Annotated in this window: 47 protein-coding genes; 29 read left to right on the top strand and 18 right to left on the bottom strand. The window is 61.6% G+C overall.

The genetic code is table 11. The annotated features are described in order from the left end of the window. Nucleotides 1-258: 258 nt before the first annotated feature. Nucleotides 259-1,344, top strand: coding sequence for a cell division protein ZapE (zapE, locus tag J1C49_RS10475; protein ID WP_227445773.1), 1,086 nt, complete (start codon nt 259-261; stop codon nt 1,342-1,344). 139 nt (nt 1,345-1,483) lie between these two features. On the opposite strand, the gene J1C49_RS10470 is transcribed toward zapE, so the two are convergent. The 4 genes from J1C49_RS10470 to J1C49_RS10455 all read right to left on the bottom strand — a co-directional run bounded on the left by J1C49_RS10470 (nt 1,484) and on the right by J1C49_RS10455 (nt 5,889). Then, complete coding sequence (locus tag J1C49_RS10470) at nt 1,484-2,269, bottom strand: LysM peptidoglycan-binding domain-containing protein (protein ID WP_227445772.1); 786 nt, start codon at nt 2,267-2,269, stop codon at nt 1,484-1,486. 184 nt (nt 2,270-2,453) lie between these two features. Then, entirely contained in the window at nt 2,454-3,728 is a 1,275-nt protein-coding gene (locus J1C49_RS10465) for a folylpolyglutamate synthase/dihydrofolate synthase family protein (protein ID WP_227445771.1), read from the bottom strand. Next, nucleotides 3,725-4,663 (bottom strand): acetyl-CoA carboxylase, carboxyltransferase subunit beta, encoded by a 939-nt coding sequence (accD, locus tag J1C49_RS10460; protein ID WP_227445770.1) that lies wholly within the window; start codon nt 4,661-4,663, stop codon nt 3,725-3,727. Before accD ends, J1C49_RS10465 begins: the two co-directional genes overlap by 4 nt. A gap of 332 nt (nt 4,664-4,995) precedes the next feature. Next, the gene (locus J1C49_RS10455; RefSeq protein ID WP_227445769.1) at nt 4,996-5,889 is read right to left on the bottom strand and encodes a CPBP family intramembrane glutamic endopeptidase; all 894 of its coding nucleotides are present in this window, start codon (nt 5,887-5,889) and stop codon (nt 4,996-4,998) included. Between the two features lie 838 nt (nt 5,890-6,727). On the opposite strand from J1C49_RS10455, the gene ilvD reads away from it, so the two are divergent. The 5 genes from ilvD (at nt 6,728) to J1C49_RS10430 (ending at nt 11,769) form a co-directional block, all read left to right on the top strand. Continuing rightward, entirely contained in the window at nt 6,728-8,491 is a 1,764-nt protein-coding gene (gene ilvD / locus J1C49_RS10450; RefSeq protein ID WP_227445768.1) for a dihydroxy-acid dehydratase, read from the top strand. Further along, nucleotides 8,492-9,274, top strand: coding sequence for a hypothetical protein (locus tag J1C49_RS10445; RefSeq protein ID WP_227445767.1), 783 nt, complete (start codon nt 8,492-8,494; stop codon nt 9,272-9,274). Nucleotides 9,275-9,333: 59 nt separating this feature from the next. Continuing rightward, nucleotides 9,334-10,107, top strand: a complete 774-nt coding sequence (locus J1C49_RS10440; protein WP_227445766.1) for a DUF6478 family protein — start codon at nt 9,334-9,336, stop codon at nt 10,105-10,107. Between the two features lie 82 nt (nt 10,108-10,189). Further along, entirely contained in the window at nt 10,190-10,600 is a 411-nt protein-coding gene (locus tag J1C49_RS10435; protein WP_227445765.1) for a hypothetical protein, read from the top strand. Nucleotides 10,601-10,854: 254 nt separating this feature from the next. After that, on the top strand, nt 10,855-11,769 hold the full coding sequence (locus J1C49_RS10430) for a DMT family transporter (RefSeq protein WP_227445764.1): 915 nt from the start codon (nt 10,855-10,857) through the stop codon (nt 11,767-11,769). A gap of 17 nt (nt 11,770-11,786) precedes the next feature. On the opposite strand, the gene J1C49_RS10425 is transcribed toward J1C49_RS10430, so the two are convergent. From J1C49_RS10425 to J1C49_RS10405, 5 genes are all read right to left on the bottom strand, one after another. Beyond that, the gene (locus tag J1C49_RS10425; protein WP_227445763.1) at nt 11,787-13,103 is read right to left on the bottom strand and encodes an FAD-binding oxidoreductase; all 1,317 of its coding nucleotides are present in this window, start codon (nt 13,101-13,103) and stop codon (nt 11,787-11,789) included. Beyond that, nucleotides 13,100-13,921, bottom strand: a complete 822-nt coding sequence (locus J1C49_RS10420) for an ABC transporter permease (RefSeq protein WP_227445762.1) — start codon at nt 13,919-13,921, stop codon at nt 13,100-13,102. Before J1C49_RS10420 ends, J1C49_RS10425 begins: the two co-directional genes overlap by 4 nt. Before the next feature lie 121 nt (nt 13,922-14,042). Then, nucleotides 14,043-14,933, bottom strand: a complete 891-nt coding sequence (locus tag J1C49_RS10415) for an ABC transporter permease subunit (protein ID WP_227445761.1) — start codon at nt 14,931-14,933, stop codon at nt 14,043-14,045. 39 nt (nt 14,934-14,972) lie between these two features. Beyond that, entirely contained in the window at nt 14,973-16,436 is a 1,464-nt protein-coding gene (locus tag J1C49_RS10410; RefSeq protein ID WP_227445760.1) for an ABC transporter ATP-binding protein, read from the bottom strand. Nucleotides 16,437-16,500: 64 nt separating this feature from the next. Further along, nucleotides 16,501-17,583 carry a polyamine ABC transporter substrate-binding protein gene (locus tag J1C49_RS10405; protein WP_227445759.1) on the bottom strand — a complete coding sequence of 361 codons (1,083 nt, stop codon included), beginning with the start codon at nt 17,581-17,583 and terminating at the stop codon, nt 16,501-16,503. 161 nt (nt 17,584-17,744) lie between these two features. Here J1C49_RS10405 and J1C49_RS10400 point away from each other — a divergent pair, with 161 nt between their 5' ends. The 9 genes from J1C49_RS10400 (at nt 17,745) to J1C49_RS10360 (ending at nt 31,448) form a co-directional block, all read left to right on the top strand. After that, nucleotides 17,745-18,428 carry a GntR family transcriptional regulator gene (locus J1C49_RS10400; protein ID WP_227445758.1) on the top strand — a complete coding sequence of 228 codons (684 nt, stop codon included), beginning with the start codon at nt 17,745-17,747 and terminating at the stop codon, nt 18,426-18,428. An 86-nt stretch (nt 18,429-18,514) separates the two neighbouring features. After that, nucleotides 18,515-19,918 (top strand): aspartate aminotransferase family protein, encoded by a 1,404-nt coding sequence (locus J1C49_RS10395; protein ID WP_227445757.1) that lies wholly within the window; start codon nt 18,515-18,517, stop codon nt 19,916-19,918. A gap of 368 nt (nt 19,919-20,286) precedes the next feature. Then, complete coding sequence (mutL, locus tag J1C49_RS10390) at nt 20,287-22,149, top strand: DNA mismatch repair endonuclease MutL (RefSeq protein WP_227445756.1); 1,863 nt, start codon at nt 20,287-20,289, stop codon at nt 22,147-22,149. After that, nucleotides 22,146-23,327: a DNA recombination protein RmuC gene (locus J1C49_RS10385; protein WP_227445755.1), complete on the top strand. Its 1,182-nt coding sequence runs from the start codon at nt 22,146-22,148 to the stop codon at nt 23,325-23,327. The genes mutL and J1C49_RS10385 overlap by 4 nt, the downstream gene beginning before the upstream one ends. Before the next feature lie 3 nt (nt 23,328-23,330). Further along, the gene (locus tag J1C49_RS10380) at nt 23,331-24,260 is read left to right on the top strand and encodes an ornithine cyclodeaminase family protein (protein WP_227445754.1); all 930 of its coding nucleotides are present in this window, start codon (nt 23,331-23,333) and stop codon (nt 24,258-24,260) included. Nucleotides 24,261-24,570: 310 nt separating this feature from the next. Beyond that, a complete protein-coding gene (gene aceE / locus J1C49_RS10375) occupies nt 24,571-27,228 on the top strand; it encodes a pyruvate dehydrogenase (acetyl-transferring), homodimeric type (RefSeq protein ID WP_227445753.1) in 2,658 nt (885 codons plus the stop codon). A 24-nt stretch (nt 27,229-27,252) separates the two neighbouring features. After that, nucleotides 27,253-28,527, top strand: coding sequence for a dihydrolipoyllysine-residue acetyltransferase (gene aceF, locus J1C49_RS10370; protein WP_227445752.1), 1,275 nt, complete (start codon nt 27,253-27,255; stop codon nt 28,525-28,527). Nucleotides 28,528-28,542: 15 nt separating this feature from the next. Further along, on the top strand, nt 28,543-30,282 hold the full coding sequence (gene lpdA / locus J1C49_RS10365) for a dihydrolipoyl dehydrogenase (RefSeq protein WP_227445751.1): 1,740 nt from the start codon (nt 28,543-28,545) through the stop codon (nt 30,280-30,282). Nucleotides 30,283-30,449: 167 nt separating this feature from the next. Further along, entirely contained in the window at nt 30,450-31,448 is a 999-nt protein-coding gene (locus J1C49_RS10360; protein ID WP_227445750.1) for a GNAT family N-acetyltransferase, read from the top strand. A 123-nt stretch (nt 31,449-31,571) separates the two neighbouring features. Here J1C49_RS10360 and J1C49_RS10355 read toward each other — a convergent pair whose 3' ends face one another. Both J1C49_RS10355 and J1C49_RS10350 read right to left on the bottom strand, forming a co-directional pair. Beyond that, a complete protein-coding gene (locus J1C49_RS10355) occupies nt 31,572-32,237 on the bottom strand; it encodes a ChrR family anti-sigma-E factor (protein ID WP_227445749.1) in 666 nt (221 codons plus the stop codon). Nucleotides 32,238-32,306: 69 nt separating this feature from the next. After that, nucleotides 32,307-32,831: a sigma-70 family RNA polymerase sigma factor gene (locus J1C49_RS10350; protein ID WP_227445813.1), complete on the bottom strand. Its 525-nt coding sequence runs from the start codon at nt 32,829-32,831 to the stop codon at nt 32,307-32,309. 287 nt (nt 32,832-33,118) lie between these two features. Here J1C49_RS10350 and J1C49_RS10345 point away from each other — a divergent pair, with 287 nt between their 5' ends. The 6 genes from J1C49_RS10345 to J1C49_RS10320 all read left to right on the top strand — a co-directional run bounded on the left by J1C49_RS10345 (nt 33,119) and on the right by J1C49_RS10320 (nt 38,331). After that, nucleotides 33,119-34,414, top strand: a complete 1,296-nt coding sequence (locus tag J1C49_RS10345) for an NAD(P)/FAD-dependent oxidoreductase (protein ID WP_227445748.1) — start codon at nt 33,119-33,121, stop codon at nt 34,412-34,414. 4 nt (nt 34,415-34,418) lie between these two features. Further along, nucleotides 34,419-35,177, top strand: a complete 759-nt coding sequence (locus tag J1C49_RS10340; protein ID WP_227445747.1) for a DUF1365 domain-containing protein — start codon at nt 34,419-34,421, stop codon at nt 35,175-35,177. Nucleotides 35,178-35,199: 22 nt separating this feature from the next. After that, nucleotides 35,200-36,426 carry an MFS transporter gene (locus J1C49_RS10335; RefSeq protein ID WP_227445746.1) on the top strand — a complete coding sequence of 409 codons (1,227 nt, stop codon included), beginning with the start codon at nt 35,200-35,202 and terminating at the stop codon, nt 36,424-36,426. After that, complete coding sequence (locus tag J1C49_RS10330) at nt 36,426-36,992, top strand: DUF3833 family protein (protein ID WP_227445745.1); 567 nt, start codon at nt 36,426-36,428, stop codon at nt 36,990-36,992. The genes J1C49_RS10335 and J1C49_RS10330 overlap by 1 nt, the downstream gene beginning before the upstream one ends. Nucleotides 36,993-37,124: 132 nt before the next feature. Then, on the top strand, nt 37,125-37,856 hold the full coding sequence (locus J1C49_RS10325; RefSeq protein WP_227445744.1) for an SDR family NAD(P)-dependent oxidoreductase: 732 nt from the start codon (nt 37,125-37,127) through the stop codon (nt 37,854-37,856). 157 nt (nt 37,857-38,013) lie between these two features. Beyond that, nucleotides 38,014-38,331: a DUF3775 domain-containing protein gene (locus tag J1C49_RS10320; RefSeq protein WP_227445743.1), complete on the top strand. Its 318-nt coding sequence runs from the start codon at nt 38,014-38,016 to the stop codon at nt 38,329-38,331. A gap of 131 nt (nt 38,332-38,462) precedes the next feature. Here J1C49_RS10320 and J1C49_RS10315 read toward each other — a convergent pair whose 3' ends face one another. Further along, nucleotides 38,463-39,716, bottom strand: a complete 1,254-nt coding sequence (locus J1C49_RS10315; protein ID WP_227445742.1) for a DNA polymerase IV — start codon at nt 39,714-39,716, stop codon at nt 38,463-38,465. Nucleotides 39,717-39,742: 26 nt separating this feature from the next. Between J1C49_RS10315 and J1C49_RS10310 the strand changes: the two genes are divergently transcribed. Then, nucleotides 39,743-40,204, top strand: a complete 462-nt coding sequence (locus J1C49_RS10310; RefSeq protein WP_227445741.1) for an NUDIX domain-containing protein — start codon at nt 39,743-39,745, stop codon at nt 40,202-40,204. 145 nt (nt 40,205-40,349) lie between these two features. Here the strand turns inward: J1C49_RS10310 and J1C49_RS10305 are convergent, their stop codons facing one another. Both J1C49_RS10305 and pyrF read right to left on the bottom strand, forming a co-directional pair. Further along, entirely contained in the window at nt 40,350-40,619 is a 270-nt protein-coding gene (locus J1C49_RS10305; protein ID WP_227445740.1) for a hypothetical protein, read from the bottom strand. A 235-nt stretch (nt 40,620-40,854) separates the two neighbouring features. Continuing rightward, a complete protein-coding gene (pyrF, locus tag J1C49_RS10300) occupies nt 40,855-41,574 on the bottom strand; it encodes an orotidine-5'-phosphate decarboxylase (RefSeq protein WP_227445739.1) in 720 nt (239 codons plus the stop codon). 203 nt (nt 41,575-41,777) lie between these two features. Here pyrF and J1C49_RS10295 point away from each other — a divergent pair, with 203 nt between their 5' ends. Both J1C49_RS10295 and clpB read left to right on the top strand, forming a co-directional pair. Then, nucleotides 41,778-42,266 (top strand): hypothetical protein, encoded by a 489-nt coding sequence (locus J1C49_RS10295; RefSeq protein ID WP_227445738.1) that lies wholly within the window; start codon nt 41,778-41,780, stop codon nt 42,264-42,266. Between the two features lie 283 nt (nt 42,267-42,549). Next, nucleotides 42,550-45,165 carry an ATP-dependent chaperone ClpB gene (clpB, locus tag J1C49_RS10290; protein ID WP_227445737.1) on the top strand — a complete coding sequence of 872 codons (2,616 nt, stop codon included), beginning with the start codon at nt 42,550-42,552 and terminating at the stop codon, nt 45,163-45,165. Between the two features lie 174 nt (nt 45,166-45,339). Here clpB and J1C49_RS10285 read toward each other — a convergent pair whose 3' ends face one another. The 3 genes from J1C49_RS10285 to J1C49_RS10275 all read right to left on the bottom strand — a co-directional run bounded on the left by J1C49_RS10285 (nt 45,340) and on the right by J1C49_RS10275 (nt 47,632). After that, nucleotides 45,340-46,131 (bottom strand): calcium-binding protein, encoded by a 792-nt coding sequence (locus tag J1C49_RS10285; protein WP_227445736.1) that lies wholly within the window; start codon nt 46,129-46,131, stop codon nt 45,340-45,342. A 231-nt stretch (nt 46,132-46,362) separates the two neighbouring features. Next, nucleotides 46,363-46,845, bottom strand: a complete 483-nt coding sequence (locus tag J1C49_RS10280; RefSeq protein WP_227445735.1) for a fasciclin domain-containing protein — start codon at nt 46,843-46,845, stop codon at nt 46,363-46,365. Nucleotides 46,846-47,185: 340 nt separating this feature from the next. Then, nucleotides 47,186-47,632 carry a DUF302 domain-containing protein gene (locus J1C49_RS10275; RefSeq protein WP_227445734.1) on the bottom strand — a complete coding sequence of 149 codons (447 nt, stop codon included), beginning with the start codon at nt 47,630-47,632 and terminating at the stop codon, nt 47,186-47,188. A 127-nt stretch (nt 47,633-47,759) separates the two neighbouring features. On the opposite strand from J1C49_RS10275, the gene J1C49_RS10270 reads away from it, so the two are divergent. Further along, on the top strand, nt 47,760-49,277 hold the full coding sequence (locus tag J1C49_RS10270; RefSeq protein ID WP_370639398.1) for an FMN-binding glutamate synthase family protein: 1,518 nt from the start codon (nt 47,760-47,762) through the stop codon (nt 49,275-49,277). 147 nt (nt 49,278-49,424) lie between these two features. Then, nucleotides 49,425-50,330, top strand: coding sequence for a protein-methionine-sulfoxide reductase catalytic subunit MsrP (msrP, locus tag J1C49_RS10265; RefSeq protein ID WP_227445732.1), 906 nt, complete (start codon nt 49,425-49,427; stop codon nt 50,328-50,330). Between the two features lie 402 nt (nt 50,331-50,732). Here msrP and J1C49_RS10260 read toward each other — a convergent pair whose 3' ends face one another. Further along, entirely contained in the window at nt 50,733-52,424 is a 1,692-nt protein-coding gene (locus J1C49_RS10260) for a calcium-binding protein (protein ID WP_227445731.1), read from the bottom strand. Nucleotides 52,425-52,628: 204 nt separating this feature from the next. On the opposite strand from J1C49_RS10260, the gene msrQ reads away from it, so the two are divergent. From msrQ to J1C49_RS10245, 3 genes are all read left to right on the top strand, one after another. After that, nucleotides 52,629-53,240: a protein-methionine-sulfoxide reductase heme-binding subunit MsrQ gene (gene msrQ, locus J1C49_RS10255; RefSeq protein ID WP_227445812.1), complete on the top strand. Its 612-nt coding sequence runs from the start codon at nt 52,629-52,631 to the stop codon at nt 53,238-53,240. 263 nt (nt 53,241-53,503) lie between these two features. After that, entirely contained in the window at nt 53,504-54,934 is a 1,431-nt protein-coding gene (locus J1C49_RS10250) for a calcium-binding protein (protein ID WP_227445730.1), read from the top strand. A gap of 420 nt (nt 54,935-55,354) precedes the next feature. Beyond that, the gene (locus J1C49_RS10245; protein WP_227445729.1) at nt 55,355-57,052 is read left to right on the top strand and encodes a calcium-binding protein; all 1,698 of its coding nucleotides are present in this window, start codon (nt 55,355-55,357) and stop codon (nt 57,050-57,052) included. Nucleotides 57,053-57,671 lie beyond the last annotated feature (619 nt).

Genomic DNA, 57,671 nt, shown 5'->3' with positions numbered 1-57,671 from the left:
CTTTCGAGCGAGACGAGGGCCTCGCGGGCGAAAGACCGGCGCCCCGTTGTGACTTGTTCGGAGCAATGCGGCGACCGGTCCCGGTTGGGTTTTTGCATCGCCCCGGCAGTTCTGTGTTGATGAGTCCTGACCCGGGACACGGTCCAAGGACCAATGAGACGGCAAATATGAAGCCCCGGTCGGGCACGCCCGCACGTGATACACATGGGCCGGCATTCGGCCTCTGTTCAAGTCGGGATAAGCGCGGTATGCGAAGGCATGCCAAATTTGTCCGAACGTTACGACGCGCTTGTTGCAGAAGGTCGCCTTGTCCGGGATCCGGCGCAAGAGGCGGCGATCCCCGAGCTTGAACGCATTCGTGCGGCGCTGGCCGCGCCGCCACCGCGGCGGGGCTTGTTTCGCAAGGCCCCGGAGCCACCCAAGGGGCTTTATCTCTGGGGCGGCGTCGGGCGCGGAAAATCCATGCTTATGGATTTGTTTGTCGAGACTTTGACCGTGCCGGCTCGTCGAGTGCATTTTCACGCCTTCATGCAGGAGATCCAGAGCGAGATTCACCGCCTGCGCAGCAAGGGTATCGAAGACCCCATCCAGCCGGTTGCCAAGGCCGTGAGCGATGCCCTGCGCGTGCTTGCCTTTGACGAGATGCAGATCACCGATATCACAGACGCCATGATCGTCGGGCGCCTGTTCGAGCAGTTGTTCAAGGCCGGTTGCGTGGTCGTGACAACATCCAACCGCGTGCCCGATGATCTCTACAAGGATGGGCTGAACCGGCAGCTTTTCCTGCCGTTCATCGCGTTGCTAAAGGAACGGATGGTGGTGCATGAACTCGCATCCCCGCGCGACCACAGACAGGACAGATTGGCTGGGGCAGAGGTTTATTTCACGCCTGCCAATACCGCGGCACGTCAGGCGATGGACGCCCTTTGGACGGAGCTGACCCATGGCCAACAGGAAACGCTGACCCTGCACGTGAAGGGGCGCGAGGTTGTGCTGCCGCGCTATCACAACGGCGTGGCGCGCGCGAAATTCTATGACCTGTGCGGCAAGGCGCTTGGCCCGGCGGATTATCTGGCTCTGGCCGAAGCGGTCCGGATGCTGTTTATCGACGACATTCCCGAACTCTCTCGCCGGAATTTCAACGAGGCCAAGCGCTTTGTCACGCTGATCGACGCGCTTTACGAGGCGCGGGTCAAACTCGTGGCGTCGGCAGCGGCGCAGCCGGAAATGCTCTATGTGGAAGGTGCGGGGAGTTTCGAGTTCGAAAGAACCGCCAGCCGCCTGCGCGAGATGCAAAGCGTCGATTGGATCGAAGCACCCAAAGACGATGCATCGGCGGGGTGAGACTGGCGTCCGTCATGCGGACTGGCTCGCACCACAGGCAGCCTCCGTCGGCATCACCCGGCCGTTGGCTGGGACCGAAAAAAATGGGGCCCCTAAGGGCCCCAAGGCTGCTCGTTATGGTCGTCTTCTGCCTGTCGTTCTAATCGGGAATCGTCAGCACCATGCCGGCGCGGAGATCGGAGGGATGGGTGATCACATCCGCATTGGCCTCCAGAATGTCGAGATACCGGACCATGCTGCCGTATGTCTTGAAGGCGATGCCATGCAGGCTGTCCCCGTCCTGCACAACGTAGAGGTTATCGGGCGCTTCCGGCGCCGCGATCGTCTCCGGGATGGGTTGGGCCGGGGGCGCGGCTGCAAGCCGGTTGGGTTCCGGCGGGGGAGGTGCCTGCGTGCCCGATGCGTCACTCCCGACGATGCCAAAGCTCATCTGGCGCATAAGGTCGAACCCGGAGCGGCTGTCCGCTGCGCTGTCCTCAGCGATGGCTGCTGGCGCGGGTGCGATGGGGGCGGTGCGCGCCCCCGATACGGGCGCGGGTGTGAGATCTGTTTCTGGCACAGACGCCGATCCCGGAGCAAACAAGGCCTCCGGGCGCGCAAGAGGGCGCAGAGATACAGAAACGGCCTGGCTGGGCGCGGCTGGGCGGCGTTCCGGGGCTGCGGGAGCAACGGGCACGGCACGGGCCAATTCGGGGAGCGCCGCGGGCTCTGGCGTGGCCACGGTCAACGGCATCTGAACACCGCGTGCCACGAGGTCTGCGGCCATGTCGCCCTCGTCGAGCGTGCTGCCATGTTCAAGGCTCCAATACACCGCGCCAAATCCGGTAAGCAGACCGATCAGACTTAGAAAAAGCGCGGGCGAGCGTTTGCGACGCGTCGGGGGCGTTTCAAAAGGCAGGCGCGTGTCGCTGTGGCGCGCAGTCATGGCTTCTCCCCCTTGCATGCGGTCTGGTGGCAGGCCGACCCCACGCACCCGAATCATAGGCGAATCGCTGCAAGGGCGTCAATATCTAGTATTGGAGGCAACATTTAGCGGCGAATCATACCGGTTCGCACGACAACGCAAGATATGTCGAACGAATCGACGCGCGCAGACCGGGATTGCTCTGTCAGCCGTTCTCGCGCAGCACCGCACCCGCCAGATAAAGAGAGCCGCAAATCAGGATCCGCGCATCGGGGGCTTCAGCCACGATCCTTCTCAGCGCGTCACGCACGGATGACGCGGTTGTCGTGTCGTGCCCGGATTCGACAGCCATTTCGGCCAGTGCCTCTGCCGACAGGCTGTTTGCTTCGCCCGGGATTGCCACCGCCGTCAGGCTGTCGGCGACCCGGGACAGTGGTTTCAGAAAGCCGGACGCATCCTTGGTGTTCAGCATCCCGCAAATCGCGTGGGTGGGGCGCGCGGGAAGCGTGGCAAGATGTTCGGCAATTGCCTGTCCTGCCGCTGGATTATGCCCGCCATCCAGCCAGAGTTCGGCATTGCCGGCCAATTCTGCAAGCGCCCCTTCGCGGAGCCGCATCATGCGTGCGGGCCAAACCGCATCGCGCATCGCGCCTTCATACGCCGCATCGCCGGCATCCAGAACGCGCAGGGCGGCGATGGCGGTGCCGGCATTCTGGATCTGATGGGCGCCGGGCAACACGGGCAGGGGCAAGTCGCGCAGCCCGTATTCATCCTGGAAGACAAGTCGCCCATGTTCCTTCCAGACGTGCCAATGCTGGCCATTGGCGATCAGCGGGGCCCCGAGCCTGTCGGCCTTGGCTTCGATGACTTCCATCGCCATGTCGGCCTGTTGCGACACCACGCATGGCACGCCGCGCTTGATAATGCCGGCCTTCTCTGCGGCGATTTTTGCGACCGTATCACCAAGATAGGCTTCGTGGTCCATGGACACGGGGGTGATTACAGTCACGGCAGGCCGGGCGATGACATTGGTGGCGTCGAGCCGGCCACCCAGCCCCACCTCAAGCAGGATGTAATCCGCTGGTTCGCGAGACATGGCCAAAAGCGCTGCGCAGGTCGTGATCTCGAAATAGGTGATTGGCGTGCCGCCGTTGATCCGCCGGCATTCGTCAAGAACCTTCGCCAGCGCGTCTTCGCTGATCAGCGCGCCCGCAAGCCGGATGCGCTCGTGAAACCGGGCGAGATGGGGCGAGGTGTATGCGTGGCAGATATGGCCTGCGGCTTCCAGCCCGGCCCGGATCATCGCAAGGGTCGAGCCCTTGCCATTGGTTCCGGCAATATGGATGACGGGCGGCAGTTTGTCCTGCGGGTTGCCAAGCTTGTCGAGCAGACGCCACATGCGATCCAGCGTCAGATCCATGAATTTCGGATGCAGCGCCATCATCTCTTCGAGGATGGCGTCGGATTTTCGCATGGTCATCCGGAACGATCGGTTTGGGTGGCCGGTTCCGGAGAGCCGCTGACCGTTTCCGGACCGGGCGGGGGCAGGTCACCCCATGTGGGTGGCGGCATCTGCATCAGCATGCGGGTAATGACGATCAGCTCTTTGCGCATCTCGCGGCGGTCGGTGACGCGATCGAGCATGCCGTGTTCGAGCAGGTATTCCGCGCGCTGGAACCCTTCGGGCAGCTTCTCGCGGATCGTCTGTTCGATGACGCGCGGTCCGGCGAAACAGATCAAGGCTTCGGGTTCTGCAATCTGGATGTCGCCCAGCATGGCGTAAGAGGCGGTTACGCCGCCGGTCGTCGGGTGGGTCAGCACGACGATATAGGGAAGCCCCGCTTCCTTGAGCATCTGGACCGCGACGGTTGTGCGCGGCATTTGCATCAGGCTCAGGATGCCTTCCTGCATGCGCGCGCCGCCTGCGGCCGAAAACAGGATCAGCGGCCGACCAAGGCGCACGGCCTCTTCGGCGGCGGCAATGATCGCGTTGCCGACATACATCCCCATGGACCCCGCCATGAAGCTGAAATCCTGTGCGGCCGCGACAATGGGCGTGCGACCGATCTCTCCGGTCGCAACCAGCATCGCCTCTTTCTCGCCCGTGTCTCTCTGGGCGGCTTTGAGCCGGTCTGGATAGCGTTTCTGATCGCGGAATTGAAGCGGATCGGAGAGCGGTTCCGGCACGGCGACCTCGCTGAAGATCCCTCCGTCAAACAGCGCGGCAAAGCGGTCGCGCGGTGTGATGTGCATGTGATGGTTGCAGTTCGTGCAAACATTGAGGTTATCGGAGATCTCGCGGTGGAAGAGCATCGTGCCGCAACCATCGCATTTCGACCACAGGTTCTCCGGCGTTTCACGACGCGAAAAGATCGAGTTGATCCGGGGGCGGACGTAATTTGTGATCCAGTTCATGGGGAACGGCCCGAGGCTGTTGATGCTGCGGGAGACTTAAGCGCGGCCAAGCGGAATTGCAATCAGGCAGGCGGGACCGTGTCGGGATCGGATTGTGACGGCGTACACGGGTGTAATGCGGTGCCAGGCGCGGGTGTGGACCGGTGCGCGGTGTCTCGGTTGCCGGTGTTGTGGTGGTGGGCGGTGATATTTTGAGTATTTCAGGACAGAAGAAACCTGGGTTGCGCGTTACAGGCGGGAGGCGGGACGCCTGGCTTGGTTTCGGGTCTCTATGGTGGCTGTGGCGCGCTGTGCGGGATCCGCGGGCGTGCAGTGGCCGATGTGCTATGGGGTCATCGCGCGAGCGCGATGCGGGCGGTGAGCCAGCTCAGGCCGATCATGGCGAGGTCTGCGGGCAGGATTGCGGCGATGGCCGCGCTGTCATCGGCGCCGAAGGGCAGGCGATAAAGGGCGAGCCCGGACATTTCGCCACTTAGCGAGACAAGGGCGATTGCGGCGATGTTGTTGACGAGATGCAGGGCGATCGCCGGGCCGAGGCTGCCGGCACGTGCGGTAAGATCGGCGGCCGCGAGCCCGAAGGCCCCGGCCCAGAGCATCACGGCCAGCGCGTTTTCGCCGTATACCTCAGGTGCGTAATGCCCAAGCGCGAACAGGGCGGAGGGCACGCTCAACCAAACCACGGGATGCGCAAAGCGCGCGCCGAGCTGACTTTGCAAGTAGCCGCGAAAGAGCAGTTCCTCGCTCCCTGTCTGGATCAGCAGGGCGACCAGCGTCAGCGGCAGCAGGCTCACCCATAGTGTCGGCGGCAGGCCCGGTTGCAGTGTTTGCGCATGCGGCCAGGGCGGTAATATCGCGACACCGATATGGAGCATGGAGACGGCCAAGGCGACGACAAGGAATTGCCGGCGGAACAGGCGCAATGGTCCGAACAGTGTTGAGACCGGTCGCCTGTGCACATGCTCGCATGCGACGAGGGCGCCGACGCCCATGGCGCCCATGATCGTCAGGAGTCCCAACAGCCCCAGAGGGGTGTCGGCGCGCTCCAGAGCGGCCACGAGCGCCCAGTAGCTGTCATCCTCGAGGCTTGCGCGGGCGAGCGCGAGGACGGCGCGACTCAGGCCAAACATGACGACCAGAGCCACCAACAGACCAAGCGTCAGGCGCCACAGAGCCGCGCTGGGTCGCGCAGGGTCTGTCAACAGCCGGAAGGGGCGATAGGCGGTCATATCCCAAGCGCCCTGCGCTGGCGCAAGGGGGTGGACCTCATGACTGCCAAGGCGATGGAGGCTTCCAACGGTGCGGAGCAGAGCTGGGCACGGGGCCGCTTCCGGCTCTGTGCTGAGCCCTGTCTTTCGGGGGTCTTTCGCCGGGGGTTTTTCCTTCGCGATGGCATCAGCGGGACGGCCAGGCCGCGCCTGGCGTCGCTGGTCCGGATGGTTGCTTGCGTGATCGGGCACCGGTTGCAGCCACCCCCATGGTCGCGCGGGCAAGTGACGGGTTCGACGCGGATCGTCCGGCGGCCATGCTTCGCGCCGAACCGAGCCTCGGCGCGGCGTGCCGGAAACGCTCTAGCAAGCGCCGCGACTTGCACCGGTATTGCGCGGGTGAGTTGGCGCAGACGGATCGCGAAAAAGGCCACAAGAGCGGTTATCGGGCTCGGTTGCGTCATGACGGCGTTGCCCTTTGAGACCGGTGGCTCTGTGCAACGGATCGCTGGCCCTGCGCTGCTGCGACCGGAGCGACTGCCCGTCGCGCGGATGCCCCAAGACGCTCTGCGGGCCTTGACCGGTATCCTATTTGTTCGAGGTCCATGGCGGATCAGGGGTCCGGTTGGTGTAAATCGGTGGCACCTCGGTCGCGAAACTGGGGTTCGTCGGGATCATCGGGCGCAGCTGGCGCTCTGTCAAACCTTGCGGGCCTTTTGCGGCGATCCGGTCCGGCGAGGGCGGCGCACGGACGAAGTGCATTGACGGGCGGAGTATGCGCAATGCTTGTCTGCGACAAAACGCGTTGCTACAGAAGCGGGAGCGAATTCAACTCAGATCCCCTTAAGAGGCTTCCGCCATGCTCAAGCGCCCCTTCGACAAATCCAAGCTGCCCAGCCGTCACGTGACCGAAGGGCCGGAACGGGCGCCCCACCGGTCCTATTACTATGCCATGGGCATGACCGAGGAGGAAATCCATCAACCGCTTGTCGGCGTGGCCACTTGCTGGAACGAGGCGGCGCCCTGCAACATCGCGCTGAACCGACAAGCGCAGGCGGTCAAGATGGGGGTCAAGCAGGCCTTTGGCACCCCGCGTGAATTTACGACGATCACCGTGACGGACGGCATCGCGATGGGCCATGAAGGCATGCGTTCGTCGCTGGCGTCGCGCGAGGCGATCGCGGACACGGTCGAGCTGACAATGCGTGGCCATTCCTACGACGCCATCGTGGGGCTGGCCGGGTGCGACAAGTCCTTGCCGGGCATGATGATGGCGATGGTCCGGCTCAATGTGCCTTCGGTGTTTATCTATGGCGGTTCCATCCTTCCGGGCCGCGCACCGCAGGTGGATGAAATCCCCGATGATTTCCGCTCGCGGGACCTTACGGTTCAGGACATGTTCGAAGCGGTTGGGCGTCACCAGAACGATCAGATGTCCGACGCGGCGCTCGACATGCTGGAGCGGGTCGCCTGTCCGTCGGCTGGCGCCTGTGGCGGACAGTTTACCGCGAACACCATGGCCTGCGTCTCCGAAGCGATCGGGCTTGCCCTTTTCAACTCGTCGGGCATGCCGGCCCCGTATGAAAGCCGCGATCAATATGGCGAGGCTTCGGGCCGGGCGGTCATGGACCTTGTCGAGAACGGGATTCGCGCGCGCCACATCGTCACGCGAGAAGCGCTCGAGAACGCGGCACGCGTCGTTGCCTGCACCGGCGGGTCGACCAATGCCGGGTTGCACATGCCGGCCATCGCGCATGAAGCGGGCATCGAGTTCTTCCTTGATGATGTCTGTGAGATCTTCCGCGACACGCCCTATTTTGTCGATCTCAAGCCCGGTGGTCAGTATGTGGCCAAGGACCTTTACGAGGCGGGCGGTGTGCCTGTCGTGATGAACGAACTGCGCAAGGCGGGTCTTATTCACGAGGATTGCATGACCGCCTCGGGCTATTCCGTCGGGGAAGAGCTCGACAAGGTCACGCGGAAAGCGGACGGCAAGGTGATCTATTCCATTGAAACGCCCATCACCAAGACGGGCGGTGTCGTGGGGCTCAAGGGCAACCTTGCCCCGCAGGGTGCTATCGTGAAGGTCGCTGGCATCTCTGCGGAGGATCAAGTCTTTACCGGTCCGGCGCGCGTGTTTGAATGCGAGGAAGACGCTTTTGCGGCGGTCAAGGCGCGTGAATACGAAGAAGGAGAGGTGATCGTCATCCGCAACGAAGGCCCCGCAGGCGGTCCGGGCATGCGCGAGATGCTGGCGACGACCGCCGCGCTCAGCGGGCAGGGCATGGGCAAGAAGGTGGCGCTTATCACCGACGGTCGCTTCTCCGGTGCGACGCGCGGTTTCTGTGTCGGACATGTCGGACCCGAGGCGGCGCATGGCGGACCGATCGCGCTGCTGAAGAACGGCGACATGATCACCATCGACGCTGTATCGGGTGTGCTGTCCGTCGATCTCTCAGACGAAGAGCTGGATACGCGCAAAAAGGCGTGGAGCGGTCCGCGTGAGACGATCTATGCGTCGGGCGCATTGTGGAAATACGCGCAGCTCGTGGGTGAGACTTACAAGGGCGCCGTGACACATCCCGGCGCGGAGAAGGAAAAGCACGTCTATGCGGATATCTGAGTGATGCGGCTTCTGCGGCGTGCCGCTCTTTGCGCGAGCCTTGGCCTGACGGCGGCCTGCTCCGAAGAGATCGCGACCGGGGCGGAGGGCGCACGCGCCGGGTTGCCGAACATCCTTGCGTTGGCGACACAGCCGCAGAGGGATGACGAGCCCGGCGTTCTCGGGGGCCTGTCTTCGCCGCGTGAAGGTGCAACACTCAGAAGTGCCATGCTGGTGCGCGGGGCTGTCGGCATCGATGCCCCGCGCGGCTATTGCATCGACCGCACCACGCTCAAGACGGGAGCGGAGGCCGGTTTCGCGGTGCTCGGCAGCTGCCACATCCTGAGCGGTGAAACGGGACAAGGACGGGTGCGGCCAGCGCTGATCACCGTTGCCGTTGGTGACCGTGCCACGATGGACGACTTGCCCACACCGGAACAGCTGGCCAGCGCCAGCGGCGCAAGCCTCGTGTCGGGTGCGCGCCAATCGGGTATGGTCATGGCAAACCTGTCCGATGACACGATCAGAGTGTTGGCGCGACCCGACCCGCGGTATTGGCGTGCAACGCTGCTTGTCAATGACAGGTTGGTTGCCTTGGCGCTTTACGTTCCCGAAGGCAGTCCGCTTGCCGGGCGCGGTGGCGCGCAGCTCCTCGGGCAGGTCCGGGATGGCATTCTTGCCGGGTCGCCGAAACAACAGGTGTCTGGTTTGGGGATCTTCCGCGCCGGCCCTGCAAAACCCGCTGTCGGCGATGCCGCGGGGGAAAAGCAACGCGGATTCCTGGGCCGTTTACTCAATCCTTAGCCTTTCTCAGCCAAGATCGCGCCGGGTTTGAAAAATCCGTTGCTGCAAATGGTTGGCTGATGTTGCACGACTCACTGAACTGGTTTGATGACGGCTTGCATGCCGGGCTTACGCGCCGTTTGCGCCGCGCCACGAAGAAGGCGGCTGCGGGCGATCTTCTGGCTTTGCGCCGCAATCAGGGGACGGCGCGTCGGCTCATGCCACGGATTGACCGATTCCTCCAATCCGCGGAAAGTCGGCCGGTCGGGGAAGGGCACGATCCGGCAACGCCGCTTGTGCCCCTTGGTTCGGATTGGGTGTGGCGCCCGCCGGCATGGCGCGAACCGCTGGACAAAGTCGGACAGGCCGGGGTTGGGCGGCGCGCGGCGCTTGGCCGGGGGACATATCTGTTTCACGATTGCGACCGGACGGAAATCGCGATGCGGCAATGTCCGTCAAACCGGTCGGCGGACCCGGCACCCTATGCCTTGTGCCTTGAGGTGTTCGGTTTTTCGGGCACTTATCTGTCGATGGCCGTCGATTTGCCGCTCGATGCGGTGCGCGGCCTGACAAAGGCGCATCTGATCGCCGTGGATGGCGTCTTTGAGGTGGAGCGCCCGATGGAGGTCTATATCCGGCTCAACATTCGAACGGGGCCGAATATCGAGCGCCTTGTGCGTGAAGTTCCCATGCACCTTGAAGAGCGGAGCGTTGCGTTTGATCTCGCTTATACAGGGTTCAACGCTGCGCGCGTGGACAAGCTTTGGCTTGACCTGATCTGTGTGCAACCGGCGATGAATGCGGTGTCGGTCCGTGACCTCGTGGTGTCACGCCGGTGGAGGGCCGCGCTTTGAGAGCAGCCGCTTTGGGCGCTTTTGCTTGGCCCTTACACCGTCCCGACACTGCTGCACCCGCGATGCCAAAGGAGTGCGCCTGATGTCCGAGAGCTGGGGGCAGCCGAGTTACAACTCACTCTATTCGTTGGTCAAAACACGGTTTGCCGATGGGCTGTGGGAAGGGGTCCTTGATCCAGGCAGCGGAGCCTTTGGCCATCCTGATATCGCGGTCACCCTGGATGGCCGGCGCTGTCCGGGTGTGACGCTTTCCCCGATCCCGGAGACGTCTCAGTGGTTCATTGAAATCCCTGTGCCACGCGAAGCGCTGGGCGACGGTATCCGCACGTTGGTGATCCGCGATGCCTTGAACAACACCGTGCTCGAGAGTGTCCCGGTCATTGCGGGAGAAGGCGCAGACGCGGATCTCCGGGCTGAAGTGGCGCTGTTGCGGGCGGAGATGGAGCTTCTCAAACAGGTGGTCAGACGGCAGGCCGTCGCACACCAACCGTAGACTTCTACACCTGCTCGGCCCTTCGGGTCGCGACCCGCGCCTTCGGTTTGTGATCCGCGCCTTTGGGCCGCGACCTCCGCCTTCGGGCCACGACCGGGTATCGAAAATCGGAACAAAGGCGGGTAATTCGCCAGGCTTGCCTGCGGGTGCCGATGGGGCGCGCCCTATCGCTCAAGCCATTGACGCGCTTTGGCGAACAGGACAGGGTTGCCTGCAAGCGTGTCCGGCTGGGCCGGGCACGAAAAGGAGCGTTCATGTCCCCCTGGCGTGGTATTGGCCTGAAACTGGCCTCGGTCTTCCTGTTCACGATTATGGCGTCGCTTATCAAGGCAAGCATGGCAACCGTGCCGGCGGGGCAGGCGGTGTTTTTCCGGTCCTTCTTTGCAATCCCCGTCATTCTGGTCTGGCTCGGCTATCGGGGGGATCTTTCCACCGGGCTGCGTGTCAAACGGGCCATGGGACATGTCTGGAGGGGTTTGATCGGCGTCGGCGCAATGGGTTTCGGCTTTTCCGCGCTCGGCTTGCTGCCCTTGCCGGAAGTCACGGCGCTGGGCTACGCCTCACCGCTGCTCACCGTGATCCTGGCGGCGTTGCTTCTGGGTGAGCGGATTCGCCTTGTTCGGATCAGCGCCGTGTTCCTTGGGCTTTTGGGGGTCGGTGTGGTCATGTGGCCGAGGCTTACGCTGGATGATGTCAGTGGTGCGGCACAGCTCGGTGTCGTTTTCGTGCTGACCTCTGCGGCGCTTCGTGCCTTGTCCCAGATCCATATCCGCAGGCTTGTTGCGACCGAAGAAACCTCGGCGATCGTCTTTTATTTTTCCCTGACGTCCTCGGCTTTTGCCTTGCTGACCATCCCCTTCGGCTGGGTGTGGCCCGACACCGCAACGCTGGTCATGCTGGTCTCCGCGGGACTTATCGGAGGCGTTGCACAGATCCTGATCACATCGGCCTATCGGTTCGGAGAGGCGGCCCTGCTGGCGCCATTCGATTATGCCTCGATCCTGTTTGCGATCCTGTTCGGGTATGTCTTCTTTTCGGAGGTGCCGACGGTCACCGTGCTGGTGGGTTCGGCAATTGTCATCGCGGCTGGCGGTCTGATCATCTGGCGCGAACGCCAGCTTGGGTTGCAGCGGGGCAAGGCGCGGCAGTCCGGCGTTACGCATAACTGACAAAGTGGCGCGCGTCGTCAGAGGTCGAACAGCTCGGCGCCCCAATAGGCGGGCGCCAGAAGCGCGCGCCGAAACCGCCCAAACGGAAAGCGACCGGGCGGCCTGCGCATCGCTTCGGGGATGTCGGGCGTCCGGCCAAGTATCTCATCGGCGATCAGTTTCCCGGCGTGGCTGGCCATGGCGACACCGTTCCCATGGTAGCCCAGCGCCGCGTAAAGACCGCTGGTGTTTGGCACGGCCCCGGCGAAGGGCGTCAGACCGGCCATGAGACAGACCAGCCCGGACCAGTGATGCGTGATCTCCACGTCGCGCCACGCCGGGAAGAGCTTGGCAAAATCGGCATGGATCCTTGCGCGGGTGCGGGCGCTCGCGCGCGGGGTGGCCCGCAATCCGCCGCGCATCCCGAACAGAAACCGACCGTTGGGCATCAGGCGAAAATAGTGAAGCAGTTGGCGGGTATCATAGGCCATTTGACCGCTGCGCCAGCCTTGTGCATCGCGCTCAGCCGCCGTGAGCGGACGTGTGACGATCACGCTCGACTGCACGGGCAAGGTCCGTGCCCGGAGCCAATCCGGCACATCCTCCGAGGAATAGCCATTTGTGGCGATGAGAACGGATTCGGCCGTCAGTTGCTCCCGCGGCGTTGAGAGCCGCCACAGCCCTTTTTGCCGCGCGATCTGCGTGATCGGACTGTGCCCAAACAGCCGCGCCCCGGCAGCGCGCGCCGCACGCGCCAGCCCGGCGTGATATTTCCGAGGATCCAGCGCAAAACCGATGGGGATCGTCAGCGCGCCATACCATGGGCCACCCATGCCGGCCTGAAGCAGCTCCGTGCGTGAGGTCAGGATCGGTTCCACGTCATAGTCCGCGCGAACTTCGTTCACCGAGGCTTGCATCGTCGCCCAGGCACGGGGCGTGTGCGCAAGCTGGGTTTCACCTTCCGAATGCCGGTCTACGGCCATATCATGCGTGCGGATCAGCCTGTCGACGGTTGAAACGGCGGCTTTCTCCGTCTCTCGCCACGCGCGCAGACCGTCATCGCCGTAGCGTCGTCGGAGCAGTGATCCGGATGCCTTGCTCCCGCCGAGACAGGCAAAGCCCCCATTGCGACCGGATGCGCCGTAGCCTGCGTTTTCTGCTTCGAACAGGCAAACGGATTTGCCCGCCTCTGCAAGGCGCAGGGCCGCCGACACCCCTGTGAAGCCGCCGCCGATCACTGCCACGTCGCAATGCTGGATGCCCTCGGCCTTGGGCCATGGTTCGGGGGGGACCGTGTCAGACCAGTAGCAGGCGCCTTGTGGTCCGTAAGCGGGTGCTTCGTAAAGCCGTTTCACGCGACGCCGCGTTCGCCCATTTTTTCTTCGCGGGCTTGGCGGATCGCCTGGCGCTTCGTGGCCAGCGATGCGGTGACCACACCGACCGTCACGATCGCGATGAGAATGGTGGACAGGGCGTTGATCTCGGGACTGACGCCGAGGCGGACCGCGGAAAAGACCTTGATCGGCAGCGTTGTGGCACCGGGACCGGTTGTGAATGAGGCGATCACCAGATCGTCGAGCGACAACGTGAAGGCCAGCAACCAGCCAGAAATGACGGCTGGAGCAATGATCGGCAGGGTCACGAGGCGGAACGCCTCGAACGGCGAGGCACCCAGATCGAGGGCTGCCTCTTCCAGCGAGCGATCGAAAGTCGACAAGCGCGAGGACACCACGACCGACACATAAGCCATCGAGAAGGTCGTATGGGCAAGCGTGACCGTCAGCATCCCGGTCGCCATGCCCAGCCCGATAAACAGCAACAGCAATGACAGGCCGGTGATCACTTCCGGCATCACCAGCGGCGCGTAGACCATGCCGGAAAACAGGGTCCGCCCGCGAAAACGCCCGCCGCGCACAAGCGCATAGGCGGCCATGGTTCCCAGAACGGTTGCGATGGTCGACGAATAAAACGCGACCTGAAGCGTGATCCATGCGGCGTCAAGGAACTCTTCGTTGCGAAAGAGCTCGCCATACCACCGGGTCGAGAAGCCCGCCCAAACCGTGACCAGTTTGCTTTCGTTGAAGCTGTAAATCACGAGGATCAGCATCGGGAGATACAGGAAGGCGAAACCCAGTGTCAGGGACGTGACGTTGAACCATGAGAACCTGTTCATCGGCGCAATCCCGTGATGGTGACGGGGGAGGGGGCGCTGCCCCCGTCGCCCGAAGGGCGACTCCCCCGGAGTATTTCCGGACAGAAGAAACACGCACCGCCGCTTGTGTTCGAGGATCCGCTCATTGGTCGAGCTCCCGCGCCCGTTGTTCGTTCCGCTGGAACAGAATGATGGGGATGATCAGGATCAGCAGCAGGATCACGGCGACAGCGGAGGCCACGGGCCAGTCGCGGTTGTTGAGGAACTCCTCGAAAAGCACCTTGCCGATCATCAGGGTTTGAGAGCCCCCGAGAAGGGACGGAATGACGAATTCCCCGAGGGTTGGGATGAAGACAAGGAAGCAGCCCGCAACAATGCCGGTTTTTGACAACGGCAGCGTCACCAGCCAGAAAGCGGAGAGACGCGAGCATCCGAGGTCTTCCGCGGCTTCGAGCAGCGAGCCGTCCATACGCTCCAGCGTGGCGTAGATCGGCAGGATCATGAAAGGCAGGTAGGTGTAGACCACACCGATATAGACCGCGATGTTGGTATTGAGAATTTCCAGCGGTTCCGAGATCACCCCGAGCCACAGCAGGAACTGGTTCAGCAGGCCCGTGTTCGACAGGATACCCATCCACGCATAGACCCGGATCAGGAAAGACGTCCAGAATGGCAGGATGATCAGCATCAACAGCGTCGGGCGCCATTCCGGCGCGGCGCGCGCCATGGCATAGGCAATCGGGTAGCCGATCAACAGCGTCAGGAAGGTCGAGATGACCGCAATGGTGAGGGAACTGGCATAGGCCTTGATGTAGAGATCGTCCGACGTGAGAAAGACGAAATTCTCCAGGTCAAGCTGCGAAAAGAACTCACCGATCGCGGCAAGCCCCCCGGTCAGGTCAAGCTGAGGCGTATAGGGCGGAATCGACAGCGCGACATCCGACAGCGAGATCTTGAGCACCATGAGAAACGGCACAAGAAACAGCGCGAGCAGCCAGAGATAGGGCACCGCGATGACAAGTGCCTTACGCATCGGAACGGCTCCAGCCATGCCGGTATGTGCGATCGAGCATCATGCGTCGAGCACCACGCCTGCGGTGGCCGAGAACCCGATCCACACCGCGTCGTCCCATGTGATGTCCCGCTTGGCGATGCGACGGGTGTTGGTCATCTGTGCCTTGACCATCACGCCACCGGCGATCTCGACGTGATAGGTGGAGATATTGCCGAGATAGGCAATATCGATCACCGTCCCTTCAATGGCGTTGTCTGTGGCGGGCTTGTCGCGCGAGATGGTCACCTTTTCGGGGCGGATCGCAAGCGTCACGGTGCGGCCTGCAAGCGCGGGGTCGCCATTCACGGCGACGAGCGGGTCCAGCCCGTCGGCCCAGTGGATCGCGAGGCCGCCACCGGGAAGCTCGGGGGGGCTCTCGGGCGTACCTGATTCGGGCGGCGCCGGTGCCGGTTCCGGGACCGCTGGAGCCTTATCCGGAGCCGAAAGCGCCTTGGGTGTTGGGGGGCGCCGGCCAAGGATTGGAAACAGAACCTTGTCGTGCAACCATTCCCCCATGACGTTTGGTGCGGGCGCGCGCCCGTCAGGGAGTGGGGCGGCGCTTGCCACCGGCACTTCCGGCATAGCGGCAGGCGCGGCCTTGGCGGCGGGGTCTTCTGTCGGAGACACAGGGGGCGCGGGCACAGGGGTTTCGGGGCGCGCGCTGGCCTTGCCTTGAATGAGGGATACGTCACCGATGAAATCAGCGACATAGATGGAATTTGGTGCTTCGTAGATCACCGGGGGCGTCGCCACTTGCACCAGTCGACCTTCATCCATCACCGCAACACGCGAAGCGACGGTCATCGCTTCCTCCTGATCATGGGTCACAATCACGAAGGTGGTGCCGGTCTTCTCCTGGATGTCCATCAACTCGAACTGCGTTTCCTCGCGCAGTTTCTTGTCAAGCGCGCCGAGCGGTTCGTCGAGGAGCAGAAGCTTCGGGGCCTTGGCCAGCGAACGCGCCAGCGCGACGCGCTGCCTCTGACCGCCGGAAATCTGATGGGGCTTGCGCCGAGCAAATTTTTCGAGCCGGGTCAGCCGGAGCATTTCCTCGACCCGTTCCGTGATCCGCGCGGCGTCCTTGGTTTCGCGGCGGAGACCGAAAGCGATGTTTTCCCAAACGGAAAGATGCGGAAAAAGCGCATAGCTCTGAAACATCATGTTGACCGAGCGCTTGTTGGGCGGCACGTCGCCAATATCGCGCCCGGCAAGCAGGATACGGCCTTGGGTGATCGACTCAAAACCGGCGAGCATCCGCATCATCGTGGTCTTGCCACAGCCGGACGGGCCGAGAAGGGCAAAGAATTCCTTCTCGTAGATGTTCAGGGTCAGATCGTCGATTGCCGTGAAATCACCGTAGCGCTTGGTGACATTCCGAAACTCGATCAGAGGTTTGGCGTTCGGGTCGTTCCAGGGCTCGAACACGCCCTCATGGGGCATTGGCTTTGCTTTTGGTTTGGGCTTGGCAGCGGTTTCAGCCATATGCGTTCCGACCTTGAAAAAAGCCCGCGCCCCGGATGACGAGGCGCGGACCTGATGGAGGGGATCAGGTGCCGGACTTGATCTTGGTCCAGAGCCGGGTCACCGTGCGTTGCACGCGCGGCGGATAAGGCGTTGTGGTGAAGAGGTTTTCCAGCGTCGCATCGTCGGGATAGATGGCGGTGTCGCCGATCACATCCTCGACAAGGAACTCCTTCGAGGCCTCATTGCCATTGGCGTAGTAGACGTAGTTCGACGCCGCAGCCATGTTTTGCGCGTCCATGATGAAGTTCAGAAACTTGTGCGCGCCTTCCGCGTTCGGCGCATCGACCGGAATGGCCATTTGGTCGAACCACATCTGCGCGCCTTCATCAGGAGCATGATAGGCGACTTCGACGCCGTTATCGGCTTCGGCTGCGCGGTCGCGAGCCTGAAGAATGTCACCGGACCAGCCGACGGCAACGCAGATATCGCCGTTTGCCAGCGCGTTGATGTATTCCGAGCTGTGGAACTTGGTGATGTAGGGACGGACGGCCATGAAGACGTCTTCTGCCTTTGCGATGACCTCGGGGTCGTGGCTGTCGGGGTCCTCTCCGATGTAGTTCAGCGCGGCAGGGATCATCTCGGCAGGGGCATCGAGGAAATAGACGCCGCATTCTGCGAGTTTCTCCATGTTCTCCGGCTTGAACACCAGATCCCAGCTGGTGATGGGGGCGTCCTCGCCAAGGAGCTCCTTCACCTTGGGGACGTTCACACCGATACCGGTGGTGCCCCACATGTAGTTGATGGAATACTCGTTGCCGGGGTCATATTGCGCGGTGCGGTCGCTGACCACACTCCACATGTTCTCCAGATTGGGCAACTGCCCCTTGTCCAGCTTTTGGAACGCACCTGCCTGAATCTGTCTCTGGAGGAACGTACCGGAGGGCACGACCACATCGTAGCCGGAGCTTCCGGCAAGCATCTTGGTTTCGAGAACCTCGTTGCTGTCGAACACATCATAGACAAGCTCGAGGCCCGTCTCCTGCTCGAACTTTTCCAACAGGCTCTCGTCGATATAATCCGACCAATTGTAGACGCGAACCTCGTCGGCCGATGCGGCGGAGGCGACAAGCGCGATGGTCGCGGTAAAACTCATGAGGGTCTTCATTCGGGTCTCCCTGGGTCATTGAGGTCTTTCGCCTCTTGCCCCGTGATTTGATCAAATGTTGCGTCGACGTGCAACATGAATGATGCTTTCATGCGTTTGCGGCGGGTGCAAGCCACGTGCGATCAATCGAGATGACAAGGCTGGGTGATAAGGGATGGGCGATGAACAATGCGTCATCTGAAACCGGGCGGGCGGGCTTGCCTGCACATGAAAGGGTCTATCGCGAGATCCGCGACCAGGTGCTTTTTGGCGCGCTTGCCCCCGGGGAGCCGGTGACGATTCAGGGTCTGGTGGAAAGGCTTGGTGCGGGTATGACGCCGGTGCGGGAAGCGCTGCGCCGGCTGACGGCGGAGGGCGCATTGCACGCGCTAGGCAATCGGCGGATCGTGGTGCCCGAGCTTACCGCGCAGCATATCGAAGAGCTGACCGAGGCGCGATTGGCTCTTGAGCCGCGGCTCGCATATCGCGCGGCGCAACGGGTTGATGCCAAGACGATCGCGATGCTCCGGTCCATTGATCGGGCGCTGGATGACGCCATCGCGCGCGGCGATGTATCGGGCTACCTGAGCGCGAATCACCAGTTTCATACCTCGCTTAACGCAGTGGCAGAGGCGCCGATTATCACGGCGCTTGTCGAAGGTCTCTGGCTTCGGTTCGGGCCGTCCATGCGTGTGATCTGTGGGCAGGTGGGGACACGGAACCTGCCAGACCGGCACAAGGACCTTCTGGATGCATTTGAGACCAGAGATTTGGAGGCGGCACAGGAAGCCATGCGCGCGGATGTGGAGCAGGGTATGGCTCTGATCGCACGCAGCGCCGCGCCAGTGACCGGCAGCACGGTCTGATCCGCTGAGCGCGTCTTGCGTCTGCCGATTCGATTGACAGCGGAAAATTTGATCATATTCTGCGACCAACTCAATCGGAGGCCGCCATGACCGTGATTTCCACCAATACACCGACGCCCGAACTGCAGGCGCTGGACGCTGCGCATCACATGCATCCCTTCACCCATGGGGATGGTCTGCGCGACAAGGGCGCGCGGGTGATCCTGCGTGCGGACGGCTGTTGGCTCACCGATAGCGACGGCAACCGTATCCTTGATGCCATGGCCGGCCTGTGGTGCGTCAATATCGGTTACGGGCGGACCGAGCTTGCGGATGCGGCGCATCGCCAGATGCAGGAACTGCCGTATTATAACACCTTCTTTCAGACCACCCACGTGCCGGCGATCCAGCTTGCAGCCCGGTTGGCAGAGCTCGCCCCGGGAGACCTGAACCACGTGTTCTTTGCGTCTTCGGGGTCTGAGGCCAATGACACAAACCTGCGGCTGGTGCGGACCTATTGGGCCGAAAAAGGCCAACCGGAGCGCCAGACGATCATCGCGCGCTGGAACGGGTATCATGGGTCGTCTGTCGGGTCGGGATCGCTGGGCGGCATGAAAGGCATGCATGCCCAGGGCGGCATGCCAATTCCCGGTATTGCGCATATCGATCAGCCGAACTGGTGGACTGACGGCGGGGACATGACGCCGGAGGAGTTCGGCCTCGCGAGAGCGCGGGCGCTTGAGGAGAAGATCCTCGAACTGGGGCCGGACACGGTTGCGGCCTTCATCGCGGAACCTGTGCAGGGGGCTGGCGGCGTGATTGTCGCGCCCAACAGCTACTGGCCCGAAATCCAGCGGATCGTTGACAAATATGGTATTCTGCTGATCGCGGATGAGGTGATCTGCGGCTTCGGACGGACGGGCAACTGGTTCGGGTCCGAAACGCTGGGGATTCGTCCCGACATCATGACGATCGCCAAGGGGTTGAGCTCAGGTTACCAGCCAATCGGTGGGTCGATCGTGACAGACGCTGTGGCGGAGGTCATCAACCAGACCGAATTCAACCACGGTTACACCTATTCCGGCCACCCGGTGGCTTGCGCCGTGGCGCTCGAAAACCTGCGCATTCTGCGCGACGAACAAATCGTCGAGCGCGTTCGGACGGAAACCGGCCCCTACCTGGCGGAGAAATTCCAGGCAATGACAGAGCATCCGCTTGTCGGAGAGGCCAAGATTGTCGGGATGATGGGGTCTTTGGCCCTGACACCGGACAAGGCCACCCGCGCGGCCTTTGCGTCCGAGCCGGGGACGGTCGGTTTGGTGTGCAGGGATCGGTGTTTTGCCAATAATTTAATCATGCGCCACGTCGGAGATCGCATGATTATCTCTCCGCCCTTGACCATATCCCGCGCAGAGATTGACACTCTGATGGAGCGCGCTTGGAAAAGCCTTGACGAAGCGATGGCGCAGTTGGAAGCCGATGGGCTGATGGTTGCGGCACCGAAAGTGTAAGGTCTCGCGCGCATAGATAGTGGCCGCACCGCGATCGCGGGCCGGGGAGCATACCGTGACGTGGTGCGCGGGGACTACGGGGGGTTACTCGGCCCGGCGCACAGGCGAGTAGGGCTTAAACCATGTGCGGGCGAATTGCTCGCCATAGACTGCAGCGATTGTCTCGAACGTCAAAAGGGGCACGAGCATGCGGGTCTCCTCTGTTGCCTATACTTATCCACAGAATGTTAATGTAGTTTTCTGTCGCATGATATTCGACTTTTGATCAATTCTTGCTTCTGAATGTTGGATTGCGTGATCGCAACACGCACAGACCGCCCAGCATAAACTGATTTCAGAATCGCCGATGTGGTGCTAGGTCTTGTGGCATGAACGCTCCTGACCTCAACATGCGGCCTCAGATCCGACAGCTTGACGATGCCGCCATCAATCGGATCGCGGCTGGGGAAGTCGTTGAGCGCCCTGCTTCCGCTGTCAAGGAACTGGTCGAGAACGCTGTTGATGCTGGTGCGCGGCGCATTGCGGTCGAGATCGCCGACGGGGGCAAGACGCTGATCCGCGTGACGGATGACGGGTGCGGGATGACGGAGGCGGACCTCCCGTTGGCCCTGTCGCGGCACGCGACTTCCAAGATCGATGGTTCCGATCTGCTCAATATCCATTCCTTCGGATTTCGGGGCGAGGCGCTGCCCTCGCTCGGTGCGGTCGGACGCCTGACGATCCAGAGCCGCGCGCGCGGGCATGAGGGCGTGAGCCTGTCCGTGTCCGGCGGAGAGCATTCCGCGCCGCGGCCCTGCGCGCTCAATGGCGGAACGGTGGTCACGCTTCGGGACCTGTTCTTTGCAACACCTGCGCGGCTGAAATTCCTGCGCAGCAACCGGGCAGAGACACAGGCGATCACCGAAACCGTAAAGCGGCTGGCAATGGCGGAGCCATCCATCGGGTTCACGCTCCGGGATGTTTCCGGCGGCGAGGACAAGTTGCGCTTTCGCACAGAACCCGAGAGCGGCGACCTGTTCGATGCGTTGCGCGCGCGTCTTGGGCATGTCATGGGCGCGAGCTTTGTCGAGAACGCCGTGCCGATTGATGCGGAGCGCGACGGTTTTCGGCTCACGGGTTATGCGGGTTTGCCGACCTATTCGAGGGGGGCTGCCGTGGCGCAGTTCCTTTTCGTGAATGGCCGCCCTGTGCAGGACCGCTTGCTGTTGGGCGCTTTGCGGGGCGCTTATGCGGATTTCCTGAGCCGCGACCGGCATCCGGCAGTGGCGCTTTTCGTCGATTGTGACCCGCACCTCGTCGATGTGAATGTCCATCCGGCCAAGTCCCAGGTGCGGTTTCGTGATCCTGGTATCGTCCGGGGCCTGATCGTCACCGGGTTGAGGCATGCTTTGGCGCAGGCCGGACATCGCGCCTCCTCCACGGTGGCGCAGGCAACCCTTGGCGCCATGCGGCCCGAACCGACGGCGCCGCGGGTTTACCAAATGGACCGCCCGTCACGGGATGCGCGCCGCGCAGCTTATGCCGCGCAGGCCCCGGATCCGGGTTTTGCAGAGCTCGCCGAGTCGTTTTCTGGTCGCCTGCTCGATCCCGAACCGGACCTGAGACCCGGAGCAGAAGAGCAGGGGGCGCCCGCCGCTTTGGGGCAAGAAGCGCTGCCCCTTGGAGCGGCGCGGGGGCAAGTGCACGAGAATTACATCATTGCGCAGACTGCTGATGGCGTGGTGATCGTGGACCAGCACGCGGCGCATGAGCGGCTGGTGTATGAAAAACTCAAACGCCAGATGGCCCAAAACGGTGTCGCGGCGCAGGCGCTGCTGATTCCGGAGATCGTCGAGTTGTCACCCGATGATCGGGACCGGTTGCTCGGGATCGCGGATTCGCTTGCGCAGATGGGCCTTGTGATCGAGGCATTTGGGGGCGGGGCCATAGCCGTGCGCGAAACCCCCGCGATCCTTGGAGAGATCAACGCGACCGCGCTTTTGCGCGATGTGCTCGATGAATTGGGCGATTTCGGCTCAAGCCAGCTTGTTCAGGAGAAGATCGAAGCGATTCTCAGCCGTGTTGCCTGTCACGGGTCCATCCGGTCCGGACGACGGATGCGGGGCGACGAGATGAATGCGCTCCTGCGTGAGATGGAGGCAACCCCGCATTCGGGACAGTGCAACCATGGGCGTCCGACCTATGTCGAACTCAAACTGAGCGATATCGAGCGGCTCTTCGGACGCACATGATTCAGATCGGTGATCTGGTTCTGGAGCTCGACGATCCGCTGACGCTTCTGGCAATCGGCGGGGCAGGAGTCGTTCTCTTGATCCTTGTGTTGCTCGTTGTCGCGGTGCGCGCCGCGGGGCGCTCAGCCCGTATCACGGAACCGCTCGCTTGGCAGATGGGCAAGCTCGGTCAGCGCGTCGAGGCGCTCGGCGCCGGCCAGGAGAGGCTTGCCGGGGGGCTGCACCACGTTTCCGAAGCGCAGGCGAAATCGCAAACCGCCATGTTGCAATTGATGGAAGCGCGGCTTGCCGAAGTTCAGGAACGGATGGGCGAAAGCCTTCAGGGATCGGCGCGGCGCACCGCCAAGAGCCTCGGCGAATTACAGGAACGGTTGCAGGTCATCGATCACGCGCAGCAGAACATCACGCGGCTCTCCGGCGACGTTCTGAGCCTTCAGGATATCCTGTCGAACAAGCAGACACGCGGAGCATTTGGAGAGATCCAGCTCAATGACATCGTCACAAAAGCGCTGCCGGCGGACAGCTACAGCTTGCAGGTGACCCTGTCGAACGGGCGGCGCGTCGATTGCCTCGTTCATTTGCCCAACCCGCCCGGCTCGATTGCCATTGATGCCAAGTTCCCGCTGGAAGCTTATGAAGCGCTGCGCCGTGCGGAGGACAGTGAAAGCGCGAAGCGCGCCGCGCAGATGCTCCGCCTGAGCCTGCGCAAACATATCCGCGATATATCAGAGCGCTATATCGTCGAGGGCGAGACCGCCGACAGTGCGCTCCTCTTTTTGCCATCCGAGGCGGTCTACGCCGAGTTGCATGCGAATTTCAGCGATGTTGTCCGCGAGGGCTTCAATGCGCGTGTCTGGATCGTGTCTCCCACCACCTGCATGGCGACCCTCAACACGATGCGCGCAATCCTCAAGGATGCACGGATGCGCGAGCAGGCGGGTGCAATTCGCACCGAATTGCAGATGCTCTATTCCGATGTCGAGCGGCTGGCGGGGCGCGTTGCAAATCTTGATCGCCACTTCAATCAGGCGGCCCGCGACATCGAGGAAATCAAGATCAGCAGTGACAAGGTAGGCAAACGGGCGCTGCGTCTGGATAATTTTGACTTTGCGGAACTTCCGGGTGATCCTGCCCCGAGTCCCGCGTCGACGAGGCGGGTGACCGAACCCGGAGAATAGCCCATGCCCTTTGCCCCGCGCGTCCTGTCTGATGACCAGATGACCGCATTGGGATTGACCCCTGCCGACATCATCGCGGCGATCCGCGATGCCTTGGTGGCCAAGGGCGAGGGTCGGCTTGTCACGACGCCGAAATCCGTGATCCAACCCGGTGACGGGCGCTACATGATGACAACGCTCTCGGCGTCGGACGGGCTGTCGGTTGTCAAGGCGGTGACGGTTTGCCCGGACAACCCTGAACGCGGCTTGCCGACGATCACCGGGGCGATCATGGTCATGGATGTGACGACCGGACTGTGCCGCGCGGTGCTCGATGCCGAATGGATCACGGCGATGCGCACGCCGGCCCTCAGCGCGGTTGCGGCGCAGGCACTGGCAGAGCCGGACGCGTCCGTTATCACACTTGTCGGCTGTGGCGTGCAGGCGCGCAGCCATCTGGAATTCTTTGCGACACTCTTTCCGCTGAAGACGGTGCGCGCGCTGGGGAGGGGGCAGGCGAATATCGACACGCTCGGTGCGCTTGCGGCGCAGATGGGCCTTGGATTTGAGGTGTCGCCAGACCCGCGATCCGCGCTCGACGGCGCCGATATCGTGGTGTCCACCATCACGATCACATATGACGGCGCGCCATTTCTCGATGCGCGCTGGCTCAAACCGGGGGCTCTCGCCGTGGTCACCGATGCGGGAAAGCCTTGGATCCGCGAGAGTTTCGACGCTTTCGGCACCATTGCCGTTGATGACCGGGAGCAGGAATTGTCGATGCCGGATCCGCTGGTCACCGAAGACCGGATTGCTGCAGACCTGACAGACATTGCCGCCTCGGGGGTTTCGCCATCCCCCGCGCCACGCGGCTTTTTCTTCCGTGGAATTGCCGTTGGTGATTTCGCCTTGTCAGCGCAGGTCTGGCGCAAGTTGGAACACGGCAACGGTTGAGGCGTTGTCGGGAAGGCACGGCAGACGCCGATGCAAGATAGGGGGGGGGAAGTAACAATGTTTAAATGTGAACAATCTGCCATGCACTCTACGCATGGAGGATATGCGCGGAGTCGTCTGCCGCGGCGTCATATGCCGTGCTAAACGCCGCGCTAACGCTGACCTGACAGCGAACCGATGCGCGTGGGCGGGTAAGACCATCTGACGCATTGGACTCGCTGAAGGGTCGTTTAGAGCTAAACAAATTTTCTGCGCCGCACGGCGTCCAGAGACAAGGCACCCGACGCGGTGCACCAAGGGAAGAGGGCCTATGAAAGACAACTCGCCGGATATTGATCCAACCGAATCCCAAGAATGGCAGGATGCGATCGAGGACGTGATCGAGCGTGACGGTGCCGACCGCGCGCATTTCCTCCTCGACAAGGCCGTTCAGCGGGCGCGTGCCGCCGGGGCCAAGCTGCCGTTCTCGGCAACCACGCCGTATCAGAACACGATATCGCCGGATGACGAGGTCGAGATCCCCGGCGACAAGGACATGGAATGGCGGATCCGGACAATCAATCGCTGGAACGCGATGGCCACGGTGGTCAAGCGCAACAAGGAATCAAGCGAATACGGCGGGCATATCGCCAGCTTTGCTTCCTCTGCCGCGCTTTATGATGTCGGGCTGAACCATTTCTGGCGGTCCAAGTCGGCGATCCACGGTGGCGATCTCGTGTTCTTTCAGGGCCATGTGGTTCCGGGGATCTATGCGCGCTCCTTCATGGAGGGCCGGATTTCGGAAGAAGAACTCAAGAATTTCCGCTCCGAGGTCGCGGGCGGCGGTCTGTCAAGCTATCCGCATCCTTGGCTGATGCCCGATTACTGGCAGTTTCCCACCGTCTCGATGGGGCTTGGCCCGCTCATGGCGATCTATCAGGCGCGGTTCATGAAATACATGCACAACCGCGGCCTGATCGATGCGGGCGACCGCAAGGTGTGGGCCTTCCTCGGCGATGGCGAGATGGACGAGCCGGAATCGCTCGGTGCCATCGCGCTTGCCGCACGCGAGGGGCTCGACAACCTGATCTTTGTGGTCAACTGCAACCTTCAGCGTCTCGACGGGCCGGTGCGCGGCAATTCCAAGATCGTTCAGGAGCTTGAGGGCGATTTCCGCGGTGCGGGTTGGGACGTGATCAAACTGATGTGGGGCCGTGGCTGGGATGACCTGCTTGAGCAGGACACCTCCGGCAAGCTGCGCCAGTTGATGGACGAGACCATCGATGGCGACTACCAGACCTTCAAGTCGAAGGACGGCGCCTATATCCGCGAGCATTTCTTTGGCAAATACCCCGAGACCGCCGAACTCGTGAAGGACTGGACGGACGATCAGATCTGGGCGCTGCGCCGTGGCGGCCATGATCCCAAGAAGGTCTACAACGCGTTCCTGCGGGCGACCAAGGCTGAGAACCAGCCCACGGTTCTGCTGGTCAAGACGGTCAAGGGCTACGGCATGGGCACGGCTGGCGAAGGCCAGAACACGACCCACCAGCAAAAGAAGATGCAGTTCGATCAGCTCAAGGCAATGCGGGACCGGTTCCAGATCCCCGTTACCGACGAAGAGCTTGAGAAGGATGTGCCTTTCGTCTCGCTCAACAACGCGCAGAAGGCGTATCTTGCGGAGCGGCGCAAGGAGCTTGGTGGTGCCTTCCCGAAGCGGTTCACGGATTCACCGTCGCTGGAAGTCCCGCCGCTCGAGGCGTTCAAGGGACAGCTCGAAAGCACCGGCGACCGCGAGATTTCCACCACGATGGCTTTCGTGCGGATCCTCACAACGCTGCTGCGGGACAAGAAGATCGGCAAGCAAGTGGTGCCCATCGTGCCCGACGAAAGCCGGACCTTCGGGATGGAGGGGCTGTTCCGCTCGGTCGGGATCTACAACCCTCTGGGTCAGACCTACACGCCGCAAGACCGCGACCAGATGATGTATTACAAGGAGAGCAAGGACGGCCAGGTTCTCCAGGAAGGCATCAACGAAGCGGGCGCTATGGCGGACTGGATTGCGGCGGCAACCTCCTATTCGAACCACGGCGTGCCGATGGTGCCGTTCTACATCTACTACTCGATGTTCGGCTTCCAGCGCATCGGCGACCTGGCCTGGGCGGCCGGCGACAGCCGTGCGCGCGGGTTCATGCTGGGCGGGACGGCCGGGCGCACGACGCTGAACGGCGAGGGGCTCCAGCACGAGGATGGCCACAGCCACATTCTTGCCGGGACGATCCCGAACTGCATCAGCTATGACCCAACTTTCTCCTACGAGGTGGCGGTGATCGTCCAGCACGGTCTGAAGCGGATGTTCGCGGATCAGGAGGACGTTTATTTCTACCTGACCCTGATGAACGAGAACTATGCCCATCCGGCCATGCCGATGGGCGCCGAAGAGGGTATCGTCAAGGGTCTTTACCGGATGCAAAAGACGAACCGTCCGGGCAAGAAGCACGTCAACCTGATGGGCTCCGGCACGATACTCGTTCAGGCGATGATGGCCGCGGAGATGCTGAAGGAGGACTTTGGTGTCACCTCGGATATCTGGTCTGCGACGTCGTTCAACGAACTGGCGCGCGACGGCCAGGACGCGGCGCGTCACAACCGGCTCAACCCGTTTGCCGAAGAGCGCATTCCCTATGTCACGGAAACGCTCAGGAGCGCGAAAGGGCCGATCATCGCGGCGACGGACTACATGAAGAACTACGCCGAGCAGATCCGCGCCTTTGTGCCCGGTCGCTACACGGTGCTCGGGACGGACGGCTTCGGCCGCTCGGACAGCCGGGTGAACCTGCGGCGCTTCTTCGAGGTGGATGCCAATCACATCGCAGCGGCCGCCATGGTCGATCTCTGGCGCGAGGGTGCGGTCAGCGACAAGGACCTTGAGGCAGCCATGAAGAAATACGACATCGACGGCGGCAAGCCGAATCCGCGCATCGTATAAGCGGAACGAGAGGACAAAAACGTTATGACGACTGAAGTTAAAGTTCCCGATATCGGCGATTTCTCCGACGTGCCGGTGGTCTCGATCCTGGTTGCCGTAGGCGATACGATTGCCGAAGAGGATCCGATCGTCGAACTCGAGAGCGACAAGGCAACCATGGAGGTGCCGTCGTCCCATGCCGGCACTGTCAAGGAAATCAAGGTTTCCGAAGGGGACAGCGTGTCCGAAGGCTCGGTGTTGTTGATCATCGAAGCGTCGGGCGGTGCTGCCGCCGACGCGCCAAAAGAAGAAGCGCCAGCGCCAAAGGCAGAAAGCGCACCGGCTGCCGCGACTGCTGCGGCTCCGGCTCCCGCTCCCGCGCCGGCATCCAAGACGGATACCGGTTTCTCGAAAGCGCACGCTTCGCCTTCCGTCCGGGCTTTTGCGCGCCGGGTCGAGATCGACCTGAACACGGTCAACGGCACGGGGCGCAAGGGGCGGATCCTGCGCGAAGATGTCGAGAAAGCGCTCAAGACCCAGTCTGTCCCCGTTGCTGCCGCCGGTGGTGCTGTTTCGGGTGGCATGGGGATCCCGCCGATCCCCGCCGTGGACTTCTCCAAGTTCGGACCGATCGAAGAGATCGAGATGCCCCGCATCAAGAAGATCTCCGGTCCCGCGCTGCACCGCTCCTGGCTCAACATTCCGCATGTCACGCATAATGACGAGGCGGACATCACCGAGCTCGACAAGTATCGCAAGGAGATGGACACGCAGGCCAAGGAAGAGGGGTACCGCGTCACGCTGCTCTCCTTTGTCATCAAGGCCAGCGTCTCTGCTCTGAAGCAGCATTGGGAATTCAACAGCTCGATCCACCCCGATGGCGACAAGCTGATCAAGAAGGATTTCTACAACATCGGCTTTGCCGCCGATACGCCGAACGGCCTGATGGTTCCGGTGATCAAGGACGCGGATCGCAAGGGCCTCGTCGAGATTTCCAAGGAGCTGATGACGCTGTCCAAGGCGGCGCGCGAGGGCAACCTCAAGTCCAAGGATATGCAGGGCGCGACCTTCACCATTTCCTCGCTGGGCGGGATCGGCGGAACAAGCTTCACGCCCATCGTGAACGCGCCGGAAGTGGCGATCCTCGGTCTGACTCGCTCGAAGATGGCCCCGGTCTGGAATGGCGAGGAATTCGTGCCGCGTCTGATGCAGCCGCTGTCCTTGTCTTACGATCACCGTGCCGTTGATGGTGCCTTGGCCGCGCGCTTCTGCGTGACGCTCAAGACGCTGCTCGGCGATATGCGCAAGTTGATGTGGTAAAGGGAGCTTAGACACATGGATATCAAGGTTCCCGATATCGGTGATTTCACCGATGTGCCCGTTGTCTCAATCCTCGTTTCCGTTGGCGACACCGTTGCCGAGGAAGACCCGCTGATCGAGCTGGAATCCGACAAGGCGACGATGGAAGTGCCGTCGCCCGCCGCCGGGAAGATCACAAGGATCACCGTCTCTGAGGGAGACAAGGTCTCTGAAGGCACGGTGATCGCTGAAATCGAAGCGGCGGACGCGCCTGCCGAGGCGGCCGCGCAAGGGGCCGAAGAGGCACCCGCCGCGCCGCAGACTGTTGCGGCCACGGGCACTGCGTCCGGACCCGGTGACGTGCATGCGGAAGTTGTTGTTCTGGGTTCCGGTCCTGGAGGCTACACCGCGGCGTTCCGGGCCGCCGATCTTGGCAAGAAGACCGTGTTGATCGAGAAATACGGCACGCTTGGCGGTGTCTGTCTCAACGTGGGCTGCATCCCGTCAAAGGCACTTCTTCACGTAGCCAAGGTCATCACCGAAGCCGAGGAAATGGCCGGTCACGGCATCAGCTTTGGCAAACCGGAAATCGATCTCGACGAGCTGCGCAGCTTCAAGGATGGTGTCGTCAGCCAGCTGACGGGTGGCCTTTCCGGCCTCTCGAAGGGCCGCAAGGTCGAAGTCGTTCGGGGTTTCGGGAAGTTCACCGGACCGAACATGATCGAAGTGGACGGGCCCGACGGCAAAAAGACCGTGAGCTTCGATCAATGCATCATCGCCGCGGGATCCGAGCCTGTTGCGTTGCCGTTCATTCCGCATGACGACCCCCGCGTGATCGACAGCACCGGCGCGCTTGAGCTCAAGGACATCCCCGAGCGGATGCTGGTCCTTGGTGGCGGAATCATCGGGCTCGAGATGGCCTGCGTCTATGATGCGCTCGGCTCCAAGATCACTGTCGTCGAACTGATGGATCAGATCATTCCGGGCGCCGACAAGGATCTCGTGAAGCCGTTGATGAACCGCATCAAGGGCCGGTATGAGAACATCTTCCTCAAGACCAAGGTCACGGCGGTCGAGGCCAATGACGATGGGCTCAAAGTGACGTTCGAGGACGACAAGGGAGAAAGTTTCTCCGATATGTTCGACAAGGTGCTTGTTGCCGTGGGCCGCAAACCCAACGGCAAGCTGATCGACGCCGACAAGGCCGGTGTGGCTGTGGATGACCGCGGCTTTATCGCCGTGGACAACCAGCAGCGGACCGGTGTGCCGCATATCTTTGCCATTGGCGACGTGGTCGGCCAACCGATGCTGGCGCACAAGGCGGTGCATGAAGGGAAGGTGGCCGCCGAGGTCTGCGCCGGACACAAGCGCTATTTCGATGCAAAGCTGATCCCGTCCGTAGCCTATACGGATCCGGAAGTGGCGTGGTGCGGTCTTACGGAGACGGAGGCCAAGGCGAAGGGTATCAAGTACGAAAAAGGTGTGTTCCCTTGGGCGGCCTCCGGGCGGAGCCTGTCCAACGGTCGCAGCGAGGGCATGACCAAGCTGCTCTTTGATCCGGCGGATGACCGGGTGATCGGGGCCTGTATCGTTGGCACAAACGCGGGGGATTTGATCTCCGAAGCCGCGCTGGCGATCGAGATGGGCGCTGATGCTGTGGATCTCGGTCACACCATTCACCCCCACCCGACACTGTCAGAGACGGTGAACTTTGCTGCTGAAATGTTCGAAGGCACAATCACCGACCTGATGCCGCCAAAAAAGAAAAAAGCCTAAGCGGTTTGCCAATCGCGTTTTGGTGAGGCAGCAGCATCACCCGAACGCCTCGCATCACTTAAAAAGGTCGCCCGAGCGGGCGGCCTTTTTTTGCGGGTCGTGGAATAGGGCGCGCATCGTTGCGGAAAGAGCAGTAGCCTGTGCCGACTTTTTGGGGAGCTTTTCCTATGGCGATGACCATTCGACCCGCGACGCGGGATGATATTCCGGTGTTGGTGCCGCTGTTGACAGAGGATGTGCGGCAGCGGGAGGCGCTCGATGGAGCGCTTTGGTCCGCCGCCGCCGATGCCGGCGTCCGGATCGAAGCAAATTTGCGGACGGCGCTTCACCCGGACGGTTCGCCCGTCCGCCATTTTTGGCTGGTGGCAGAGCGGCAGGGCGCCGAGGGCAAGATCCTCGGTGTGGCCCACGCGATCCTGTTGCCTGTTCCGCCGATCTATGCGGGCGAACAGGGCATGCCGGGTTTGATCATGGAAGATTGCGCAATTGCTCAAGGCGTTGGCGGCGATGTGCGCATGGCTTTGCTCGACGCAGTCGAGGTGGCTTTGGCGGATGCCGGGGCGCGGATTATTCTTGGTTCCTCTGTTCCGGCTGGCGCATGGGCTGTGGACATGGGCCGTCGCGGCTACGCGGCTCTCACGCATTACTACCCGAAAGAGATGTCGGACCTGTCGGCTCCGGGCATTGACGTGCGACATGCGCGCGAAAGCGATGTGCCGGGTCTCGTGCGTGCCAGCGCAGAGAACCGCGAGACACTTTTTGCGATCGACGCGTTCTGGAAGCCGCATCCCGACGCCGATGCACGCTTTGGCGCGTGGATGACCAAGAGCCTCACCTTGCCGGATCGCGATATGTTCGTCGCCGATAAGGGCGATGGGTACAGCATCGCGCAACCGGCAACAGCTTTGCATCTGCCTGCCGGTCACGAGATCAGCGCAACAGGGATCATCGACGATTGGTACCACGCCGAAATGCATGATGCGCAGGCGCTGGCAAATCAAGGCGCCGCGTCCAGCGCGCTGCTGCGGGCGGCAGAGCGCGCCTTGCAGACGCGGAACATGCGGGTGGCGATGGTTGTGTGTCCCGCCGGATGGCGCTCGAAGCGCGCGGTTCTCGAGCGAGCGGGATATCACAAGGCTCTGACCTGGTGGATCAAGCGGGCCTGAGTCCGAGGGAGGCGGTCTGCCGGGTTTGAGGCGTGATCGAGTGACCTCCCCAACCGCGCAGTCGTAGGGGACTGAGGCGCCCCGGTGGGGCGACTGTCTGTTACCTCGTTCCGCGAGCGCCCGTCAGATGCCGACGAAGCGCTGGGCAATGCGGGGCAGGAGACCCTTGAATTTCAGAGGTGCATCAGTCACCGCGAGGCAAATGCAGTCTTCCGATATGTCGGCCACCGGAGTGTGATGCATATCCTCGTGCGCGACCTCGATATCGCCTCGTGCAAAGGTTCCATCTTCGTCAGAGAAAGCGCCCTTTAGCACAAGTGTCAGTTCCATACCGCCATGTGAATGGTCCGGCACCGCCGTGCCCGCCGGGATATAGAGCAACCGTGCGGAGGCATCCGACGTCGTCGGCAGGATGGCTTGTTTCACCCCCATGCCCACGGGGCGCCATTTGACGTCTTCGATCGAGCCGCCGACATAGTCGCGAAGCGGCTGCGGCAGCACGGAGTCCTGTGGGACAAGCGGCCGGTCCGGTGCGGCCCACGCGCCATTGCGGATCAGGTCGAGCGCACCATCAAGGCACGCATCCGAAACATCGACTGTTTCAAGATGGTCCATCGTGGCGCCGCCCAGCGCGTCATAGGCTTCAACCGCTGCACGACAGTCATCGCATAACGAGACATGGGTCGCGACGATCAGGTTCACGGCTTCCGGCAGCGTGCCTGCGGAATAGCCGAGTAGCAGCTCATCTGTGAGATGGTGTGTAATGGTGTTTGGTCTCTTGTCTGACATGGGTGTAACTACGGGTATCCTGGGGTGTCTGGTTTAGCGTCGTGAGGGGGCACGACGTGTATTGGGTCGTCAGGTGGCGTCCATGGCGTGTCGCAATCGATCGAGCGCCAAACGTATTCTTGATTTTATGGTCCCGAGCGGCAGGCCGGTCTGTTCGGCGATTTCTGACTGGCTCAGATCGCCAAAATAGGCCTTTTCGATCAGGTCCCTCTGTTTTTGCGGCAATGCCGCGATTGCGGCACCCAATTTTTCGCTTTCCTGTTGCAGGCCGAGTGCCTCGGCTTGATCAGGCTCCGACTCCGGTCCCCACGGCAGGTCCTCGGGTTCGGGGCGACGCTGCTTGCGCAAAACGTCGATTTTCTTGTTGCGCGCGATGGTGAAGATCCACGTCGAAACCGACGCACGGGATGGATCGAACTGCGCGGCCTTGTGCCAGACCGTCGCCATCACTTCCTGCACGCATTCCTCGGCCAGTGTCGCATCCGCACCGGACCGCATGAGGAACGCCTTTACCCTTGGCGCAAAGTGCCGGAACACCGTCACAAAGGCATCCTGATCGCGATTGTCGCGAATGCGGATGAGCGCCTCGATCATGTTTTCAGACAACGGGTCTTTAGGGTGGGTCTTTCTCTGCAAGTCCACACTTTTCTTTCTGCCGGACTCAAACAAGGTCTCGATATGGCGCGGGAGCTGCGCTGTGGGCGCTGTGTGCCCATCGGAGCTATCGACCGGAGATGCATGTCCAAACATATGAGAGTTACGTTCTCTGAACCGTATCGGATCAAAAATATTTTTCCCAACAATTTCGGGGGATGAAACTCATCCAGCGCGGGGTCTGGCTCGTAAACATTAGAGAAAAGACAAGTAGGGACGACTTTACGATGCCATTTGAAGCCCGCGCAGCAGCGCCAAGACGGATCGCCATCATCGGGGCCGGAATTTCGGGGATGGGAGCGGCGCACATGCTCGGGGACGATCACGACGTCACGCTCTTTGAAGCAGAGCCCCGTCTCGGCGGTCACGCCCGCACCAAGGTCGCCGGCAAACGCGGTGATCAGCCGGTGGATACGGGGTTCATCGTGTTCAACTACGCCAACTATCCTCACATGGCGCGCCTGTTCGAGGCCCTCGATGTGCCGGTGGTGAAATCGGACATGAGCTTCTCCGCCTCTCTCAACGGCGGACAGATGGAATATGGCTTGCGCACGCTGGGTGCGCTCTTTGCCCAGAAGCGCAACGCGGTCGATCCGCGCTTCTTGCGGATGGTCCGCGACATTTTCCATTTCAACAAACATGCGCTCGACCGTGCGCAGGATCGCACCCTGAGCCTTGGTGACTTTCTGGAAAAGCTGGGCACAGGCCCGTGGTTCCGTGACTATTACCTCTTGCCGCTCTCCGGTGCGATCTGGTCGACGCCGACATCCAAGATCCTGGATTTCCCGGCACACGCACTGATCCAGTTCTTCGAGAACCATGCCTTGTTACATCATAGCGGCCAGCATCAATGGTACACGGTTGACGGCGGTTCGGTGCAGTATGTCTCCCGGCTTGAAGCCGCGATGCGCAAGCAGGGGACGAAGCTCCGGCTTGGAGCGCCGGTCGAGACGGTTCGTCGGGAGCCCGGCAAGGTTTCAATCAAGGCGCAGGGCGCCTGGGATACGTTTGACGACGTTATCTTTGCCACCCATTCCGACGACAGCCTGCGCATGCTGGCCGATGCCACACCGGTCGAGCGCGGTGCGCTGGGCGCCGTCCGCTATCAGCCGAACAAGGTCGTCTTGCACGCGGATGAAGCGATCATGCCCAAGCGCAAGGTGTGCTGGTCCTCGTGGAACTACGTCGAGGCGCCGCAGGGCGCGATGAATACCATCGACCTGACCTATTGGATGAATTGTCTCCAGCCCATCCCCAAAGACGACCCGATGTTCGTGACTTTGAACTCCAATCGCCCGATCCGCGAAGAGCTGATCTATGACGAGACGGTTCTGCGCCACCCGGTCTACGATCTGGCTGCCCTCGAAGGTCAAAAGCTTGTTGCCGCGAGCAATGGCACCCATAACACGTGGTTCTGTGGTGCGTGGATGAAAAACGGCTTCCACGAAGACGGGCTTTCGAGCGCGGTCGACGTGGTAGATGCCATCCGCGCGCGTGACGCCGTGATGGTCGAGGCGGCATGATCCCATGAGCAGCGTCGATCATATCGCAGGGCACACCTATCACGGGCGCAAGGGCGCCATCGGGAATGCATTCCGCTATTCCGTTGACTTCGTCATGCTCGATGCAGAGGACACCGATCCGCGCGTGCCGCGGCTTTTCTCGCGCAACAAGGGCAATGTCACATCGCTGCACGATGTCGATCACGGCGGCATGCCGGGCAAGGGTCGCGGGGCCGGTTGGGCGCGGGAGGTTCTCGAGGCGCACCAGATCCGTGCCGATGGCCCGTTGATGCTTCTCGCGCAGCCGCGCATGTTCGGGCATGTGTTCAACCCGGTCTCCTTCTGGCTGGGCTACACGGCCGACAACAAGCTGATCGCGGTCATTGCCGAGGTCACGAACACGTTCGGGGACAGGCATTCCTACCTTTGTGTGAAGCCGGACCGGTCGGAAATAGTGCCGAGTGATCGGATGGTGGCGCAGAAGATCTTTCATGTGTCGCCTTTTCAACCGGTTGAGGGCGGCTACCAGTTTCGCTTTGATATCTCCGAGGACCGGATCGGCATCTGGATCGATTACTCCTCTTCCAAGGGCGGCCTGATTGCCACGCTTTGCGGTGCCCGCCGGGAAATGACCACAGGCTCCGTGCTGCGCTCCTTGATCCTCCGCCCGTTCGGGGCACGTCGCGTGCTTGCGCTGATCCATTGGCAGGCGCTGAAGCTGTGGTTCAAGGGTGCCCGCTACCGGACCCGTCCGGAGCCCCCGATGGAGGACGTGACACAATGACAGATCGGGAGGGCCGCATAGAGTGACGGAACGCCTCGGGGCGTATGCGGTTTTTGCAGGGATCCTGGCGGCCGCAGGGCTGCCCATCTACATTCATGCTCCCAAGGTTTACGTGGACACGTATGGTGTGAGTCTCGCGGCGCTGGGCTCTGTCCTCTTCGTTTTGCGCTTGTTCGACGTGATCCAGGATCCGCTCTTTGGCCGGATTGCCGGCGGGCTTGAGGGGCGGCGGGGTGTTGCCGTGACCATTGGCGGCGCGACCATGGCGCTCGGCATGATCGGGCTGTTCGCTGTGGCGCCACCGATGGAACCCATTTGGTGGTTCGCCATCACGCTTACCTTGGTGTTCTCGAGCTTTTCGTTTCTGAACATCGCCTTCTACTCGACGGGTGTTGCCAAGGCTCAGACCATGTCCGGCGAGGGCCATCTGCGCCTTGCGCGCTGGCGCGAGGGCGGCGCCTTGATCGGCGTGTGCCTGGCGTCCTTGGCTCCAAACGCTCTGGAAGCGGTCGGTGTGCCGCCGTTTGTTGGTTATGCGCTGGTATTTGCAGCGGTGGTGGTCCTGGCCATTGTGTTGATGCAGCGCGAGTGGTCGCTTTCGGCGGACCTGCCACAGACCGGGTTCGGGCCCGTTCTGCGGGATGGTCTGGCAAGGCGTTTCCTGCTGATTGCACTGATCAACGCGGCGCCCGTGGCGGTGTCTTCGACGCTGTTCCTGTTCTTCGTGGAGGGGCGGCTTGAGGCGTCGGGTTGGGAAGGGCCGCTTTTGCTGCTGTTCTTCCTGTCGGCAGCGCTGGCAGCCCCGGTCTGGGGCATGTTGGCAGAGCGCTGGGGCGCTCGGACCGTGTTGCTCGGGGCCATGGCGCTGGCTGTTGTGACCTTTTCCGGTGCCTTGTTTCTGGGACCGGGTGACGTTGTCTGGTTCGCGCTGGTTTGTGTCGGGTCGGGAATGGCCATGGGCGCCGACCTCACCCTGTTGCCTGCGATGTTCTCGGCCCGAATGGCGCGGGTTGCGCCCAACGCGGCAGAGGGATTTGCGCTGTGGTCTTTCGTCTCGAAGGTCACGCTGGCTTTTGCGGCCGTTGTGCTCCTGCCGCTGCTGGAGTGGCAGGGTTACGCGAGTGGAACAGATAACCCGGCCTCGGCGCGTGCGGCGCTGACGGCCTTGTACGCCGGGGTTCCCCTGGCGTTGAAACTCGTGGCGATCCTGCTTTTGGTCGCCACCCCTATCAAAGAGGAGGATCTGTGATGGAAGCCCTCTATTACATTGTCATCGGCGCCGTCATGATGCTGATTTTGGGATACCTGCGGGTGCGCTATGCGGCGTTCCTTGGTCAAAGGCCGCAGGATTACGCAAACGCGCCAGGAGAGGCGCTCGACCTGCCGCGGCACCTGAACGGTCCGATCATATGTGAAGGTGTGATCTATGGTCCGCTTGGCCGCGTGTCTTCCCGGTTTGTCGGCGAGTTCGATGCGCGCTGGGAAGGCAACAAGGGTGTGATGACGGAGCGGTTCACTTATGATGACGGATCGGTTCAGGATCGTGAATGGACTCTCGTCCTTGGAAATGACGGACGGGTCGTGGCAACCGCACCCGACGTGGTGGGTGAAGGGGCCGGGGAACAGGCCGGACCGTCCTTGCGGCTGTGCTACCGAATCCGCCTGCCTGACGACGCGGGCGGGCATATTCTTGATACGGTCGATTGGATGTATCTTGCGCCAAACGGGACGATTGTGAATCGAAGCCAGTTCCGGAAGTTCGGGATCAAGGTGGCCGAGCTGGTTGCAACCATGCGCCGCGAGGAACCGGTCTAGCGCACGGCGCGTTTGTGTCACAAGCGCGGGGCAGGGCGGAGACGGCCCGCGCTGCGCAAGCAGAGAGGGGCGGCGACGGGGACGCCCGCTCTGCCACGGTTTGAGAAGGCCCCAGCGGCAAAGGAGACACCTGTGAGACAATGGAACGGCAAACGATACTGGTTGGTTGGAGCATCCGAAGGTCTGGGCGAGGCGCTTGCGGAGAGGATGAGCCGTTCCGGAGTCGAGCTTGTCCTCTCGGCGCGATCCGAAGACAAGTTGCAGGCGCTGGCCGACAAGCTTCCCGGCCGGGCGCGGATTGCGCCGCTTGATGTGACGGATGCTGCCGCTGTCTCGAGGGTTGCCGATGACATCGGCGACATCGACGGGGTTATCCAGATGGCCGGGGTGTATTGGCCCTTCGGCGCGTCCGAGTGGGATCCCGAAAAGGCGAATGCTATGGCCGATATCAATTTCACCGGCGCGATGCGTCTCATGGGGGCCGTTGTCCCGAAATTCGTTGAGCGCGGCACCGGGCATATCGTGCTGACCGGGTCTCTGTCGGGCTTCCGTGGTTTGCCCAACGCGGCGCCTTACACCGCCTCGAAGGCTGGTGTGATGGTTCTTGCGGAATCTCTTTATGCGGATCTGCACAAGACAGAGATCGATGTGCAGCTGGTCAATCCCGGTTTCATCAAGACCCGTCTGACCGACAAGAACGATTTCAAGATGCCGTTCATCATGGAACCCGAAGAGGCAGCCCGGGTCTATTTCGAACATCTGAGCGGCAGCACCTTCAAGAAGTCATTCCCGACCGCGTTCGGTCTGCTGTTCCGGGGCAGCCAGTTTCTTCCGGACTGGCTCTACTACCGCCTGTTTGCCTGACGGTCATCACAAGGTTTGCTTGGTGCCGGCGGAACGCGGCGCCTGTTTCGAGAGCCAATCCGCTCAATGGCCAAGATCGATGCGTGGTTTGCGCAAGATCAAAGTCACATTGCTCAGACAGGTTCAGGGTGGGAGAAACTTGAACCGGGAGGTCGCAATGGAAAAAATCTCACCAAGGCAAGTCGCCGCCGTGATCGTGATGGCGCGAGAGCTGGGACGCGCGGAGGGGGAGCTGCGTGCATTCATCGACCGAATGGATGAAGAAGCGCAAGCTGCTTTGGTGGCTGTGATGTGGGTCGGACGCGGTGCGTTCGAGGCAGAAGACTATGCGGAAGCGTATGAAACCGCTTATCGAGAGGCTTCGACCCCGACGGCTGATTACCTGATTGGCACACCCCACCTGTCCGATAATCTCGAAGCCGGTCTCGAGGCTCTGGGCTACGACGTTTCCGAAGAGGAAAACGAGGTCCTGTAAGCCCCTGCGCCGCGCCCAGCGTTGTCACGGGGCTCGCGGGTTCGGTGCCCGGTGTTCTGCGGGGATCCGTTGACAGGCGGGGCGCGTCGCGGGCAGGTGTGCCAAGGGCATCCTGAAGGGTCGCCGCTGCATCACCGAAGGGCGCGGCCCTTGAGGATGGCGTCCTCGCCAAATCGCTTCCGGATCGCATCGGTTGCCCGTTCCGCCTTGGCGCGGCTTTCCGCGTTGGGATCCAGTAGATCGCCGGCGCGATCCGCCTGATCCTCAGACACGAGATCGGAAAGACCGACACCCAACAGCCGGTAAGCCTGTCCGGTTGGCACCTGATCAAAAAGACCGCGCGCAACCCGATAGATCCGGTCTGCGATCTGCGTCGCATCGCCCAGCGAGAGGCGTCTGGAAATCAGCGCGAAATCCGATTTCTTGAGTTTGAGCGTCACGACACGCCCCGCAAGCCCCTTTGCCTTGGCGCGGTCGGCCACCTTTTCGGCCATGCGCCACAGGTGCCCGTCGAGAATGTCCGGATCGTTGGTATCGTCGCTGAAAGTGGTTTCATTGGAGATGGATTTCATCGGTGCATTGCGGGTAACGCGCCGTCGGTCTTCGCCCCGCGCGAGGTGCCAAAGCCGGTCTCCCATCCCGCCAAAGCGTGCAATCAGGTCTTGTCTGTCCCAGCGCAGAAGATCGTCAAAGGTTCGAATGCCAGCGCGGTCAAGCTGTTCCTGCGCTGCCGCCCCCACGCCCCAGATCAACCGCACAGGTCGGGGGCGAAGAAAACTCTCGGTCTCCGCCTTGCCGATAATCGAAAAACCGCGCGGTTTGTCGAGATCGGAAGCAATCTTGGCGAGAAACTTGTTGTGTGACAGGCCGATTGACCCGGTCAGACCAAGCTCTGCCTTCATACGCTTTATCAAGCGCGCCAGCATCACTGCGGGCGGCGCGCCATGGAGTCGCTCCGTGCCTGTCAGATCCATGAACGCTTCATCGAGCGACAAAGGCTCAATGGCCGGTGTCAGCTCTTCCATCATCGCGCGAATGGCTCGGGAGGCTTCGGTATAGGCCTCGAACCGTGGGCGAACGATCACCGCATCTGGGCAGAGTTGCAGCGCCTTGAACATGGGCATCGCGGAGCGCACGCCCTTGATCCGCGCGATGTAACATGCGGTGGAGACGACGCCGCGCCGACCGCCGCCAATGATCACCGGTTTGTCTGCAAGCGCGGGATTGTCGCGCTTTTCAACGCTTGCGTAGAACGCATCGCAATCCATATGCGCTATGGAGAGTGTTTCAAGCTCGTCATGGGTGATGATGCGCGGACGCCGACAGGCGGGGCATCGTGTGCCCTTGTCGAAACGGGTGAGACAGTCGCGGCACAGGGACGGCATGAGCGATCAAGACATGACAGGGTTGGATGAGTCAGGTTTACGCGAATTGCGGCGCAAGCGCCATGGCTGAGCCCGGGGCGATCTTCACCGGTGCCAAGCTCATGCTGCACATCGGGCCGGACCTCGTGGTGTTGCGGCGGGACAGGACGCCGGGCATTCCCTGGCCCGGGTATCTCGATTTCCCCGGGGGCGGGCGGGAAAACGGCGAGACCCCTGACGCATGCGTGTTGCGCGAAACCTATGAAGAGATCGGTTTGCGCGTGCCTGCCGACGCTTTGCGCCGTGTGCATCTGCGCGAGGCGGCGGATGGCAAGCGGCACTGGTTCTTTGCTGCGCACCTGCCCCTATTCTGGGGCCGCGACATCACCCTCGGCGACGAGGGCAGCGCTTGCATGCTCATGCCGCCGAAGCGGTTTATCGCGGCCGAGGACGCAATCCCGCATTTCCGGAAAATCCTTGCGGCCTACCGAAAAGATGTCGGGCCGTGATCCGGCAGTTTGTCATCAGCTAGGGGAGGGGAAGATCGGACCGTCGACATAGTCTCATGACAACGGCCCGATCAAGCTGCGTGACCTGAGGGACAGGAAGGCCACTGGCAGAAACTCCGCGCAGGCACCGCGGATACTGTCATAACTACGCAGCGCGCAAAAAGTTGCACGGGGTTTCGATTTTTTCTGGTTTTTCGCGCAAGCTACTCTGAAGGCGATCTTTTTTCCCAAAGTTGGCGAGTGCGGAACGCAGAAGCCCGTCGGCGATCATGTTGAACTCCGCATCGAGGCCGGCAGAGCAACTGGCGGGCAGTCGCCGAGGCCCATCGGGGAAATGGAACGTGACCAGCGCTTCGAAAGCGCTCGTGGCCGGGTTATATGAAATCTTGCCAATTTCGGTTTTCAGTTGGGACATGCTCGTGCCTCCGAGAGTTGTTCCACGGTGTGATTGCCTGTGGATAACTTGAAGTTGGGGAGGAAGTTCCCTCGTTTTGAGAGGGAAACACGAAACTGTGTTCCCCGGAAATGGAGGTATTCCTGCCCCAAGCTCAAACCGCGCAGAGTTGCGCGCCGCGCGCATTCAGGCCCGACGCCAGAGCACATGTCCCCAATGCCGGGCCGAGAGTGTGTTGAAAGGCGGGTCTTGTCTGTCAGGTCGCGGAGCGCAGCGCTTCCGTGATGGCCTCTGCTGCCGCACGAGGGTCGGCAGCGCCGTGCACCGGACGTCCGACCACGATGTGATCTGCTCCGTTTGCGATGGCGAATTCAGGGGTCGCAATCCGTTTCTGGTCTCCCGCGTCCGCCCCGACAGGCCGCACGCCGGGTGTCACGATCAGGCGGCCCTCCGCCTGTGGCAGGGCGCGGATCATCGCGGCCTCGTTCGGAGAGGCGATGACGCCATGCGCGCCGGCTTCAAAGGCGCGTCCGGCCCGTTCCGCCACGAGGTCCGGGATCGCGCCGTCCCGGATCAGGCTTGCATCGAGATCCTCCCGATCGAGCGACGTGAGGATCGTGACGGCGAGGATTTTCATGTCGCTGTTTGCCGCGCCTTCGCGCGCGGCGCGCACAACATGCGGGTCGCCGTGGACCGTTAGGAAATCCAGATCGAACTGTGCCAGACCGCGCACGGCCGCTTCGACCGTCGCACCGATATCAAACAGCTTCATGTCGAGAAATATGCGCTTGCCATGCTCTTCCTTGAGTTCATTGGCGAGCGCGAGGCCGCCGCCGGTCAGCATCCCGAGGCCGATTTTGTAAAAATGCACGGCGTCTCCCAACGTGTGCGCCAGTTCCAGTCCCGCGACGGCATGGGGCACGTCGAGGGCGACGATGAGCCGGTCATCCGCGTGTGGCGTTTCGGGGTCGGACATTCGGATTTCCTTTTCTGACATCGGGGACATGCGATGCCGGGATATCCGGTTGGCGCCCAAGGTCAAGGCTTGGTGATGGGGCCCGCGACCCGCTGAGGCGGCGCCGCTGTCTCGCGAGGAGTTTATCGCCGGCGCGACAGCAGAGCGGAACACGACGCTCGGAGTGTTGGTTGCTCCCCTGACATCCTTGAAAGGAGAAAGACATGACAGACCGCAAGAAAACGACCCCGACGTCCGGCACTCTGGCGCGCCCGGCGATCATCGCCGTAACGACAGCTGCCGTTATCGGCGCGGGAATTGCCGTGTTCAGCCCCGATACCGCCTCCAAGACGGCGGGATATGACCAGGGCGGCGTGGCGCAGAACCCGACAGGTGCTGGCTCCAACATTGATGGTGTCGTGGGCCTGTCTCAAGATGGGGTGACCCTGCAACCGGATGAATCGGGCCTTATTTCGCATAGTGCGGCAAGCGACCTGTCGGCGATTGAAAGCCCTGAAACCGTTCCGGTCGCTGATACGGACCGTGCCTTGCTCAGCGCGGATGAGGTGATTGATCCGGAAGGCGGTATGGTTGACCCGGAGACGGGCCTTGTCAGCCCGATACCGGAAAACGCCGCAGGAGCTGTCGACAGGCAATCCGCGTCGGATGACACATCCATGCCGGCAGACGGTGTGACCGGCAGCGAAGGATAAGAGCCGCGCCGCGCGCCGAGGCTGCTGACAGTCGGGCGATCGCGCAGAAACGATCCCGGATCGGGTGGCGCGGTGATCCGTCGCGACGCTCTATGCGCTGCGCTGCGGGACTTGCGCGGAACTCACCCATCACGGCGCGCTAACAAAGTGACATTATTGCAACGCGACCCCCTTGAACCGGGGTCGTGCCATAGCCATTTTGATAAGCGAAGGCCCCACCCCTCACGTGCCGCCACAGGGCGTGAACTCAATTTTTGGGGCGCTTGTCGAAAAGGAGAATGCCATGAACTTAGAGAAGTTCACGGAGCGGTCGCGCGGCTTCATTCAGGCGGCACAGACCATTGCGATGCGCGAAAGCCATCAGAAGCTTGCCCCAGAACATCTGTTGAAAGCGCTGCTCGATGATGAGCAGGGCATGGCCGCAAACCTCATCGAGGCGTCTGGCGGTCAGACGGATCGTGTGGTGCAGGTTCTGGAAACCAAGCTTGCTCGCATTCCGAAAGTCACCGGTGATGCGGGGCAGGTTTACCTTGACCAGGGCACCGGAAAAGTGCTCGACGAGGCTGAAAAGCTGGCCAAGAAGGCGGGCGACAGCTTTGTTCCTGTTGAGCGCATTCTGACGGCGTTGGCGATGGTCAAGTCGCCCGCGAAGGAGGCGTTGGAGGCTGGATCGGTCACACCGCAGGCGCTCAACAGCGCTATTAACGACGTGCGCAAAGGGCGCACAGCGGACACGGCGTCCGCAGAAGAGGGCTATGACGCGCTCAAGAAATACGCGCGCGACCTCACCGAGGCGGCCGAGCAAGGCAAGATTGATCCGATCATCGGCCGCGACGACGAAATCCGTCGTGCGATGCAGGTCCTGAGCCGCCGCACGAAGAACAACCCGGTGCTGATCGGGGAACCGGGCGTGGGTAAAACCGCGATTGCCGAGGGGCTTGCGTTGCGCATCGTCAATGGCGACGTGCCTGAAAGCCTGCGCAACAAGAAGCTTCTGGCTCTGGACATGGGGTCGCTGATTGCCGGTGCAAAATATCGTGGTGAATTCGAGGAACGGCTCAAGGCCGTGCTCAACGAGGTCACGGCTGCGGCCGGTGAGATTGTGCTTTTCATCGACGAGATGCACACCTTGGTCGGTGCGGGCAAGGCAGATGGCGCGATGGACGCGTCAAACTTGCTGAAGCCGGCCCTGGCGCGTGGCGAACTGCATTGTGTGGGCGCAACGACGCTCGATGAATACCGCAAACACGTGGAGAAGGACGCGGCCCTCGCACGGCGCTTTCAACCCGTTGTTGTGCAGGAGCCGACGGTCGAAGACACGATCTCCATCCTGCGGGGCATCAAGGAGAAATACGAGCTGCATCACGGCGTCCGGATTTCTGACTCCGCGCTTGTTGCCGCTGCGACCCTGTCCAATCGCTACATCACCGACCGCTTTTTGCCGGACAAGGCCATCGACCTGATGGATGAGGCCGCAAGCCGCCTGCGTATGGAGGTCGACAGTAAGCCCGAGGAGCTGGACGCGCTGGATCGCGATATCTTGCAGAAGCAGATCGAAGTCGAAGCCCTGCGGCTCGAGGACGATCAGGCATCCAAGGATCGTCTGGCCAAGCTCGAAAAGGACCTCGCCGATCAGCAGCAGCAATCGGCCGAGATGACCGCGCAATGGCAGGCCGAACGCGACAAGCTCGCCTCTGCGCGGGATCTCAAGGAGCATCTCGACCGGGCGCGTGCGGAGTTGGAGCAAGCCAAGCGGCAGGGTGATCTGGCCAAGGCCGGGGAGCTTTCTTACGGCGTGATCCCGCAGCTCGAAAAGCAACTGGCCGATGCTGAAAAGCAAGATGACGACGTGATGGTCGAAGAGGCCGTGCGCCCGGAACAGATTGCCGGTGTCGTGGAGCGGTGGACCGGTATTCCGGTCGCCAAGATGCTGGAAGGCGAGCGCGAAAAGCTGCTTCGGATGGAAGACGGGCTGCACAAGCGGGTCATCGGCCAAGAGCAGGCCGTGCGCGCGGTCGCCAATGCCGTGCGGCGTGCTCGGGCGGGTCTCAATGACGAGAACCGGCCGCTCGGATCGTTCCTGTTCCTCGGGCCCACAGGGGTCGGGAAAACCGAGTTGACCAAGGCCGTTGCCGAGTTCCTGTTCGACGATGACAACGCGATGGTGCGCATCGATATGTCCGAGTTCATGGAAAAACATGCGGTTGCCCGTCTGATCGGCGCGCCTCCGGGCTATGTCGGGTATGACGAAGGTGGCGTGCTCACCGAAGCGGTGCGGCGGCGTCCGTATCAGGTTGTGCTTTTCGACGAGGTCGAAAAAGCGCATCCGGACGTGTTCAATGTGCTGTTGCAGGTGCTTGACGACGGAATGCTGACCGATGGTCAGGGCCGCACCGTGGACTTCAAGCAAACGCTGATCATTTTGACGTCCAACCTTGGGAGCCAAGCCCTGAGCCAGTTGCCGGACGGCGCCGATGGCAGCCAGGCAAGACGCGATGTCATGGACGCGGTGCGGGCACATTTCCGTCCCGAGTTCCTGAACCGTCTTGACGAAACGATCATCTTTGACCGGCTCAAGCGTGAGGATATGGTCGGGATTGTCGATATCCAGATGGCACGGCTGCTCAAGCGGCTCGCGGCGCGCAAGATCAGCCTCGAGCTTGATGAGGGAGCACATAAGTGGCTTGCCGAAGAGGGTTATGACCCGGTCTTTGGGGCGCGTCCGCTCAAGCGGGTGATCCAGCGCGCGCTGCAGGATCCGTTGGCAGAAATGCTGCTTGCGGGTGATGTCGCCGACGGTGACACCGTGGTTGTGAGCGCCGGGGCCGACGGGCTGATCATCGGGGATCGTGTCGGCGCTTCGAACCGGCCAAAGCCGGATGATGCCGTGGTGCATTGACCGCGTTTGGGTTCCTCGCCCAGCCGGAAGGCCCCGTCCAAGCGGACTTAGGGCGTGCCGCCCTGCATACAGCGATGAATGCCATGCGCTGAAAGCCGGCTCCAAGATCAAAGGCCCGCCAATTGGCGGGCCTTTTTCTGTCGGGCTGATAAGGGCGCGGGAGCGGGATCGCGTTCAGAAAAGAAAGTTGTCAGGGTTTAGCGCGTCGAGCGCAATGCCTTGCAGGATCACCGCATCGGAGCCGACAAGATGCACCACTGTGCTTGCACCGAGTTGGCTCATCCCAAGATCGTCCATGGAAGCAAGCCCCCGATCCGCAAAGGCGGTGAGATCGATGCGGTCTTTGCCCGGTTCGAAATCGGTGATCGTGTCGCGCTCGGTGAGCGGAACAAAGACGAATGTATCGGTACCGCTCCCGCCGGTGAGCCGGTCAATCCCGGTGCCGCCGTTCAACGTATCGTCACCGGCGCCCGCGTGCAGCACATCCTTGCCCGACCCGCCATGCAAAGACCTGTCTTCGGACCCGTCGAAAATGTGGTCGTTGCCGCTGGTCGGGGTGCCATCGACCACAAGCGGCCCCGGGGCCTGGAATGCGATTTTGCGATCGTGAGCGCCTCCGCTGGTCTCACCATCCGCGTTGACGGTGTCCCAAGCGCCGGGTGTGTCGTGAAACCAGTAAGAGGCGGCGGGGTATGTATGTGTGGGTTCGTGATATCCAGGCTGCGGCCAGAAAGACGCCCATCCAAAGGGTGCCGGCATGTCAGCAGGACTGTCAGGAGAAGTCGGCGACGCGTTCTCGGGAAAGACTCCATCGACCACCAGGCCGCCACCGGGCTGCCGTGGCATTGCTGACACTGCGTCGTCGGGATGCTCTCCCACAATATCTGTAAAGGCCCGCTGCGTTTCCGCAGCAGGGACAGCAGCGCTGGGCGCAATGAGTGCAGTATTCGTGTCGGTTTTGGTCATCATACGCTCTGATCGATCCGTGGAGGTGCCCCCACCCCCGGCGGACCTCGATGGCGCATTCTGCACTCACCGCGACGAGGCCCGATCCGATCGACCAGAAATGTATAGATTTAGACGAAATGTGAAAAGCGTTTGTCGGAAATACCGCGCTAATTTGACGTAATTCGCGCAGAACAGCCTTAATGGGTTGCCGGGATCGCAACAATGTTGCGATCCCGGCAATATTGTTGCTTACATCGGCGGCATGATGACCGCGTCGATGACGTGAATCACGCCGTTGGACGCTTCGATGTCGGCGGTTGTCACATTGGCATCGTTCACCTTGACGCCGCCTTCGGTCATGATCGTCACGTTGGACCCTTCGACGGTGGCTGCTTCCATACCGTCGGAGAGATCACCCGACATGACCTTGCCTGCCACCACGTGGTAGGTGAGGATCGCGGTCAGCTGGTCCTTGTTTTCAGGCAGGAGCAGGCTTTCCACGGTGCCCTCGGGCAGCGCGGCAAAGGCTTCGTCCGTCGGTGCGAAAACGGTGAACGGACCTTCGCCCTTCAGCGTTTCGACGAGGCCTGCGGCCTCGACAGCCGCGACAAGCGTGCCGAAGCTGCCTGCGTCGACTGCGGTATCAACGATGTCTTTGCTGTGACCGCCTGCGAAGGCCGGCGTTGCGATGGAAGCCGCTGCAGTGAGCGCGATAAAAGTTCTGCGGAACATGTCTTTCACTCCATGTTGAAGATGATGCATCCGTCAGCATCGTTCTCATTACGCTTCGACTAGGCAATTGGTTCACAAGCAAAAATTTGCTTTCGGCCTTGACGGTAAAATGCGTGTCGCTAAGACACCTTTTTGCGTCGCGTCCAATGACATTGTTGTGAAAAACAAGGGCTCCGGCGTGAACGCGCGTGTCTTCTTGTGATCGGCTTCGCGGTGGATGGCTCTCACACCCGGCCACCGCCTGACACCGTGTATTGCGTGCCGAACGTTCAGCATCGAACCGAGGGCTCCCGCATGTCAGAGACCGCCGCAGGGCTGGCGCGTCTCCTCCGTTTTTCCGTCACTCCAGACCGATTGCAGCCCGTGCAATGCCATCGAGCATCGCTTCAACCTCTTTCATCGCGCCCTCCGGAAAGGTTCTGAAGCCGATGGTTGTGCGGTTCGGCGTCTCCGGGAAGCTGACCACGAATATGTCGTACGGGCAGAAGATCACGTTCATCGGATCCGCTTCCATCACAGACCGGGACACAACCGCAGAGCAGAAGCTGTAAACATCGGCCTGATCGAACAGCTCGACATCGGAGCCAAGGTCGCTCCTTGTGCGTTCGAGCATCGCGCCGACATGGCTGACGCTGTCTATCACCAGACCGGCGTCGAGAATCGCGGATTCAAGGCCGAAGATGACATCGTCAAAGCTCTGATCGGTTTCATAAGTGATGCGGTCAGCGGCAAGTGTCGGTGATGCAGCGGCGACAAGGGCAAGGGCAAAAAGGGCTTTGCGTTGCATGGGAACTCCTTTTGACTGGCAAAGTTGCGCGCGGTTTGTGCAGTCTGGCACAGATGTGCCGCTCTTGGCAGGGCCTTCGTGTCAGACTGCCGGAGCCACTATGACAAAGGATGATGCGATGGAACCGATGGTGGACGGAGCAGCCGTATTCCTGCAATGGATGGCCTATGGGTTCGCGCTGGCGATTGGCGCTCTGGTTTTGTTGGGGCTGGTCGTCTTCGTGATTGACCGCACCCAGCGCTCGGACGCGATCCGGCGCAACTACCCTGTGATCGGGCGGTTTCGATCGCTGTTCTCCACCCTCGGGGAGTTTTTCCGGCAATACTTCTTTGCGATGGACCGGGAGGAACTGCCGTTCAACCGGGCGCAGCGCGACTGGATTGAGCATTCCTCGACGAGCAAGGGCAACACGGTCGCCTTTGGCTCGACCCGGTCGCTCACGGTGCCGGGCACGCCGATCTTCGTGAATGCGGCTTTCCCTCCGTTGGACAATCAGTTTGCGAGTTCGGAACCCAAGGTGATTGGGGAGGGTGCCCGGACCCCTTATCACGCACCGTCCTTTTTTAACCTGTCGGGCATGTCCTATGGTGCGATTTCAAAGCCTGCCGTGCGTGCGTTGAGCCGGGGGGCCAAGGCGGCTGGCATCTGGATGAACACCGGGGAAGGTGGTCTCAGTCCCTACCACCTCGAAGGAGGCTGCGATATCGTCTTCCAGATAGGCACCGCGAAATACGGTGTTCGGACAGACGATGGTGCGCTGGATGACGAGAAGCTGCGCGCGGTAGCGGCTCACGATCAGGTACGCATGTTCGAAATCAAGCTCGCGCAGGGCGCCAAGCCCGGAAAGGGCGGGATCCTTCCCGGCGGCAAGATCGGGCCGGAAATCGCAAAGATCCGCGGCATTCCGGAGGGCAAGGATTCCATTTCTCCGAACCGGCATCTGGAGGTGGATGACTGGGACGATCTGCTCGACATGATCGGGCATGTGCGCGCCGTCACGGGGAAACCTGTCGGGATCAAGATCGTTGTCGGGGCTCCGTCCGGCCCGCAAGGGCTGTTTGAGGCGATCACCGCGCGCGGTGCCGAGTCGGCGCCTGATTTTATCACGGTGGACGGCGGCGAAGGCGGGACGGGTGCGGCCCCTTTGCCGTTGATTGATCTTGTGGGCATGTCCATCCGTGAAGCGCTGCCCATCGTCGTCGATCTTCGGAACCGGTACGGTCTGAAGGAGCGGATCCGGATCGTGGCAAGTGGAAAGCTGGTGATGCCCGGTGACGTGGCTTGGGCCATCGCGACGGGCGCTGATTTTGTCACTTCCGCACGTGGATTCATGTTTGCCCTTGGCTGTATTCAGGCGCTGAAATGCAACAAGAACACCTGTCCCACCGGCATCACAACGCACAAGCAGCGACTGCAATCCGGACTCGTGGTCGAAGAGAAAGACAAGCGCGTCGCGTCTTATGCCAAGGACATCATCAAGGAAGTCGAGACAATCGCCCATTCCGTCGGCGTTCCGGAACCGCGATTGATGCGGCGCGACCATGTAAGGGTCGTGAATGCGGACGGGCGTTCGACTCTGATGTCGGAACTCTGGCCTGCCCATGCCGTGCCGCCCGGCCCGCAGTCCACCGCGGGAGGGAGTTGAACCCGGCGCGGCGCGGCGCTCCGTGACGGGGCGCAGATGTTACAAGCCGACCACCGGCTTGTGATCCGGCTTGCTTTGGCTTGGTGCGCTGCTGCGCCTAGATATTGTGTTGAGACGGATACAAATGCCATCCCGAGGAGGATCACCATGGCGCGACGCTGGACCAACACATTGTCCCACGAGGACGTAACGCCAAAGGCCCTGTTCCTGAATCGTCGGCAACTCATTGCGGGGCTCGGGGCCGGTACGGCGATGGCGCTGATGCCGCGGGATGTGCGTGCCCAGGACGCGTTGGAGCCCAACACGTTCGAAGAGATCTCGTCCTATTGCAACTATTACGAATTCGGCACGGGCAAGAGCGATCCGAAAGAACACGCCCACATGCTCACAACCCAGCCTTGGAGCGTGACCATAGACGGCATGGTCGAGCGGCCCGGCGACTACAGTTTCGAGGACATCATGTCCGAAATGACGGTCGAGGAGCGCATCTACCGGTTCCGCTGTGTCGAAGCGTGGTCGATGGTTGTGCCGTGGAACGGGTTCGAGTTGGCAGATCTTCTCAACCTTGCGGGAGTTGCGCCAGAGGGCAAATATGTGGCCTTCGAAACGGTTCTGCGTCCGGACGAGATGCCGGGAACCCGCTCGCGAGTCCTTGATTGGCCCTATGTCGAAGGGTTGCGCATGGATGAGGCGATGCATCCGCTGACCATCATGGCCACGGGCATCTATGACCAGACGATCCCGAACCAGAACGGCGCGCCGATGCGGCTCGTGGTGCCGTGGAAATACGGCTTCAAGTCGATCAAGTCGGTGGTGCGGATCACTGTGACCGATGAGCAGCCGCCGACCAGCTGGAACAAGGCGGGCCCGCGGGAATACGGTTTCTATTCCAACGTGAACCCGAACGTAGACCATCCACGGTGGAGCCAGGCAACAGAGCGACGGATCGGCGGTGGGCTGTTTTCCAGACGGCAGCCAACCCTGATGTTCAATGGCTACGAGGAAGAGGTCGCGAGCCTTTACGAGGGCATGGATCTGCGTGAATTCTACTGACCCGGGTAGCGGCGTCAGAGGTCACCCGGAGGGCTGGCTTGATCTGGTGCGCAAACCACCGGATTGCGATCATGAAACAGGTCAGGGCGCTGGTGGAGACCAGCGCCCTTGTCATTCTTGGTCGATCCGGTTTCTCTCTGCCCTCTGCCCTCTGCCCTCTGCCCTCTGCCCTCTGCCCTCTGCCCTCTGCCCTCTGCCCTCTGCCCTCTGCCCTCTGCTCTCTGCTCTCTGCTCTCTGCTCTCGGTCCAAGTCCCGGGGCGTCCGGATCGCATGTGCCGGTTGCCAAGCAGGCGCGGCACAGAAAAGGACCGGCCCTTGGGAAAGGGCCGGTCCGCGTCGGTCTTTTGGTCGTGGGGCATGCGGTAAACGCGCCCCAAGACCAAGGGTCAGATTGATCCGCGTCAGTAGACGTCGAAATCCGCGACAGTCATCTCGGTATTGAGGCCTTCGAATACGGCGATCTCTTCGCGGCCTTCAACGGTCGACCAGTCGTCGTCGTAGTAGAGCGTCGTGTCCGTCCCGTCGGTCGCGGCGAGGTAGGCCTCCACCTGAACGGTTGAAATCATCGTCATCGCGTCCGTCGTTCCACCGGTGGAGTAGACAACCTGCTGGTCATTGCCCGCGTCCAGCTCAGAGATCATCGCAACGGTGTCGAAGTCATCCATCGACAGATCGCTATCGCCGCGGCTGTCGTTTTCCATCGAATTGGCAAAGCTGATCGCGCCATCGTCCAGCAGCGAAATCACATCCTCACCTTGGGTGAAGTCGCGCACGATATCCGTGCCGGTGCCCGCGTCGAAATGGAACTCGTCCGCTCCCGCACCGCCTGTCAGACGGTCATCGCCGGCACCGCCGCCCATGATGTCGTCTCCATCTCCCGCGATCAGGATGTCCATGCCGTTGCCGCCGACGACGAGATCATCGCCTGCGCCGCCCGAGATGAAGTCCATCCCGTCGCCGCCAAAGAGACGGTCCCCACCGGCGCCGCCGCCAATCAGATCGTCACCTGCATCACCCATGATTTCATCGTCACCAGCCACACCAAAGAGCGAGTCTGCGCCAGCGCCGCCCATGATCATGTCCATGCCGCCGCCGCCGGAGATCATGTCCATGCCTGTGCCACCGTCCAGCGTGTCCGCATCGCCGAGACCGGCAATGATGTCATTGTCCGCGCCGCCTGTGACCATGTCCATGCCGCGACCCCCGAGGATCACATCCATGCCGATGCCGCCATCCAGCGTATCGTCGCCGGAGCCGCCATTCACCATGTCGTCTCCCTCGCCGCCCATGAGCATGTCTGCACCGGCCATGCCCATCACGTTGTCGCCGCCATCGCCGCCCAGAACGGTGTCATCGCCCGCGCCGGCATTGATCGTGTCCATCCCGAGGCCGCCATCGATGAGTTCATCCATGCCATTGCCAACGAGCATCTGGGAGCTGTCCCGCTCCTGCATGTCGAGCTGCATCAGCGCTTCAGCCTGCGAGATCATGCGGATTTCACCGGCCGCTGCGGGCAGGATCGGAACAAAGCCGTTATCGCCGCCGACCTCGCCGCCCGTGCCCATGCCGATGCCATCAGGCACCGCGACGCCATGCATGACATATTCCCGCAAAGTCAGCGGCAGCACGTCATCGAGCGAATAGTCATTCATCGTCACCGGGCTTGCGAAAATCGAGTCGTCGTCAATGTCGAAACTCCGGGTGTACATCAGATTGCCTTCTGAATCTGACATCGGGAACAGCGCGTCGCTGTCATTGAGCGACAAAAGCACGTCGCCATAGCTTGTCAGGCCTTCGAGCACCTCGACCATGCCGTCGCCATCCATGTCATTGGCAATCGTGGGGGTGGTGGAATTGGCCGGGTTGCCATCTGCGTCAAAGACGCCGTGGATATGCTGGATATGGGCCTGATCGGGCGTTGTGCCCTGTGCGGTGACAACCGCGGCAAGCGTGGCGCCATCCGGGCCATCGCGGTCGATGGCAAACAGAACGTCACCGGACACTCCGGAAGAGTTGAGCGCGACCATGGAAACCGAATAGAATTCTTCGGCATCCATCAGGAAGGTGCGGCTGTCAGAGAAGTTCGTGAGCATCTATTGTCCTTTCATGAACTCTTGGATGTGCCCAAAGCCACGGAGCACGGTTCAGGAAAGTTTCAGAGCGGGGCGATTTTTTTCATCGCGGCGTGCGACACGCCGGATCTGTAGCAATTCCAACGCGATGGTGATGCGTCTTTAATTGTCGGGAGCGGCCGCCGTTTCTATGTGTGTATCAGGTTAGGACTGGAGCCGGACATGATGCAGACCCTGAACACCGCGGTGCGCCGGATACCGGCATGGACGCTTTATGGTGCGGCGCTGGGCTATATGGTCTGGCTATTCTGGCTCGCCACGACCGGTGGGCTCGGGGTGGAGCCGATCAAGGCGCTTGAACACAGGCTCGGCGAGATTGCCTTGCAACTGTTGATCGTGGGGCTGGCCGTAACGCCGTTGCGGCGCTTCATCGGTTTCAACCTGCTAAAGTTTCGCCGGGCGATCGGGCTGATTGCATTCTTCTTTGTCTTTCTGCATCTCCTTGTGTGGCTTGTGCTGGATGTGCAGATCGTGAGCCAGATCTGGGCCGATATCGTGAAGCGCCCCTATATCACGGTCGGCATGGCGTCTTTTGTTCTTTTGCTGCCGCTGGCGCTGACATCGAACAACTGGTCGGTGCGCACGCTTGGTCCGCGTTGGCGGACCTTGCACAAGGCGACCTATGGCGCGGCCTTGCTGGGCGGGTTGCACTTCGTGATGCTCGCGAAGGGGTTTCAGATCGAGCCGTTGCTGTATCTGGGCGCGGTTGTCGGCTTGCTTGCGCTGCGGCTCGTCCCGCGTCGATCAGGTGGGTTCTCCGTCCCTCGGCCATCGTAGCGTCCCTCAGTCATCGTAGCGTCGCTTCCGCTTTGTGCGGGCGCGGAGTCTGTCGCCAGACATGGGGATGCGTTCTGCGCCGTGGACGGTAGGACCCTGCTCTTCCATGTGGGGGTGGCGCTTTCCGGATGGCGCGCAGTCGTGGATGAGATCGGCGTCGCCCTGCGCGACGCGCACAGGAAAACACCAAGTTTGATCTCGATCAGAGCGTGCGAGCGATTCGCATTCCATAATGCCTATATATTATGGGGGAGTAATCCGATATGGCGACGATCACCTTTGTGCAATCGTATTCCGATCCGGGACAGGCCGATTACCCTGCGACGATGAACTTTTTCGAGCAAGCGCCGTGGGCAAGACCGAATTATTTTAGGGATCCGGGTTGGCAGGAGAGTTGGGGCACTTGGGCCATGGAGCGCGACCGCGGTGGTCCTGACTGGACATTCACCGCGCCGGATGCGCTGACGGACGTCACCAAATACAACATATTTGATTCAGGAGATGGGCTACGGGTCTCGCTGCTTGGCGATGATTTTTCTGGTGTGCCGGACCCTGCAGACGAACGGCCCCTTCCGCAGACCGGAACACTCACCGGGTTCGAGCTGCGCGAGCTGGATGACACCCTGCTGGTGACGGTTTCAGGGTTGAGTGTCGATCTTGCCACGTTGAACGAACCGCATCCGGACCCTTACCAGAAGTTTATTCAACTTGTCGGTGGCGGCAATGATCGTGTTCTCGGCAGCGACGAGAGCGAGCGCGGCGACGGTTTTGCCGGGAATGACAATATCAGCATGTTCGGAGGAAACGACCTCGCCTTCGGTGGGACGGGGAACGACACCGTGCGTGGCGGCGACGGGGCGGACCGCGTCATTGGGGGTGTTGGCAATGACCTCGTTGCAGGCGAACGTGGCAATGACAAACTCTTCGGCGGCGCGGGCAACGATACCATCGATGGTGGCGATGGGAACGACATGGTTCTCTATACCATTCTGCACCGCACGCCGTATGACCGTGTCTATGTCAGTCTTGAGGCTGGTGAGGCGCGGGGCGACGATGGATTCGACCTTTTGCGCAATATTGAACACGCCATTGGCTCGCAGGGTGATGACCTCATCTATGGCACCAACCAACACGGCAACTTTCTCGCCGGTGAAGGGGGAGACGATGTCATCTACGGTCTGAGTGGAAACGACTCCATTTATGGACATGGTGAAGATTACATCGGCTGGCCGGGTTCGGATGATGATCGCCTGTTTGGCGGGGCAGGTCAGGACTTCCTCTATGGCGGTCGCGGCAATGACACGATCGAGGGCGGGCAGGGTGCCGATACGATGATCGGTGGGTCCGGAGACGACGTGTTCGTGTTCAACGCGCTTGGCCACATCGGCGTGACACCTGTGGGGCGGGACAATATCCTCAAACACCCTTATTCCCACTCCCCTGTTATAGGAAACGACATGATCGATCTCAGCGGGATCGATGCGGATCCATCCACGCCGGAGGACGATGCGTTCCTGTATGTGGGCGACGCCTTCACCGGAGAAGCCGGCGCATTGATCATCCGCCAATTGCCACCTGCACCAACGAACCAGGTCTTTACCCTGATCGAAATCGACGCCGATGGTGACGGAATAAGGGACGCACAGATCAACACCGCGACTTGGGCAGTGACCGTCGATGACATCCTGTTGTGATGGGCCATCTGGCCGGATCAGGCCGGGCTCGGGCCATTCGACGTCGGAGGGATGGCGCCCCTCGCGGATCTGACGCCTTGGCGGTCCTGTGCGTGGGTGGGGCGATTGCCGCTGTGTCACGGGGCTGGATCGGCTGAAAAAAGGTCCGTCGGCGCTGCTTGGCATCCCTGCCACGATGCACCGCGCCCGCCCGGCAATCTGTCGACATTGCCGGGCCATGACAGCGAGGGTGCATTGAGCGCACCTTCGCCGTTCCCGAAGGGTTCGGGCATCTCGCGATCATTGCCGAAACCGACAAGCCTCCCGGACGAGATCGGGCCGTTCTTGGGTATTCATGTCAAATTTTGAATGCGATTGATGTGGGTCAATGCATTTGCATGACGCCCCTTTACCCGTGGCCGGAGAAAAAGGGAGCAGATCATGTCGATCGTCACGTTCATGGAACCGATTGTGCAGCTTCAATCGAGCGATATTGGCACTCTCGGGAATTCTTCCGTAGAGTTTCCGGGTTTCTTTTGGGCGCGGGACAGTGATCCGGTGCGGACCAAAGTCAGTTGGATGAGTTGGGCCGATGAGAACTGGACCATGCCGAGCGAAGGTTTGCTCGAGGTTTCGCTGCCCACCTCCCGGTCTGGGGCCGCGCTTGATCTCGATATACGTCTTCAAGGAAATATCTCCGGCATCATGAACCCGGAGGGGTCCCACCCTTGGCCAGCCCGTGGGGCCGTGACTGGTTTCGATATACTCGGCCCGGATGGCTCTGTTCTTGTCAATGTCGCGGTGTCGACCGCCGTCGGCGGCGTGTCTCCGGATTGGTTTGGCGCGGCGGTCCCCAATATTTTCCATAGCGCAGTCGAAGCGTTTGCAGGTGGACCGGACCGGATCCTTGGCAGCGAAGCCGGAGAACGCGGCGATGGTTATGGCGGCAACGATAGCATCAGCATGTTCGGCGGCAACGATTATGCCTATGGCGGTCCTGGCGCGGATATCGTGCGCGGCGGCGATGGGGCTGACCGCGTCTTTGGCGGCACGGGCGACGACGTGGTCGCAGGGGAAGGCGGCAACGACAAGGTCAGCGGCGGCATGGGCGACGACACGATCGACGGCGGCGATGGGCTCGACATGGTCTTGTTCACGGGTCTCCCTGCAACGTTGATCGATCCGGTATCGCGGATCGATCTGGAGGCGGGATTGGCTGTCGGGGCCTATGGGACAGACATATTGCGCAATATCGAACACGCCGTCGGATCGCATGGGCATGATACGATCCGGGGAACCGAGGCCCATGCCAACGTTCTGGAGGGGCGCGCGGGCGACGACGTAATCTACGGTTTGGGCGGGAATGACAGCCTGCGCGGGCAGTTTGGCGCAGACATGCTCTCCGGTGGCGCTGGCTCCGACCTTCTCGAGGGTGATTTCGGCAATGACACGCTTTGGGGAGGCACCGGGACCGATACGCTGGACGGTGGCGACGGACAGGATCAAGCCGTTTTCACCGACGCTTCCGAGCCGTTGCATGTCAATCTGCTCCATGGAACCGCGGTGAGCATTGAAGATGGCGTCGATGTTCCGGATCTGCTGATCAGCATTGAGGATGTCATCGGAGGCGCCGCTTGGGATCAGATCTACGGCACGCAAGGAAACAATCGGATCGAAGGGCAAGCCGGGGATGACAGTCTCTGGGGCCTGAACGGCGGAGACAGCCTCTTCGGACAGGATGGGAACGACAGCCTATGGGGCGGCAGCGGCCGCGACATGCTCGAGGGCGGAGACGGGGACGACGTGCTCGTGGGCGGTTCCGGCGCGGACACGATGTATGGTGGAGACGGCGCGGATGTTTTCGTGATTGATATTGGCAGCTTCACAGGAGACCACCTCAACGACTTCAATGCCGCGGAAGGCGATCTCATCGATATGTCCCACCTTGATGCCGATCCCAATGAACCGGGGCGCCAGCCGTTCTATTTTCAGGGCGAGGACTCTGGCCCCGGGCTCGTCCGGGCGATCTGGAATCGCTACAGTGGCTCGACTTGGGTGCCGATCTATACGGACGGCGATAGATGGCAATCCTTGGTGATTGTCCAAAGTCCGGTCTCCGCAGACGATTTCATCTTCTGAGACGGCTCGCATGGGCTTGGCTGGAGTGCTTTGGTCTTCGGAAAGACCGGGGTGCGGCGGCGCATCCGGAGATCGGGTGCGAGCCTCGTGAGTTTGCCGGTCACAAGAGCGGTTTCGGTGTGCCGACACGGTCTGAATGAAGGCTCGGCGTGAACGGGTGTCCTGACGATCCGGTGTTCCCCAAGAGGAGCGCAGTCCGACTCGATCTTTCGATGAGTCGGTCAGTTTGAGGGCTTGAGCCACGCGGATTCGGGGTGACTCGGGACACGGTCACAAGATGTGGTAATGTTGCCCTTGGGTGCATCGCAATAAAATTGCGCAGAGGTGATTTCGGGATCGGGCGGGATGTTGGACTAACGGGTGGATCCCCTCGAATTCTGAACACAAAATATAATTACAACAGATGGTTACATCTTTTTTGTCAAAAAGTTGTATTTCGTTGAAAAAAGCACTTGCGGGCATTTGGAAGTAACCGTAGAACCCCCTTCACCGGCGGCGCTGAGGCGCGGTTGGGACGCTGGACCGGACGGGTCGCAGGGATGCGGCGGGAAGGTTCGGCACTTCAGAGACAGGGTAAGGCGGGGCGCGCCGGTTAAGTTAGGGCGCATCTCGTTGGATT

Origin of the sequence: Cognatishimia sp. F0-27 (assembly GCF_020667845.1) — a bacterium.
Classification (GTDB): Bacteria; Pseudomonadota; Alphaproteobacteria; order Rhodobacterales; family Rhodobacteraceae; genus JAFMPQ01.
Note: the sequence above shows the minus strand (reverse complement) of the source record. Positions and strands in the feature narration are given on the sequence as shown.

Bases quoted from the DNA above. Each gene is read 5' to 3' on its own strand.
- zapE (WP_227445773.1), top strand. From the start codon at position 259: ATGCCAAATTTGTCCGAACGTTACGACGCGCTTGTTGCAGAAGGTCGC.
- J1C49_RS10470 (WP_227445772.1), bottom strand. From the start codon at position 2,269: ATGACTGCGCGCCACAGCGACACGCGCCTGCCTTTTGAAACGCCCCCG.
- J1C49_RS10465 (WP_227445771.1), bottom strand. From the start codon at position 3,728: ATGACCATGCGAAAATCCGACGCCATCCTCGAAGAGATGATGGCGCTG.
- accD (WP_227445770.1), bottom strand. From the start codon at position 4,663: ATGAACTGGATCACAAATTACGTCCGCCCCCGGATCAACTCGATCTTT.
- J1C49_RS10455 (WP_227445769.1), bottom strand. From the start codon at position 5,889: ATGACCGCCTATCGCCCCTTCCGGCTGTTGACAGACCCTGCGCGACCC.
- ilvD (WP_227445768.1), top strand. From the start codon at position 6,728: ATGCTCAAGCGCCCCTTCGACAAATCCAAGCTGCCCAGCCGTCACGTG.
- J1C49_RS10440 (WP_227445766.1), top strand. From the start codon at position 9,334: ATGTTGCACGACTCACTGAACTGGTTTGATGACGGCTTGCATGCCGGG.
- J1C49_RS10435 (WP_227445765.1), top strand. From the start codon at position 10,190: ATGTCCGAGAGCTGGGGGCAGCCGAGTTACAACTCACTCTATTCGTTG.
- J1C49_RS10430 (WP_227445764.1), top strand. From the start codon at position 10,855: ATGTCCCCCTGGCGTGGTATTGGCCTGAAACTGGCCTCGGTCTTCCTG.
- J1C49_RS10420 (WP_227445762.1), bottom strand. From the start codon at position 13,921: ATGAACAGGTTCTCATGGTTCAACGTCACGTCCCTGACACTGGGTTTC.
- J1C49_RS10415 (WP_227445761.1), bottom strand. From the start codon at position 14,933: ATGCGTAAGGCACTTGTCATCGCGGTGCCCTATCTCTGGCTGCTCGCG.
- J1C49_RS10410 (WP_227445760.1), bottom strand. From the start codon at position 16,436: ATGGCTGAAACCGCTGCCAAGCCCAAACCAAAAGCAAAGCCAATGCCC.
- J1C49_RS10405 (WP_227445759.1), bottom strand. From the start codon at position 17,583: ATGAAGACCCTCATGAGTTTTACCGCGACCATCGCGCTTGTCGCCTCC.
- J1C49_RS10400 (WP_227445758.1), top strand. From the start codon at position 17,745: ATGAACAATGCGTCATCTGAAACCGGGCGGGCGGGCTTGCCTGCACAT.
- J1C49_RS10395 (WP_227445757.1), top strand. From the start codon at position 18,515: ATGACCGTGATTTCCACCAATACACCGACGCCCGAACTGCAGGCGCTG.
- mutL (WP_227445756.1), top strand. From the start codon at position 20,287: ATGAACGCTCCTGACCTCAACATGCGGCCTCAGATCCGACAGCTTGAC.
- J1C49_RS10385 (WP_227445755.1), top strand. From the start codon at position 22,146: ATGATTCAGATCGGTGATCTGGTTCTGGAGCTCGACGATCCGCTGACG.
- J1C49_RS10380 (WP_227445754.1), top strand. From the start codon at position 23,331: ATGCCCTTTGCCCCGCGCGTCCTGTCTGATGACCAGATGACCGCATTG.
- aceE (WP_227445753.1), top strand. From the start codon at position 24,571: ATGAAAGACAACTCGCCGGATATTGATCCAACCGAATCCCAAGAATGG.
- aceF (WP_227445752.1), top strand. From the start codon at position 27,253: ATGACGACTGAAGTTAAAGTTCCCGATATCGGCGATTTCTCCGACGTG.
- lpdA (WP_227445751.1), top strand. From the start codon at position 28,543: ATGGATATCAAGGTTCCCGATATCGGTGATTTCACCGATGTGCCCGTT.
- J1C49_RS10360 (WP_227445750.1), top strand. From the start codon at position 30,450: ATGGCGATGACCATTCGACCCGCGACGCGGGATGATATTCCGGTGTTG.
- J1C49_RS10355 (WP_227445749.1), bottom strand. From the start codon at position 32,237: ATGTCAGACAAGAGACCAAACACCATTACACACCATCTCACAGATGAG.
- J1C49_RS10350 (WP_227445813.1), bottom strand. From the start codon at position 32,831: ATGATCGAGGCGCTCATCCGCATTCGCGACAATCGCGATCAGGATGCC.
- J1C49_RS10345 (WP_227445748.1), top strand. From the start codon at position 33,119: ATGCCATTTGAAGCCCGCGCAGCAGCGCCAAGACGGATCGCCATCATC.
- J1C49_RS10340 (WP_227445747.1), top strand. From the start codon at position 34,419: ATGAGCAGCGTCGATCATATCGCAGGGCACACCTATCACGGGCGCAAG.
- J1C49_RS10330 (WP_227445745.1), top strand. From the start codon at position 36,426: ATGGAAGCCCTCTATTACATTGTCATCGGCGCCGTCATGATGCTGATT.
- J1C49_RS10320 (WP_227445743.1), top strand. From the start codon at position 38,014: ATGGAAAAAATCTCACCAAGGCAAGTCGCCGCCGTGATCGTGATGGCG.
- J1C49_RS10315 (WP_227445742.1), bottom strand. From the start codon at position 39,716: ATGCCGTCCCTGTGCCGCGACTGTCTCACCCGTTTCGACAAGGGCACA.
- J1C49_RS10310 (WP_227445741.1), top strand. From the start codon at position 39,743: ATGAGTCAGGTTTACGCGAATTGCGGCGCAAGCGCCATGGCTGAGCCC.
- J1C49_RS10305 (WP_227445740.1), bottom strand. From the start codon at position 40,619: ATGTCCCAACTGAAAACCGAAATTGGCAAGATTTCATATAACCCGGCC.
- pyrF (WP_227445739.1), bottom strand. From the start codon at position 41,574: ATGTCCGACCCCGAAACGCCACACGCGGATGACCGGCTCATCGTCGCC.
- J1C49_RS10295 (WP_227445738.1), top strand. From the start codon at position 41,778: ATGACAGACCGCAAGAAAACGACCCCGACGTCCGGCACTCTGGCGCGC.
- clpB (WP_227445737.1), top strand. From the start codon at position 42,550: ATGAACTTAGAGAAGTTCACGGAGCGGTCGCGCGGCTTCATTCAGGCG.
- J1C49_RS10285 (WP_227445736.1), bottom strand. From the start codon at position 46,131: ATGACCAAAACCGACACGAATACTGCACTCATTGCGCCCAGCGCTGCT.
- J1C49_RS10280 (WP_227445735.1), bottom strand. From the start codon at position 46,845: ATGTTCCGCAGAACTTTTATCGCGCTCACTGCAGCGGCTTCCATCGCA.
- J1C49_RS10275 (WP_227445734.1), bottom strand. From the start codon at position 47,632: ATGCAACGCAAAGCCCTTTTTGCCCTTGCCCTTGTCGCCGCTGCATCA.
- J1C49_RS10270 (WP_370639398.1), top strand. From the start codon at position 47,760: ATGGTGGACGGAGCAGCCGTATTCCTGCAATGGATGGCCTATGGGTTC.
- msrP (WP_227445732.1), top strand. From the start codon at position 49,425: ATGGCGCGACGCTGGACCAACACATTGTCCCACGAGGACGTAACGCCA.
- J1C49_RS10260 (WP_227445731.1), bottom strand. From the start codon at position 52,424: ATGCTCACGAACTTCTCTGACAGCCGCACCTTCCTGATGGATGCCGAA.
- msrQ (WP_227445812.1), top strand. From the start codon at position 52,629: ATGCAGACCCTGAACACCGCGGTGCGCCGGATACCGGCATGGACGCTT.
- J1C49_RS10250 (WP_227445730.1), top strand. From the start codon at position 53,504: ATGGCGACGATCACCTTTGTGCAATCGTATTCCGATCCGGGACAGGCC.
- J1C49_RS10245 (WP_227445729.1), top strand. From the start codon at position 55,355: ATGTCGATCGTCACGTTCATGGAACCGATTGTGCAGCTTCAATCGAGC.